Below are 56172 nucleotides of genomic sequence, written 5' to 3' on the forward strand. Positions count from 1 at the left end.
GCCCCGGCCCGCCCGGCCCGCCCCCCCCGCCGCGCCGCCCCCCCCCCCGCCGGGCCCCCCCCCCCCCCCCCCCCCCCCCCCCCCCCCCCCCCCCCCCCCCCCCCCCCCCCTCCCCCGGGGTGGAGCCGGTTTGCTCCGACCGATCCTGACGGCTCGTGATGTGACCTGCCATCAACCCGTTCCGTGGAACGCGCCGTTCTCGCCACCCATCCCCCCACGTCCTCACCAGAGCATTCACCGCCAATCCAATGCAACGATTTGAGCGCGTACTGTTGCGTTAAGCCAGAGATCACTGCAACGAAATGCTCGCCTTGACCTGCATGAATCTGGTTCGTGGGCAGCTTGTCTGTTGCCAGATCAATGAATGCAACGTAGCTTTTCGTTCATCAGAAACCGCGGGGCGCACGAAGCGCAGCCGCTGATGAAGGAGAAGGAACCATGCAGAAGTTCGCTACCACCGCCCCGATCGCCGCCGTCCTGGACGTCCCCGCCGGGCTCATCCGGTTCCTCGCCTCCGACCGGGCCGACACCACCATCGACATCCTCCCCGCCGACGCCACCGACGGCCGCGACGTGACGGCCGCCGAACAGACCAGCGCCGCCTACCAGGACGGCGTCCTGCGCATCACCGCCGCACCCGCCAAGAACAAGATCCTTGGCCACCCGGGCTCCGTGGCGATCACCATCGAACTGCCCGCCGGATCCCGCGTCGAGGCGAAGACCGCGGCCGCCGAGTTCCGCGGCACCGGACGCCTGGGAGAGGTCACCATCGAAAGCGCCCAGGCCACGATCGAGCTGGAGGAGACCGCGGGCGCCCAACTCGTCCTCCAGGCCGGTGACATCGCCGTCGGCCGCCTCGGCGGCTCCGCGCGGATCACCACCCAGAAGGGCGACCTGCGCATCGCCGAAGCCGTCCACGGTACCGTCGAACTGACCACCCAGGCAGGTGACATCACCATCGGCGCCGCCCGCGGCGTCTCCGCCACCCTCGACGCCGGCACCGCCTACGGCCGCGTCCACAACACACTCGCCAACACCAACACCGACGGCGCCACCGCAAGCCTGAACATCCGCGCCACCACCTCCTACGGCGACATCACCGCCCGCAGCATCTGAGAACGCCACACCGGAACGGTCCTCGTACTGGCCTCGTCGGATCGCGCAGGCCACTCGAACGAAGGGGTGCGGGACCACACATCCGTGGTCGCCTTATGGAGACGACGAGTTGCGTGCGGTGGGGCCGCACCCGCCCGTCCCCGCCCCGTCGAATGCGTCACCGCAGGCGCGGTCAGGCCGCGGTGGGTCGAGGCCGGGCGCGCATGCTCGAAGCACCTGGAACGCGGTGAACGACGACAGCGACCGGCGGCCCGGCACGGTCCGCACTGCCCGGTCCGGTAGGTGATCCGGTGTCACGGGTAGAGGAAGTGCGTACCATTCGCGTCCCGGCATCCCCTCACGACACACATCGAGGAATCCATGACCACGACCAACAGTGTCACGCGCGTCAAAGACGACTACGCCCGACAGATCGCCGCCGATCTCGCGGCGAACCGGGCCGCACAGGAAGAGCGCAGAACCGAACTGGACCGCCTGCAGCAGGAACTCTCGGAGCTCGAGCAAGGCGAGAAGGTCCTGCTGAGGATGCAGGACGCCCTGGGCGTCGCGGCGCAACCCACCACCGCACAACCCGGCGGACGCGGTACGAAGCCCGCCGCGGTCCCCTCCGCGCGCACCGCCTCCAAAGCCACGAAGAAGACTCCTCAGTCGCCACCTGTGGTCGCATCGGCCCCCGCCCCCGCTGCGGCCGCCGTGAAGGCCCCGCGCCCCCGCAAGGCCCCCGCCACCACCGGCACGGGCACGGGCACGGGCACGGGCACCGCCTCCCGCAAGGTGAAGGAAGCGGCGGCCGGCCCGTCCTGGCTCGAACTGATCACGGCCGTGCTGGCCGGTCGGACCGAACCGCGATCGGCCGCCGAGGTGGCCGAAGCCGTCGGCGCCGCACACCCCACCCGCAAGGTCCAGGCGACGGTCATCCGCAACACCCTCGAACAGGGTGTAGCCCGAGGCCTGCTGGAACGTTCCAAGCAGGGCCGGTCCGTGTACTACAGCCCGACCGTCCCCACCCCGGCCGAGCACACCACCGAACAGCCCGAGCCGAGCACGCAGCCGAAGCCCCAGCCGTAGTGAATCCGGTCAACCCCGTTCCCTCGTAAGGATGGTCCGTCCCTGCCCGCGTCCCCGTCCCCGTACCGCATCCGGCACGGGGACAGGGACGGGGACGGGGACGGGGACGGGCTACGGGAGCGACAAGTGCCCGTCAGCGGGTGCCGGGACCGTCACGGCCCGGCCCGGGACCCTGCCGTACTCCCCGTCGGCCCCCGGGGCGGGCAACGGCGGGACCCGTCCTCTAGGGTCCATCACGGCGGCCCGACGGGCGGGCCGCGCAGTGCGGGCCGGCAACGGCCGTAGGGGGGCAGGGGAACTGATGGAGTCATTGCGGCCCGCAGACCCGCCGGAGATCGGCGGGTACCGTCTGCTGGCACGGCTCGGATCGGGCGGCATGGGCGAGGTCTTCCTCGCCCGAACGGCCTCCGGGCGGGCGCTCGCACTCAAGACCGTGCACCGCGAGCTGAGCCGGGAGGCGGACTTCGCCCAGCGCTTCGATCGCGAGATACGTACCAGTGACCGGGTGCGCTGCCCGTGGACGGTCTCGGTGGTGGACTTCAGCCCGCCAGGTGCATCCCCCCAGTGGCTCGCGACCGAATACGTGCCCGCCCCCTCCCTGGGTGACTGGGTGCGCGGGTGGGGCCCGCTGGAAACGCCCGCCGTCCGGCGCCTGGGCCAGGAACTGTCCGCCGCCCTGGTGAGCGTGCGCGCCGCCGGCGTCGTCCATCGCGACATCAAGCCCGCGAACGTACTCCTCGGCGCGGAACGGCCCTTCCTCATCGACTTCGGAATCGCCCGCACCGCCCACGATCCACGACACACCCGCACGGGCACGATCATCGGCACGCCCGGGTACCTGGCACCCGAACAGGCCACCGGCACGGTCACCGGAGCCCCGGCCGATGTGTTCTCCCTCGCTGCCGTCCTTGTGTACGCGGCGACCGGCCGCAGTCCCTTCGTCGGCGACGGCGAGGAACTGGACCTACCCGCCCTGCTGTACCGGATCGTGCACGACGAACCACAGCTGGAAGGCGTACCGCAGCCCCTGCTTACGCTCGTGCAGGAATGCCTGGCCAAGGATCCTCGGCAACGTCCCGACGCCGAGGAGGTCACGGCACGCCTCGGCGACGGCCCCGAAGGAGCCTGGCAGACGGCTGCACCGCCGGCCCTGGCGGCCGAAACCGCACGCCGCGAGACCGAACTCGACCAACTCCTCATCCGCACTGAAGCCCACAGCAGCACCGGCACCATCGCCGGGACCCTCGGCGTGCCGGGGAGACCCGGGACGGGGGACAGCACTCCCCCCGCGCCTCTGTCCCCGCCGCCGCTGCGCGTGGTGCCGCCGAGGCCGTACTCGGGTGCCGGGACCCCGGCGTACTCCCCTGCGGCCTCCGGGCCCCGGCAGGGGGTCCTGCGCTCACGGACGGCTGGTGCGGCCGCGGGCGCCGTCGCCGTGACCACGGCCGTCGCACTCGCGATATGGCTCGGCGGACACAACGGCGGTGGGGATGGGGACGGGGACCGGGACGGTAGGAACGGCGGTCGCGGGACACCCTCCCCCAGCACCTCACCCGCATCGTCCGCACCCCCGCAGTCGGCGGGGGCGCTGCCGGCCGCGTGGGTCGGTACGTGGTCGGGGGTCGGGCCCGGAACACCGGAGGCGGACGGCTTGTCGCGGGCCCGGACGGGTCCGTTCGCGGTGACGGTCACCCTGAACGGCGGGTCAGCGGGCGAGCTGGTGGGCCGGCAGGTCAGCGACGTCAAGGAGATCTCCACCGGACGCAACCTCGGATGCACCGAAGCCCTCCAACTACGGCAGGTCCGTGGCAACAGTGCCGTGTTCGAAGCGGTCACCAGCCATCCCTCCGACCGCACCTCGGTCTTCGAGTGCCCACGCGGCAATCTGTACGTGCTGACGATGACGGAGGCGGATCGGCTGACACTCGAGTCGGAAGGCGCGCAATCGGCCGGGGCTCCCAGCACGCTCGACCGCCGACCGTGACCCACGAGCCCACAACTCCGCAAGGCCGCAGAGCCGCAGGCCCGCAGCCCGCAGCCCGCAGCCCGCAGCCCGCAAGCTTTGACCTCAACCGGACTTGATGTCTTAGACATGGGGTCATGAGCACCCCACTACGCATCGCACTCGTCGTCGCCAGCACCCGAGAAGGCCGGTTCGGACCCACCGTCGCCCGCTGGTTCCAGTCCGTCACCGCCGGCCGCACGGACATCGAACTCACCGTCGCCGACCTGGCCGACGCCGACCTCCCCGCACACTGGACCCCCGACCCCGCCCCCCGGACGCGGGCGTTCGTCGAACGCCTGGCCGTCGCGGACGCCTTTGTGATCCTCACCCCCGAGTACAACCACTCCTTCCCCGCCTCACTGAAGCAGGCCATCGACATCACCGGACATGTCTGGCGACGCAAGCCCGTCGGGTTCGTGTCCTACGGCGGCCTCTCCGGCGGGCTACGCGCCGTCGAGCAACTCCGCCCCGTCCTCGCCGAACTCCACGCCACCACACTCCGCGAAACGGTCAGCTTCCACCAGTTCCCCTTCGACGAAACCGGAACACCCCACGACACCCACAACGCCGAAAAGGCCGCCACGACCCTCCTCGACGACCTCCTGTGGTGGGGCCACGCCCTGCGCACAGCACGACACGACGACAGCACCCGGAACGCAACCAACTGACAACCACACCACACCCTCCGCCCCACTGGTGGGCTCGCTACCGGACGTCCGTATCCCTGATTGTTCGGTGGATGACTGGCAGGCGGTCCTCTATCTCGTCAAGGCGAGGAACCGGAAGTACGAGTACTCCGTGGGCGATAAGGCGCTTCCGATGCCTCGGGCGGAAACCGTCCTGTCCCGTCCGGTGGACGCGGAGTGCGCGTACATGCGGGTCTGGCTGATGGCCGACGTTCTCGCGATCTTCCGTTTCCTCGACGCCGAGATCATCGACTTCGACGTCGACTTGCGAGAGTTGCAGGGGCAGGAGCGGCTTGATGTGCTCTGCGGCTTCCTTCGCGCGCTCGGGCGATGCGTGGGCAAGCCGGTCCTGATGGATCCGGAAGGCGAATACGGCCGGCCGGTGCTCGGCTTCGATGTCGAGGCCGACCGGGTCGTCCTCCTGGCCGAGCCGCCTGCCATGTGACCGCGGCCGTGGGCGGAGGTCCGTAGACGAGCCTTCCGACTCGGTGAAGCCGGTGCCGGACACCTCAGCAGCGGCCCGTCGACGCCTCCGCGCCCGGTGGCAGTCCTCCCGGATCACCGACGACAAGGGAGGAGGTTCATGCCGTATTCGGAGGCCCGAGGCCGGGAACCAGAGACAGAAGGTCCCGTTGCGGAGCCATGAAGAACGGTCCGGGTGCGATCCGGGTCCTCAGGTGTGCACGGCCCGGGGCAGCGCGACGGCACGCAGCGCGTCCAGGCGTGCCTGCGTCAACCGGAGAAGGCGAGGGTCCAGCGCGGGCAGAGCCCGCAACAGGGCGATCAGTTCAGGCCCCGACTCCACCACCGATACCCGGTCCTTGAGCTGGGTCCAGCAGTACAGAGCACCCGCCGCCGCGGCATGAACCTCCCGGTCGGCCACACCCTGACCGGCCAGCCGGGCCCGGCACACCTCGATCCACAGCCCCGTGGCCAACCGGAAATCACCCGCCATCCGCGCCAGATCCGCCCGGATCTCCGCCCACTCGACCGCCTCCACCGAGGAGGACCCGTACGTGTGTCGAACGTGCTCCTCCCAGACCCGCGCAAGCGCAGCCGCCTCGAGATGGCGGCCCCCGCAGGCCAGCGCATGGATGTACGGCCGCGGATCCCCACCCGACGCCCCGCCCGGAGGGAGTCCCGCAACCGGATCGGCAATCGGAACGGCAACCGGATCGGGGGCGGTGACGGGGGCGCTCGGAGCGGAGGACGGACCGCCCCTGTCACCCGGCCACCCCTGTGCGTCCGACCGGTACGGGTCCGATCGGTGCACGTCCGGGGACGGCAGGTGCGGAGCCGGACGCACACTCAGCTCATGGGCGGTCGGCAGGACCAACGCACCCGGCGGCAGACCCGCCGCCCCCGCAGCGAGCGCATGCAGCTGCACATCCGCCGGCCGGACCGGACCACGACGCAACTGCTCGATCCAATGCCGTGTATAGCCGCTGACCGTACCCTCCCCCGCGGCGAAACCCGGCGGGCACACCACCCCGTACAGCCCGGCGTCCGAAAGCCCAGGCAGACTGCCGAGCTCGCGGAGCAGCGGCCACGCCTCCCCGTCCGCGACCAGATCGAGAAGCACCGTCGTCAGCCCTGCGGGACGGCCACGTAGCTCTCCGCCCAACCACTCCCAAGGGAACGCCGTGTACCGGACCGCAGACCGCGTCGTCCCCGCCAACGCCACGTACAGCTGACGCCCCCGCCGATCCGCGGTCAACCGACCCGTCAGATAGAGCATCAACGGGCCCGGCGTCGCGGCCGCGGTACGCAGCCTGGCCAGGACGGTGTTGGGATCACGCACCCCGTCCAGACACACCGTGTCCGTCGGGAGGTCACTGCCCAGCAGAGCCGCAGCCGGCACCATCGAAAGAGCCGCCACGTTCGCGCTGGGAGCCAACCGCACTGTCCGGCGACACACAACGGCGTCCCCGGCTACGAGCAGGACGTGCCCCCGCTGCTCCCCCGGTCCGTTGAAGTACATGAGCAGACCGTACCCACCCACGACCATCAGCACGAACGAAGCCCCCACACCCCCGAACAGCACCCCACCCCGAGTACGGCGCCGTTCCCCTTCGCGCGGCCGAGAAGGCGGCCGTCGAGGTGGGGGGAACGACAGTCCGACCTGGCTCGTTGGGCGGGGTATGGCGCTGAACGTTCGAACGGGACATCAGGGGACCGGACCCGGGGCGATCACCCCGGACGGTTGCGCGGTCGAGCTCTACTCACGGCTGCCGGTCGGTGCCGAGCCGGACGTCGTCGCCGCGGCCGTACCGGCGGGTGCGCACGTCTTGGAGTTGGGCTGCGGTGTAGGGCGAGTCACGCATCCGCTTCTGGAGCGGGGTTTCACCGTAACGGCTGTGGACGAGTCCCAGGAGATGCTCGACCGCGTCCGCGGAGCGCGCACGATACGCAGCACGATCGAGGACCTCGACCTGGGTGAGAGCTTCCCCGTGGTGATGCTCGGGTCGTTCCTCGTACATGCCGGAGACGTTGAAGTGCGGCGGGCACTGCTGCGCACGTGTGTCCGGCACCTCGAAACGGCTGGCTGCGTGCTGATCCAGCGAGAGGGCTACGAATGGCATGCGGACCTGCCACGCGAACGCGTCGATCCCAGCGGCTTCACTCTGCGGATCCTGTCGGCGGAGTCCGTCGGCGAGGGAGTGAACTCGGTGTGCGCGGAGTACGAGTTCCCCGACGCCACATGGACCCAGAGGTTCCTGTCCAGGCCCCTGACGAAAGGACAGTTCGAGGTGGCGCTCGCCGAGGCGGGCCTGAAGGCCGAAACGTACCTGACGGAGGACGGGACCTGGGTGCGGGCACGCCTCGCGGCTTAGCACTCCGGTACGACCCCGCCGTGCATGTGCTCGAGCGGACGGAGAGCCGCCGCCGGTAGTGGCTGGGACGTGCCGAGGCTTGGTGACTTCGGCCCCGGTTCGACCCGTGCAGGAGCGTATGCAGGTATGTGGCCGGAGGGCTGAACACTGCGCCGATCCGGCAGACGTCCGGGGCGGTAGGGCCGACCGTCTTTCCGCTCGCCGCGGCTACGAACGCCAGGCCGAACACTTCCTCGCCTGCGTCGGCATCACCACCACCCTCATGGGCCACCGCCGACTCGCCCGCCTGGATGCCCAAGGGCATTCAGTGTGAGGTTCCCACGCTGCTGGTCCAGACACGCAAGGGCGCGATCTCAGGCGCTGTCATTGCCTGCTCCCCGTGGCTCTCCCCGTCGTCCAGGTCCGACCAGGCGATGACGCCGGGCATGCTGTCGGCCAGAAACTCCTCGACGATCGGACCGAGATGGTCGGAGACCACGTAGGTGCCGTTGAACGGCAACTCGTCCGGAGGAACGGAGCCCGTCGAGCACCGGAGCTGCCCGGCCTGCCCGTCGTGCCACACATAGAACGTCGCTACTCCGGTAAAGCCCAGCGCGCGAATGCGTTCCCGGATGCCGGCAGCAGTCTGCTCGAAGGCAGCGACCACCTCGGCAGCGGACAACGGCTGCCCGTCCTCGTCCCCTGCACCCAGCGACCAGGTGTTGGTCTCCCACTCCACCCGCCGGGCACCCGGCTCCAATGCCAACGGCTCTTCGGCCACCTCAGCGATCCATGTCAACAGCACTGAAGCAGTATCCCCGCCAGGAGAGGCCCAGGACCACCGTGAGAAACGGTGTCCCGGTGCCTCGCGGTCTTCCAGTACGACCTGTGGACCGGCGTCGTTGCCGTAGGTCGCGTCGCCGGCGCCCGCTGGTGGCCGACCTCGTCCCCGGCGCGCCCGTCACGAAATGGCAACACCGATCACGATCCTCCGAGCGAGGCGGTCAGATGGGTTCTTCACGCACCCCAGGGGATCTGATGAACCGAGCCACACGCGCCGCCGCAGCCGTGATCACCGCCGCGCTGCTCGCCGGCTGCAGCAGTGTGACCAGCACGCCCGAGACAACGCCCATCGATCACACCGCCTCCTCGCCAGGTCCGGGCAAAGCCGCGGCCGATGCCACCGGCGCCTTCGCCGTCATATCCGCCGCAGTGCCCTCCGCGAAGCTCGGCGGCACAGTGACCGCCGAGAACGACCCGAACCACTTCCTCGGGCGTCCCCACCAGTACACGTCGAAGATCACGTTCACCGACGGGCGGATCCCGGCCGACCAGACCGAGGGAAACGAGCCCGGCGACGTCGAGCTCGGTGGCAGCATCGAAATGTTCGCGAACGCGGCCGACGCCAAAGCCCGGCACGACTACGTCCAAGCCGTCACCAAGGGAATCCCGTCCCTCACCGAATACGACTACCTCCACGGCGCAACCCTGATCCGCGTCAGCCGACTCCTCACCCCGGCGCAGGCAGCCGACTACGAGAAGGCCGCAGCCGAACTCCCCTGACCGAACAGCAGACCGTAGACCGCTGACCGCGGCTCGCTCCTCAGATGATGTGGATGCGCTCCAGGGCGCCCGCGGTGTCGCGAATCATCAGGTCGTTGCCCTTGGCCCGCTCGTTCTCGATGAAGCCGAGCAGGAGCACCGCCCGGTTGATCACGTCGGATTTGCTGACGCCGCTCGCGGCGGTCAACTCCGAGACGATGGTGACCGCCGGGGGGCACAGGGTCACGGAGTACCGCTCGCTGTCGGGGTGCGGGGGAAGCTGTTGCTGATCCATGATGACGACCTTCCTCGGAGCCTTGGAGACCTACCTGCACCATGGTGCATCAAAAGCGTGTACTTGTGCAGCACTTTTACACAGCGGGCGGTCGCTCGCGCCTGACGCTGGGTTCGGACCCGCGGAGCCTGCGCGGGACAACGGTGGGGAGAAGCTGTGGATCCGTTGGACGGCTGGTTGGAGGGTATGCAGCCTCGACTGGCAGGCCTGGTGGACTTCGAGCTGCCGCCCGGCTCGTCGATGGACTGCTCACCGGCCTCGCTGGCGAGGTTGGAGGCGGAGCTGGTGGCCCGGCCGGAGCCCGGTACGGACTTCGTGGAGCGGGTCGCCGGCTATCTGGGCGAAGCTCTGCTGACGGTGGCCGGTGGTGGCTGGGGCTGGGATGAAGGGCGTGCCCTACCCGTCGTGTTGCCGGACGCGGAGCTCGGTCTGCCGGCGGTCTGCCCGGCCGAGCTGGTCGAACGGGCTCGGCGACGGCGAGACGGGGACACGTTCGGCCGGAGCTTCAGGGGCCTCGAACGGGCGGTCGCCGACAAGCGGGCCGTCTCGCCGGACTGGAGGCCCCTCAGGCAGCCGGCTCCGGGGTCGGGGCACGAGCGGACCGGCTTCGGGACGGAGCACCTGGACGGCTGGCTGGCCGAGCGTGAGGCCGGCTTCGTGGCTTGGCGTTCCATCTACGCGGAACGGCCCGACCGCTGGGACTTCTCCCGTGCATCGTTGGCCGAGTTGGAGGTGGTGACGCGGCGACTGGTGCCCGGTCCGGCCGAGTTGTCGGCCTCCCCGGACTTCGCGGATGGTGCCGCTTGGTACCTCGGTGAGGTCCTGCGGCCGGCGATGCGCGCGCAGTGGTCCTACCACCCCGGCGAGCCGGATGGGGACAATATGTTCATCGGTCGCCCGTTCCTGGATCAGCTCGTCCCGGACGGAAAGGTGGCCGTGCCGTTTCTGTTGCTCCAGATCGTGCTGACCAACCGCGAACCAGGCCTGCTAGTTCAAATTTTCGAAGGCCTCGTTTGACCTTTCCGGGCCGGCAGGCGCCGCTATGTTGGCGATCGCATCGCCTGCCGAGGGGAGCTGGTCATGGGCGGACGACGCCGAGTTCTGGCGTGCTTTACGGTATTGGCACTGACGGCACTGGTCGGGCCGGTCGCCTCTACGGGTTCCGGCTCGGCCGCGCCGAAACCGGTGCCGCTGCCGAAGTTCGACGGACCTCCACCCACAACGCACACACTTCCGGGTGGATCACGTCCCGCTTCAGCCGGCCCCCGACAGACCTACGACTACGAGAACCCCGCCGAGTGGCTACGGAACCGACCGCAGCCCCAGAGCTACGAGGTCGCGGAGGCACTGCTCAGCCCGAAGGCCGAGATACCCGGAACCTGGGAGCGCTGCCTGAAGAGGTGGCAGGACTATCAAGAGGAAAAGGCCACCAAGCTGGCGAACTACAACAGCAACCCGGTGGGGAAGAGGCCGAGTCCCATGCTGTCCTGGGACAAGTGGATCCGGCAGTACATTCCGAATCAGGGCAACGACAATCAGGGCAGCGCCTTCAGGATGCACGTCGCGCAACGCCTCAGGCTCGGTTCGAATTTCGGCTGGCAGACCGAATCGTACGTGTCAGGGGTCAACCGCTACTACGACCTCGCCAACGAGGAGCTGGGTCTTTTCTACGAGGTGAAGTCCGGCAGGGGAATCGACAAGAACGAGTTGGCCCGGGACAAGGCGTTCATCGCATCCGAGCGCGGCCATGCGAACCCTCGCAAGCTGGTGTACATCTTCCCGGAGGAGCCGACCGAAGCCGCCAGAACCGCGCTGCGGGAGGCCGGCATCCCGTATTTCGTGGTGTCCGCGCAGAAGCGCCTGGTGACCCCGGGCGGGACGGACTCCGGCGGCGCCAAGACCGGCGACCTGAAGGCCGGTTCGCAGGGCGGCAGCGGGTCGCAGAGCGGTCCGCCGAGGAGCGCCGCCTCCCCTGACGACATCCTGCGCGCCCCGGATCAGTATCAGGCGCCCGCCGCGGCGCAGGCGTACATCGCGGAGTCCGGCGACACCTCGGAGGAAGCGGCCGAGCTGCGCGAGGTGAACCGGCAACTCGCCACGGACTCCGGCCACCCCGAGCTGGCCGAGGAGCTGGGTGGCGTCGACTTCTCGACGCTGGAGTTGCGGTACGTCTCCGACACCTATCACAAGGGGTCCGGCGTGCAGTACGCGTTGAAGGCCGACGCCTCGCCCGCCGATCAGGAGTCCTTCGGCGGCCGGCGCGCCGCGCAGCTCGCCTCGGACTCGTTCTTCGTCTGGCTGGAGCTGCCGCCGTCCGCCTTCACGGTGAATCTCAACCCGGACGAGCCGGAACGCATCATCGACGAGAAGTTCGGCAGGACCGACGCGGGACGGGTGCTGCTGGAGGCCGACCTGGCCATGAAGAAGTCGGTCGCGCAGTTCATCCACCCGGACACCCCGAGCGGCAAGGACTACTGGGCCGCGCTACAAGGCGACACCAAGTGCCTCTCGATGCGGCAGTGGATCGTGCCCGACACCGCCACCGTCCGGGACGACGACGACGAGCTCTACATCCTGGACGCGCCGCTGCTGGTGAAGATGGAGTCCGACATCGTCAAGGCCCAGGGCGTCGGGGGCGTCGCGGGCTGCGGGCAGCAGGACGAGGCCGACACCCGGCACAACGAGGACGTGTACCGCACGACGATCCTGCCGCAGGTCCAGGAAGCCGTGAACCACGCGCCTGAGTACGCCGACCTGCGCCGGGTCTACGCCAGCCGGGTCGCCGCCGAGTGGTTCCGCCGGCGCAGCAGCACGAAGACCACCGCGTACTCGCACCTGATCGGCAAGGGCGACATCAGCCACTGGGCCTCCCGGGAGGACTGGACACCCCGTGCGGTGTTCGACCGCTACGTCCAGTCGTACACGAACGGCGAGTTCAACGTCACCCACACCACCACCGAGGGCACCATCGTCTACACGAGGACCTACGTCTACGGTGGGGTCGATTTCAGCAGGATCGACCAGAACGAGGTCGGTGCCGCCGCGTTCGCCAAGGACCACCCCTCGCTCGCGGCCTCGGCACGCGAGTCGCTGAACGGCCCGAGCAGCGAGGGGAACGAGGGGAACGACATCTGGCTCGGTGGTCAAACCACCGCCGTGCCGACGGCCGAGGCCTTCGCCGTCCCCGTACCGGCGCCGTCGAAGCCGCTGTTCTACGCGCTCGCGGCCCTGCCGCTCACCGCGTGGATCGTGACGGGCGGTGTGTTGGTGCGCCGACGGCGGGCGAACTCGTCGGCAGGGGCCCGCCCGTGACGAGGACGAGGGTGGAGGCGCCGGCACCGGCGCCTCCGGGCACCGTGTTCGCGGCGAGCTACCTGTTGGCAGGCGTCGCCGCGTTGGCCCTGGTTTCCGCGGTCGGCACGCTCTTCGCCATCCCCGAGTTCAGCCACCGTCGGAGCGAGCGTGCCGGCGACCGCGCGGCAGGCGACCTCGCCGGGTACGGGCTGACCGTGTTCGCCTCGTTCGCGATCGCGTTCGGCGTCCTCTGCCTGGTGCTGGCGCTCCTGGACCTGCGGGGAAACAGGCCGGCCCGGGTACTGACCTGGGTCGTCGGAGGGCTGTCCGTCTGCTTCGACATCGCGCTGCTCGCCATCGGCTTGTACGACTCCGTGCCCTGGTACGCCGGTATGACCCGGCTCGTGACCGTCGGAATGCTGCTGCTGACGATCGCTTCGGTCACGCTGCTGGCCCTGCCCGCTTCGCACCGGTACTTCCGCGTCATGGCACCGCCCCGCCGACCGGGGCCGCCGGCTGGCTACCCCGCATGGCCGACTCCTCAGGGACCCGCCGACCGCCCACCTCGCCCGTAGGCGTCCAGTACTCCCTCACCCCGCTCGGCGGATCCCTGCGGGAGCCGTTCGGGTGCGTTCTTGGTCCGTGGGATTCCCGGGAATGTATACGACTCTCCGACCCGGCTCCGGTCCGTGTCGGTCTCGTTCCCTACGGATGCACCACATCCGGCCACCCCGCTCTGCGTCCCGCCCCAGGCGCGCTCCGCTCGCGACAGGGGCCCCCGCCGACGGCACCGCAGGTGGCGGCTCTGCGGTGGGGTGCGGGTGGCTGGTTTGCGTGCGACCCCGCGAGGGTGCACACTTGCGCGAATTCCGGTCGGGCGCAGCGCCGCACCCTCATGACGGATGTATCCGAAAACCGACGCCCGGGTCGTCAGCAAGCCACACGGGAGCACGTGTTGAGTACATTGGGCACCACCCGTCAGCAGCATCTTCGAAGCCTCAGCGACGGGGAGCTCTGCGCCCTGCTGCGTGGCCACACCTCGGAGTCCAACGCGTCGGTGAGCGGCGTGATGGATGAGGTGTTCGCCCGTCACCATCCTTCGGTGCTCGCCTACGCCCGCACGTGCTGCCGGGACATGGCCACCGCCCAGGACCTCGCCGCCGAGGCCTTCGCCCGTACCTACCGAGCCATCGCCTGGGGTGCCGGGCCGGAGTACGCCTGGCGCCCGTACCTGCTGACCTGTGTGCGCCGTCTGGCGGCCACGTGGGCGCGGGACTCCGCCCGTACGCGGCTGTCCGACGACTTCGAGGAGTGGGCCGCCCAACTCTCGGACGGCCAGGACACCGAGGACGCCGTCTTCTCGGCGGAGGAGGGATCGCTGGTCCTGCACGCCTACCGGTCGCTGCCCGAACGCTGGCAGGCCGTACTGTGGCACTCCGTCGTCGAGGACGAGGCGGCGGCGGAGACCGCGGCACGCCTCGGGATATCGGCGGGTGGTGTCGGCTCACTGGTCGCGCGGGCGCGGGAGGGCCTGCGGGAGGCGTACTTGCGCGCTCACCTGGACCGGACCGCGAGTGACGAGTGCAAACACTACGGGGGCCAGATCGCCGCCCGGCTGCGCCGACCGGGCAAGCGGCTCACCCGGGACCTGAGTCGCCACCTTCAGGGATGCGACGACTGCGCGCGGGCCGAGCGCGATCTGCGTGAGGTGAACGGCCGCCTGGGCGTGCTGCTGCTGGCCGGAATTCTGCTGTGGAACCCTGCCTCGTTCCTGGAGGCCCTGGGTGGGGGTGGCATCCAGCTCGCCGCGGGCACATTGAACGGGACCCAGCTCGCCGGATCGAAGGCCGGTGCGGTGAAGTGGGTGGCTACGGCAGCCGTGATGGGGACGGCGGCCACCGTGGTCGTACTGCTACCGGCCGAATCCGAGCGCGGCAGGTCCGGCCAGGTGGCGGCGCCCGCCAGGACCTCCGCGACATCGGACGGCGCGCTCCCGGAGACCGCGCCGATCGTCGCCATCGGCCCGGCGGCATTCGCCACGGCCCCCGCCACACCGTTCCCTTCCCCCTCCGCATCCGTCTCGGCCTCCGCCTCGCCGACGTCCGCGTCACCCTCCGCCTCCCCCTCGACGGGAGGCACCCGCCCAGCCCTGGTCAACCTGGCCACGGGTCTGTGCGTCGGTCTGGGCGGCACCGGGTCGGCCGGACCCTTGCAACTGGAGAAGTGCACCGGCAAGGCCAGACAGGGCTGGCAGCGGATACCCGTACATCACAACACCTACCAGCTCCGCAACGCGGACACCGGCACCTGCCTCGACGGAACCACCGGCGGCGGGAATGTCGTCCAGGTCACTCTTCGCCCGTGCCGGACGGGCGCGGACCGCGCGACGCAGCTGTGGCGGTTCGAGTCGGACGCACGACCCGGTGCCTACCGCGTCTGGCTCGTGCCGAGGGTCCCGCACAGCGACTACGCCGACCATCTGCTGGGCCCGCGGAACTGGCCGAAGGCCGACTCGCCCCGTCCGGGATCGGAGTTGGTGCACCTGCCCAACTACTACAACTCGGTCAACTTCCTCTTCGCCATGTCGCCTTGAGCCGCTTCTGCCCAATGACGGAGAGTCGGCCTGCGTGTGGTGCGGTGCGCGCACAAGCCATGCGGCGTCGGCTGCCCAGCTCACACAGGCGGCGGCAACAGGCCTGCGGCAGCCCGGATACGAAGGCCTGAACGATGCTTGATCTTGTCCGGAATGCCGCGCCCTCCAGCTCGCCGGCGTTGACGCGGGTCCCAGGTCGGACGACCGCACCGGGGCTGGTGCGGTCCAGGGAGCGGCGTTCCACGACGCGTCGCCGCGTAGGCCGCGCCCGATTTTCGGCGGGGTGGCCGGCCGACGGCTGGGGCGAACCGATCGGCGCCCAGCCTGTCCGGGAGAACCCGTTCCGGCTCAACTTCTGAGCTGAGTGATGCTCCGTCACGGATGTACATCGAAGAGAGCGATGGAGGGGGTGGCGGGGCAAGCACGGCGCGAAGCCGCGTGAGTACGGCTCGCCACTGCTTCCATGCCTCCGGGTCGACCCAGTTCGAGGCCGGCCCATCCTCGTCGACGACGATGCGAGCGAGGGCTTCGTCGGCGAGCGCGCGCAGGTCGGACGGGAACAGGGGCATGGGTGTCTCCGGTCCGTAGGGCGTGTCGACGGGGTCGCCTTCCGGGCATTGCGCCGCGATAAGGGCGGGTCGTGGCGCGGGCACCGCCTGACGCCCTGCCGGGTTGTCCTCCGCGAAAGCCGGGCCCGCCCCCCGGACCCACAACGGTTGTTCACCGCTTCGGCAGTGGTCGTCGTTGCTCGATAAGCGCTCGCCGCGCAGAGGATGATCCTCTACCTTGAGCCGGAGCGGGATGGCGCGCTTTCTCGCAGGCTGCGGTGCCGTGGCAGAGCGGTCCATTGCGATCGCCGTGGGCGAGGCCCCGCTCACGGCGACTGACGGAGACGGGGCGGGCCTGCCCCTATCTGTCTCGCGGGTTCAAATCCCGTCGGTACCGCAGCCGACCTGGAAGTTTGCCCAGCGCACGCACTATTCGCTTGCTCGTGAGGGGCTGAACCTGCGACGGTCACCGCCATGAACGTGGTTCTGGGAGACAAGTCCAGGTTCGCCGCGGAGATCGGCGAATCGGGCCCGCTGCGCCGGGTCGACCTCTGGGCGGCCGGCAAGTGGCTGACCTGCGACGACAATATGGCGTACGTACCCCAGTTCCGCCGCGACGTGCTGAACGCCGTCGCCTGGCTTCGGTCGGGCGAAGGTGCTCCCCTGCCGTACGCCGGTTTGTCCGCCGAGGCCACACACCGACGCTTCGGGCGGCATGCGGGGTACGACGACGAGTCCGAGGCCGACTCCCGGCTGAGCGGCCGCTTCCGGAGCCTGCTCTGGGGGCCCACCACCGACAACGTGACGGCCTACCTGTTCCGCGAAGAGAACCACCTGGTCATCACGTTGGAGTTCTGGCGTGAGGGACACCTGGCCGGCCACCCCGAGGACGCCGGTGCGGTCTTCGTCGCCGAGATCCCGGTCGAGGAGTTCGTCGGGATCCTCGAGGGCATCGCAGCGGAGCTCGACGCCGGCGGGCGGAGCCGAGAATGAGCCCGGGCCTCAGTCCGTGGGCTCCTGGGGCTTGGGATCCTTGGGCTCGGCAGGATGGTCGTCCTCGCTCCGTGGTTCGTCCTCGGATCCATCAGGCTTCTCGGCGTCCCACAGATCGGGGGCCGGACCGCCCAGCGGGGGAAGGTCCGGGGTGAGGGCGTCCTGGTTCTCGGGAACCTTGGCGGGCAGTTCCGGTTCGGGCATCCGGGACATCTGTGCCTCCACTTCGTCAGTCATGTGACCCGCCTGCCCTTCATTCCGGCTCGAACACCTGAAGGTTTTCGCAGAGGGCTCCGCTCCGTCCACGATCGACATCCCGGTCGCGGGGAGGGGTGGGGGCACCGGGCGGTCGAGCCTCGTCGGCTCACGCTTCGATCTGTGTCCAGCTGTCGCCGGCGCGGATCCAGAGGACACCGTCGCGTCCCTGGACGCAGCGCCTGCCGACCGGCTCCGGTAGTCGCAGCTTCTCCTGGGCGGTGATCACCCAGGTGCCGTCGACGAGTTCCGCGCGGCTCAGCTCGACGCCGGGCCGGTCGTGGAACGGGTGGCTGAGAAGCATCCGGGTGCCGCGGACTGCGATGCCGTCGGTGTCTCCCAAGGGGTTGCGGTAGGTGGAGACGTCGCCGGTGGCGGGATCGACGCGGGACAGGAAGGAACCCTCGGGGCTGTACCAGGCGAGCCAGGCCACGGCCTCCTCCGTGGCGCCCGCGCTGCCGCCGAGGGGGAGCACGGGAAGCCGTGCCTCCGGGCTCCAGGTGTGCGTGCCGTCGGTGTCCCAGCGGGCCAGGCCGGCACGGCTCTCCGGATGGTCTCCGTAGATGCCTCGTCACCGTACGAGGTCCAGATGCCGCCGTCGCGGTCGCTGACGACGTAGTCGATGCTGTCGCCGATGCAGAAGTGACTCACCGGGTGTCCCCCCGGGGAGTACACGACCGCGTTCCTCTCCCAGATCCCCTTCCGGTCCGGGCACGTCCGGCCCGACACCAGCAGGAACCGTGACCACGAGAGCAGGGCAAGGTGGCTCGTCCCCGCGGTGATGCCCGTGACGGGGGTCCGGTGTTCCACCCCGCCCGAGACCACGACCAGCACGCCGTCACACGGAGCCGCCACGCTCCATCCGACCCATCCCTCGATGTACGGGGAACGGCGCAGGTTCCGCTCGTGGATCAGCATCACCGCGAGTTCGTCGCTCGGCCCTACGCTCCACCACAAGGCCCGCCGTCCGGCTCGGGCATCCTCGGGGGGCACGCTCCATACGACAGGCAGTTCGCCAGACCTCATCGGCCTTCACCTTTTTGGCTCCAGGCCCCAACGGCGCCCGAAGAGAGGAACGTTACCGGCCGGCGGGCGCGGCATGTCGACCGGCCGCCGCTCGATGCACGGGGCCGGCCGGCGCGCCGGCCCGGCCCGCGGTTCAGGTCCGGTGTCGCTCCTCCCCCTCCAGCAGGAGCCGCTTCTGCGGCTTCCCCATCGCGTTGCGCGGCACCGCCTCGATGAAACGGACCTCGCGCGGACGCTTGTGGACGGACAGACGCGTCGCGACGAAGTCGGTGAGTTCGCCACCGCTGACACCGTCGGCCACCACGAAGGCCACGATGCGCTCGCCCAGATCGGTGTCCGGGACACCCACCACCGCTGCCTCCCGCACCCGCGGATGGTCCAGGAGCGCGTTCTCCACCTCGCCCGCCCCGATCCGGTACCCACCGGACTTGATCATGTCGGTGGAGGCGCGTCCCACGATCCGGTGCACGCCCTCGCCGTCGAGGGCCGCGATGTCTCCCGTACGGAACCAGCCGTCCCCCGTGTACGCGGCCGCTGTCGCGTCCGGTCGGCCGAGGTAGCCCGAGAACAGTGTCGGCCCCTTCACCTGGAGCTCACCGATCTCCGCGCCCGCCTCGGCCACGACCCGTGTGGCGATGCCGTCCAGCGCGGTGCCGACCGTTCCGGGGGCGACCTGCCCACCGGCCCGCCCGCTGATCGTGATCAGCGTCTCGGTCATCCCGTACCGTTCCACCACCCGGTGCCCGGTCAGCCGCTCCAGATCGCGGAAGGCCGGAGTCGGTAGCGCCGCACTTCCCGACACCAGCAACCGGGCCCCGGACAAGGCCGTGGCCGCTTCCGGCACGGCCGCGATCCGCGACCACACGGTGGGCACGCCGAAGAACAGGCTCCCGCCCGCCTGCGCGGCCTGCGCGTACGCCTCCGGCGTCGGCCGTCCCGTGTGCAGCAGACGACTCCCCGTCCGCAGCGCCCCCAGTACACCCAGCACCAGCCCGTGGACGTGGAACAGCGGCAGCCCGTGCACCAGTAGGTCCTGCGGACCCCACTGCCACGCCCCCGCCAGCGCGTCCAGGTCAGCGACGATCGCGGCCCTGCTCAGCACCACGCCCTTGGGTACACCCGTGGTTCCCGAGGTGTACAGGATCAACGCCGGATCGTCCGCCGCCGACGGTACGGCGCCCGGCGCGGGCGCACGCCGGGCGAAGTCCACCTCCAGCAGCCGGGCACCCGAGTCCCGCAGGATGTGGCTCCGCTCCACCGGCCCCGCGTCAGGTGGCACGGGTACGCACGGCACCCCCGCCAGCAGGCCACCGACCACCGCCGCCACCGTCTCCAGCGTGGCCGTCGCGGTCACCGCGAACGCGGGAACCGGTCCCCACTCGGCGAGATCGGCGGCCACCGCGCCGGCGGCGCCCAGCAGGTCCTCGTACGACGCGGCACGCCCCGCGACCGACACCGCGTCCCCGCGGTCTCCGAACACCCCGGTCAGAGCAGTCAGCACGACAACACCCCCAAATCATCGACAACAACATCGGCAGAGCAGGAACAGCAACAGGAACAGCAGGAAGACACGGCCCCACGAAACCACAGGGCCACGGCACCGCTGCGCCCTTATGATCAACCGAACTCCACCGGACCACCGGCACCGCACGGCGCAACCCGGCCTCACCCCGGCCCGGCACGACCCGCCGACCCCGGCATCGCACGGCACCACCCTGGCACGACCCGGCACGAACAGCCCTGCCCGGCCTTCCGGCCCGGTCGCGGGCGCCTACCGGAACACCAGAGAGAGGCACCACGTGGATACCGCACGCACCGCAACCCTCATCGCCGCGACGATCACCACCGGACTCATCAGCGGCCTGTTCTACGCGTTCAGCGTCGCCGTCATGCCCGGCCTCGCCCGCGGCGGTGACAAAACCCTCGTCGAAACCATGCAGAACATCAACAAAGCGATCCTCAACGGCTGGTTCATACTCGCCTACCTCGGCGCCCCGCTCCTCACCGCCGCCACCCTCGTCCTCCACGCCACCGACCCCGACACCCACGACGCCATCGTCCCGCTGGCCGCCGCACTCGTCGCCTACGTGGCCACCATGGCCATCACCGCCCGCGTCAACATCCCTCTCAACAACGCCCTCGAACAGGCCGGATCCCCCGAACACACCGACACCACCACCGCGCACACCACCCGCACCACGTACGAAACCCCCTGGAACAGGGCCAACACGTGGCGCACCGGCCTCACCACGGTCAGCCTCGTCCTCCTCAGCTACTCCCTCGCCCTCCACTGACCCACCCGCCGACCCGCACCGACGCCCGGCGCGCGGTCCCCCGTCTACGGCCGTTCGAAGAGCTGCAACACACCGCCGACCGAGAAGCACAGCGCACCGGTCAGGGTCCCCCAGTTGGCGATGTCGACGTTGACCAGGCTTCCGGTGGCGGGTCGGGTGAAGGCCGCCACCGCCGAGACCATGAACAGGATCGAACCCAGCTGGTTCACCGCCACCACCCACCACCCGAGGCTTCGGGAGCGGACGCACGGCCAGGGCCGGTGGCAGATCTCGGCGAAGCCCAGGTGCCCCGAGATCAGGAACAGCACGCACCCGATCACGTCGGGAGTCCAGATCAGCCGGTTGACCTGGCTGACGCTGAGGCCCTCCAGAAAGGAGTCCAGCAGATTGACGCCGAACACGAGCGTCCCGGTGAACAGGACGAACGTGCTCAGCCAGTCCAGCCGCATCGGCTCGTACCCCCACCACCGCCAGTCGGCCGTGGACAGGAAACCGCCGTTCGGGGCATGACGAGGTCCGTTCAGTACCTGGAGCACCGAGACGTAGCCGCCGGTGCTGAAGAACAGGCCGCCCACGAGGTACACCCATGCGCTGACGAGCGGATCACCCGCACCGAACTGCGAGATCGCGGCGCCGACGGCGAACAACGCCCCGCCGATGATGAACGCGGTGGAGGCGCCGGCGTTGAGCCTGCGTACGCGGCGCAGCACACCGGGATCGGCGGTCGCGACCCGGCCGGCCGTCTCCCCCGGGCCCTGGACCGACAGCGTGCCGCGCTTGCGCGCCGGCCGCGAATCCCAGACGACCGTCTCCCCCTCGGGGCGCTGCCAGGTGCGCCGGGTGATGAACGGTCCCGCGCCTTCGACGCTCTCCAGAGGCTGTCCCACGGTCCGAGACTAGTGCTGCGGGCGGTACCCGCCCGTCAGCGAAACGGGCGCCCGGCCGTTCGAACGGGCTCTCCACCTCACCCGCGGGTGAGTACGGGGAGTGCGTGCGGTGTGCTGTGACCCGGGTGGTGGAATCCCGAATGCCGGATTCTCGGCGAACACGCACAGTGGGTGCTCAGGGCGAGACGACCGCCCGGAACGGAAGTGCGGCGAATGGCTTCAGGCACACCCGACCACGTCATCGTCCTCTTCGGCGCCACGGGAGACCTGGCCCGCCGCAAGCTGCTGCCCGGCCTGTTCCACCTCGCCATGGCGGGGCTGATGCCCCGGCGCTACCGCATCGTCGGCTCCGCCCCGGCGGCCGAGGCGCTGAGCGACCTGGATTTCCGCGCCCACGCACGGCAGGCCGTGACGGAGTTCGGCCGTTCGCGCCCCGAGGGCCCCGTATGGGAGGAGTTCGAAGCCTCCCTGTCGTTCGGATCGGCCGACCCGAACGCCCCGGAGCCGCTGGTGGCGGCGGTGCGCGCGGCCGAGCAGGCCGTCGGTGGGACTCCGCGGCGGCTCTTCCACCTCGCCGTTCCGCCCGTCGCGTTCACCTCGATGGTCGAACTCCTCGGTGCCACGGGGCTCGCCCAGGACGCCCGGGTCATCGTGGAGAAGCCCTTCGGCACCGACCTCGCGTCCGCCCGCGCGCTCAACGGGGCCATCCATGGCGTGTTCGACGAGTCCCGGGTGTTCCGCATCGACCATTTCCTCGGCAAGGAGGCGGTGGACAACATCCTCGCCCTCCGGTTCGCCAACGGCCTCTTCGAACCGCTCTGGAACCGCGAGCACATCAGCCATGTGCAGATCGACGTGCCCGAGCGGATCGACATCCAGGGACGCGCGCACTTCTTCGAGGGCACCGGAACCTTCCGCGACATGATCGTCACGCATCTGTTCCAGCTGCTCGGGTTCGTCGCGATGGAGCCGCCGGTCGTCCTCGACGCACAGTCGCTCCGGGACGAGCAGGTGAAGGTCTTCCGCAGTATGCGGCCGCTGGATCCCGCCCACGTCGTCCGCGGACAGTACACGGGGTACCGCGCGGAGCCCGGGGTCGATCCGGCCTCCGACACCGAGACCTTCGCCGCCCTGCGCGTGGAGATCGACAACTGGCGCTGGGCCGGTGTCCCCTTCCACCTGCGCTCGGGAAAGGCGCTGGCGGAGGGCCGGCACGTCGTGACGTTGGGACTGCGCGAGCCCGTCCTCGGCATGTTCCCCCTGAACGCGCGGGCGGCCGTCGACGGCCGGGGCAACGAGCTCGTCATCGACTTCGCCGATCCCGGCTCCATCACCGCCCGGTTCCTCGTCAAGGAACCCGGTCCCACCATGCGGTTGGCGGAGGCCGACATGGTCTTCGGGTACCAGAGCTCCTTCACCGCCGACAACTCCCTGGAGGGCTACGAGCACCTGCTCCTGGAGGCCATGCTCGGCGACCAGTCCTTCTTCACCCGCTCCGACGGCATCGAACGCCTGTGGGAGATCTCGGCCCCGCTGCTCGACGCGCCTCCGCCCGTGGAACCGTACGCCCCCGGAACCTGGGGGCCGGACAGCATCGACGCGCTCGTCGCCCCGCACCGCTGGCACCTTCCCGACCGACACTGATGTGACGGACGGGAAGGGGATAAGGGGATCCCGGTGCGTCAGAGGGGCTGGAGCCGCCTGCGCAGGAGGCAGAACTCGTTGCCTTCCGGGTCGGCGAGGACGTGCCAGTCCTCGGTACCGGTCTGGCCCACGTCGGCGGGTCTGGCGCCGAGGGCGAGGAGTCGCTCCAACTCGGCGTCCTGGTCTCGGTCGGTGGGGTTGACGTCGATGTGCAGTCGGAGTTTCCCGGTGCGCGGGGCGCTGCCGGGGCTGAGGATCAGGGTGGGCTGGGGCCCGCCGAAGCCGGCGTCGACCGGTCCGATCTCGATGCTTCCGTCGTCCTCGCGGCCGAGTTCGACGTAGCCGAGGACCTCGCTCCAGAACGCGGCGAGCCGGTCGGGGTCGGCGGCGTCGATGACCAGTTCGCTGATGCGGCATGCCATGCCCGTCAGTCTACGGAGAGCATGGGGGTGGCGACGGTCAGTCGCAGGCCTGGCCGCGTGGCGACCTGGTCCGGTGGCGGCGGGAGATGGCCACCGGAGTCCTCGCCCCGCGGCGAGAACATGACGGCGCGGGGCGAGGAGCAGGACCAGGACCGCTGGTGTTAAGCGGTCGGGGCGGCGGCGGGGTGGAAGTTGATGCGCTCGCGCACCACGGGGAAGCCGGCCTTGGCGAAGTTCGCGGCCATGGGGAAGTTGCCCCGGTCCGTGGCTCCGGTGACGGCCTCGGCGCCGTGTTCCACCAGGAAGTGGGTGCACTCGGCGAGCAGGTCGTAGGCGTAGCCGCGGCCACGGTGTTCCGGGAGGACACCGATGAAGCCGATGGTGGGACCGGAGGGGTTGTGCGCGGGGATGTGGATGCCGGCGAGATCGCCCTCAGGTGTGCGGGCGACCTGCCACCACTCGCGCGGGGACGGGCACCAGTGGAAGAAGTCGAGTTCCTCCTGGGCGGCCTGGTCCAGGCCGCCTTCCGCTATGGCCTTCAGGGAGTGCGCGTCGAGGGTGACCGCGTGGATGCGGCGCAGCGCGTCGAAGAAGACCGCGTCGTCGGGTTCGGCGGCGAAGAGGAGCCGGCCGGGCCGTTCGGGGAGTCCGTGCTCGGGGGTCCAGCGGTAAAGGAAACGTTCCACCAGGAGCTCGTAGCCAGCGGCTCGGGCGGCGGCGAAGCGTGTCTCGGCTGCGGCGGCAAGGTCCGGACGGTCCTGCCAGTCGCCGGGGAGGTTGATCTCGAGCTCGACCTGCCAGGGTGCGGAGCGCAGGAGTTCGGCTCCTGCCTCCACCTCGCCCTCGGCCACGTCGAACCAGTTGATGTTGACGGGTTCCTTGTCGTCGGTGCCGCCCCACCAGGCGCCGCGGGCGACGACGGTGCCGTCGCGCAGGGCGACGCGCTTCCAGTCGGGGCGGTGCGTGGTGCGCTCGTGGGCCGTGCGGGCGTCCAGCGGGTCAGGGTGTGCGTCGAACAGGTGGGCGTCGCTCTCGTCGAGCGCGCGGATGACCAGATCGGTCATGGATTCCTCCGGGATGTGTACTGCGTGGGGCGCTCCCGGTCACGGATCAGACGAACCACACGGGGGTGACGGGGAGGGAGCGCTGGATGGTGAAGAACTGCACGGCACTCGCCTCCTTTCGTTCATCTCGCGCGTGGTGGTCCGAGGTCGGACGATACTTGATCATCCACGGGTGCGTCCATGGAATTGCGCAGCGGGGCGGGGCGGATCGGTTCGGCACCACGGCCGCGTGGGCGGTCCCGTCCGGTGTCGAGGCGCTCCTGTGGCGGTGTTCGACGCCGGACGTAGGGTTCTCCGTGCGGCGTCGGCTTCGCGCCGGCGACCGCGAACGGGGCGGTGGCTCGCGCCCCGCGCGTCGATCGAGGAGGTGTGGTGGTGGAGGTTCGGCCTGGTCGGCCCCCGCAGGTCTCATGGCACGACGTGGACTCGTACGTCTTCCCCTACGCGGCCCGGTCCGCGGGGTCTTGGCTGGTGCTGCGGCTCAACACCTTTCCCGACCATCCCCTGTGCACCCTGTTCGTCGACGGAGAGGCCATGTCCGATCTGGAGGAGGTCCCGGCCGGCCTGCAGCTCGGACCGCGAGCGACCCTCCCCCGCCTCGCCGAGGACGAACGGGCGGAGGTACTCCGTCTCATGGCAGGCCTCGCGCCCTACGGCGCCGAAACCGGGTTCCCGTGCACGGGTGACTTCTGCACCTGCCTCGACCTCACCGATGAGTTCGCCGCCCGACCGACCACGTCTCGGCGGACCTCCGCGGACCAGCCGTAGGCCGTTGCCCCGCACGCGCGTCGAGGTGTCAGGATCATCGGGTTGTCACCGACCCGAGGAGGGGAAAATGGCCGCTGTGGTGCTCGTCCATGGCCTGTATCACCGTCCTGAGCACTTCGCCGACGTGGCGGAGCGGTTGCGGGCGGCGGGGATCGAGGTCGCCGTTCCCGAGCTCCACCGGGGTTCGCTGCGCGCCGATACCGCCGCGGTCCAGGCCGCCGTGGACGCGCTGCGGGAGCCTCCGGTCGTGCTCGGCCACTCCTACGGCGGTTCAGTGATCACGGGGGTGCGCGGTGCGGGACACCTGGTGTACCTGGCAGCGTTCGTGCCGGACACGGGTGAGAGCGCCGCCGGCCTGGGCGGGGCGTCCGCGCGGCTCCGGGACGCGATCCGGCCCGGACCCGACGGCTCGACCAGCCTGTGCCCCGACCGCGCCGCCGAAGCCCTCTACAACGGCTGTCCCGCGGCGACGGCGGCCCGGGCGGTCGGTCTCCTCCGTACCCAGGCCCCCGGCTGTGGGCGAGGGGTCCCGGACCGGCAGAGTTGGAAGCACACGCCCTCCACCTACGTCGTCTGCGCCCAGGACCGGGCCATCGACCCCGGCTTGCAGCGCAGGATGTCCTCGCGCTGCACCGACGTACGCGAGTGGCGGACGGGCCACTCCCCCTTCGTGGGCCGACCCCACCTCGTCGTCGGACTCCTGCGGGAACTGTCGGCATCCACCTCCTGGCGCCACTTCGAGCGACCGCGGGTACGGCAGCGCCCGAAGGACCCCGCGGCAGCGTCCGGCACCATCGGCCGATGGACCTCTCGAAGGAACTGGCAGGCTGGACGGACTCCGACGGTGCGGCGTACCCGTGGGGGCCGGGCCCTGCACGAGATCCTGCTCCGACTCGTGGCCGCCGGCGTCCTGGAGCAGGACGAGGACCGGTTCAGGTGGGTCGGTGACGTACCGGGGTTCTGAAGACAGCCCGTTGGGGACCGTCCGGTGGATCGGATCAGGACCGTCGCTGAGGGATGTCTGGTCGATCACTCGTCGAGCCGGACGAGGGTGGCGCGGTGGGATCGCGTGGGTGGGGTGCGCGACCCCGTGCGTCGTTGCGGGTGCACCTGGTTCGACTCCGTGAATTGGATGGTCCAGGCGGTGTTGACCTGCGACTATCTGCGGATGCTTACTCTTGCCGACGATCTCGGCCATCTTTCCTACACCGTCACCGGCGAAGGCTCGCCGGTGGTGCTCGTCCACGCCGGCGTCGCCGACCACACCATGTGGGACGCTGTCGTGCCCGCCCTCGCGGAGCGGTACACCGTCATCCGCTACGACCTGCGCGGCTTCGGCCAATCCGCGCCCCCGATCGGGCCGTTCAGCGAGACCGATGACCTGTGCCGCCTCCTGGACCACCTCGGGCACGAGAGCGTCCGGCTCATCGGCGCGTCCTGGGGCGGGCGGGTGGCCGTGAACTTCGCGCTCGCCCACCCGGGCCGCGTGCGGTCCCTGACGCTGCTCGCCCCGCCGTGGCCCGGCTACGACTGGTCCGCGGACATGGTGGCCTACGACGAGGCCGAGACGGCGGCCCTGGAGGCGGGTGACCTGGACGGCGCGGTTCGCGTGAACCTGGACATGTGGCTGCGCGGGCCCGGCCGCGGGTGGGAGGACGTCGCCCCGGGGCTGGCCGAACGGCTCAGGACCCCGGTTCGGACGTCGCTGGTCCATCAGGACACCGTCGGGGAGCACTCCCGGGGTGGCCCGGCAGGCGACATCGCCTCGATCGCCGTGCCCACGTTGGTCGGGATCGGCCTGCTCGACGTCCCGGACTTCCAGGACATCGCCCGCCGGTACGCGGCGGGGATCCCCGGAGCCACGCTGGTCGAGTTCCCCGCCGCGGCCCACCTCATCGCACTGGACGTGCCCGCCGAACTCACCGCGGCACTGCATCCGTTCCTCGCCGGTCACTGAGTGCGGTCGATGGAGTTCCGGCTGTCGGCGGGGGGTGCGTTCACCTCCGCCGCGGCCGGACCTTCGCGGGCGATCGGCCTCAGGCCGGGTCCACCGCCGCCACCTGGGTGTTCTGGCAGGCCGTCAGCAGCCAGCGGCCGTCCGGCTCACGCGTCATCACGTACAGTGGCGCGCCCTCGGTGTCACCGGCCGGGGAGCGGTAGAGCTGGCGTACCTTGACGGCCGCGACGTCGGGGCGCAGGAACTGGGTGTGCACCACCTCGTAGGTGACCTCCCCGTCCCAGGTCGCCGTCGGCAGCACCGCCCGCGTGAACTCCGCTATCGCCTCGAACCCGATGAGGACCTTCCCGTGGGCGGTGGTCCACAGTGCCTCCGGGTGGAAGAGCGCGAGGAACCCCTCGGCGTCCTTGGCGCGTTGCGTCCGTTCGACCGTGGCGACGACCTGCGCGATCGCCTCGAGAGAAGCGGCCCTGGCCGCCTGTTCCGTGTTCATGGAGACGATCGTTCCTCCTCAACCACGGTTGAGGTCAAGGAGAGTCGACGGAAACTCGACTGACCGCGCACCCCGCGACCGTGCAGGATCTGTCCATGGACAACAAGGTCATGACGCGACTCACCGAGGCCGTGTCGTCGGGTGTGCCGGTCCGCCTCCACCGGTCCGCGATCCGCGACGCGGACCGGCTCGACGGTTTTGTGGTCGGCGTCGGCGCGGCGTGGACGCTGATCGCCCTGTGCGGTGACTTCCGGCTCGACGGCTGGGCGGCGGTCCGTACCGCGGACATCACGAAGGTCGGGTGGCGGGGCGGTACGGACTGCCTGACCGTCCGGGCGCTGCGACGGCGCGGGCAGTGGCCGGCCCGGGCGCCCGAACCCGCGCTCACGCTGGACGGGTTGGCGGATCTCGCGCAGGGTGCCTCCCGGGCTTTCGGGATGGTGTCCCTGCACCGGGAGCATGACGCGCCGGACGCCTGCTGGATCGGCGAAGTGGCCGCGGTGCGGCCGAAGTCGCTGCGGCTGCGGGAGGTCGACACCGAGGCCCGGTGGTGCCCGGAGCTGTCGAAGTTCCCGTTCGAGGAGGTCACCCGGGTGGGCTTCGGCGGGCGGTACGAGCGGATCCTGCAGGAGTTCGCCGGGCCGTTCCGCTGACCGTCGACGGCCTCGGCCCCGCCCTCAGGCCCCGTCGGCCGGGGGTGCGGGCGTGGTGATGCGGCGGACGGACTCCACCACCGCCGCACGGTGCTCGGCGAGCCGCTCGGGGGACCATCCGGTGCCCGCGGCGCCCGCCGCCGGGCCGCCCACCGCGCCGAACCAGGCCTGCGAGAGGCCCATGACCAGTGACAGCACGTCGGCCGCGGGCACGCCGGCGTCGATCCGGCCCGCTTCCTGCGCCCGTCGAACCGCCGCGATCTTGCCCTCGTAGGACGAGGACTCCTCGTCCGTGGACCCCGGGCGCTCCAGTTGCTTCCACAGCACGAGGCGCATCAGCTCGGGTCGCTCGACGAGGTGGTCGAAAACCGCCCCCGCGTAGCCGGGCAGGTCCTCCACGTCGAAGGTGACGGATTCGGAGCCCGTCGCGAGGGCGCGCTGGAGCACGGCGTCGAAGAGCTGCTCCTTGTTGCCGTAGTAGACGTAGATGAGCCGCTTGTTCGCCTGCGCCGTCTCGGCGATGCGGTCGACGCGCGCACCCGCGATGCCGTACGTCGCGAACTCGGTGAAGGCCGCGTCGAGCAGGCGTGCCTTGGTCGCGTGGGAATCCCGTGCCATGGGCCACAGCCTAGCAAGTAACTATCCAGTTATTGACAAACGGAACCGAGGTGTCGCAGACTCAAACTATCCAGTTAGTTACTTCTGCACGAGGAGCACACCATGGAGATCCGCGCACTGGGCGGTCAGGGACTCAAGGTCGGCGCCGAGGGCCTCGGCCTGATGGGCATGAGCGCCCACTACGGCGCCACCGACGAGACCGAATCCCTCGCCACCATCGACCGCGCCCTGGAGCTGGGCGTCACCCTCCTCGACACCGCCGAGGGCTACGGCCCCTTCCGCAACGAGCAGCTGCTCGGCAAGGCCCTGGCCGGCCGACGCGAGGCGGCCGTGGTGGCCACGAAGACCGGGGTCGAGTTCACCGACGAGGGAGCCTTCCGCGGCCACAACGGGACGCCCGAGTACATCCGCCGGTCCGCGGACCGCTCCCTGCGCCACCTGGGCACCGACCACATCGACCTCTACTACCTGCACCGCGTCGACCCGAACGTGCCGATCGAGGAGAGCGTCGGCGCCCTCGCCGAGCTGGTCGAGGCCGGCAAGGTCCGCCACATCGGGCTGTGCGAGGTCTCCCCCACCACGATCGCCCGCGCCCACGCCGTGCATCCGCTGGCCGCCGTACAGACCGAGTACAGCCTCTTCGAGCGCGGCATCGAACACGACGGGGTCCTCGACACCCTCCGCGACCTCGGCATCGGACTCGTCGCCTACTCCCCGCTCGGGCGCGGCTTCCTCTCCGGCGCCATCACCAGCCCCGACGATTTCGCCGCCGACGACTTCCGCCGCACCGACCCGCGGTTCCAGGGCGAGAACTTCCACCGCAACCTGGCCGTCGTGGACCAGGTGCGCACGCTCGCCGCCGAGAAGGGCGTCACCCCGTCCCAGCTCGCCCTGGCCTGGACCCTCCAGCAGGGAGCCGTCCCCATCCCGGGCACCAAGCGGCGCCGCTACCTGGAGGAGAACGTCGCCGCCACCGCCGTGACGATCACCCCCGCCGAGCTGGCCGCCATAGACGCCGTGGCGCCGCACGGCGTGGCCTCGGGCGACCGCTACGCACCCGAGCTGATGGCCTCCCTGAACGGCTGATCCCGGCCGGCGTGCGGCTCCGGGGCAGGACCCGTCACAGCATGACGTGCTTGACCTGGGTGTAGTCCAGGAGGCCCGCCATCGAGAGGTCGCTGCCGTAGCCCGAGTGCTTGACCCCGCCGTGCGGCATCTCGGAGACGGTCGTGCCGTGGGTGTTCACCCAGACGATGCCGGTGTGCAGGGCCCGGGTCGCCCGCATCGCACGGTCGTGGTCCGTCGTCCACACGCTCGCGGCGAGACCGTGGCGGACGTCGTTGGCCAGGTACAGGGCCTCCGCCTCGTCCGCGAAGGACTGCACGGTCACGACGGGGCCGAAGATCTCCTCCTGCACGATCTCGTCGTCCTGGTGCACACCGGCGACGACGGTGGGCTCGTGGAAGAAGCCGGACCGCGCGAGGCGGGCGCCGCCGGCGACGATGTCGGCCCGCCGCGGCAGCCGGTCGAGCAGGGACCGTACGGAGTTCAGCTGGGCCGCGTTGTTCAGCGGGCCGAAGTCCACGTCCGGCTCGTCCGGGCCGCCCGTGCGCAGTTTGCCCGTCTCGGCGGCGAAGGCCGCGAGGAACGCGTCGTGCACCCGTTGGTGGACCAGCAGCCGGGTGGGCGCGGTGCAGTCCTGGCCCGCGTTGTAGTAGGCGACCGCGGCGAGGGCGACGGCGGTCGCCTCGACGTCCACGTCGTCGTGGATCAGGACCGGGGCGTTGCCGCCGAGCTCGAGGTGGACCCGTTTGAGGTCGGCGGCCGCGGCGGCGGCGATCTGCCGGCCCGCGCGGACGCTGCCGGTGACCGCGATGAGGGCGACGTCCGGGTGGGCGGTGAGGGTGCGGCCGGTGTCGCGGTCGCCGCACACCACGTTGAGCACGCCGGGCGGGAGGTGCTCGGCCGCGACGCGGGCCAGCAGCGCGGCCGACGAGGGGGTCGAGTCGGCGGGCTTGAGCACGGTCGTGTTGCCGGCGGCGATCGCGGGAGCGATCTTCCACACGGCCATCATCAGCGGGTAGTTCCACGGGGTGATCTGGGCACAGACCCCGACGGGCTCGCGCCGCAGGACGGAGGTACGGCCTTGCGTGTACTCGGCCGCGGCCACGCCCGGCAGATTGCGTGCCGCCCCGGCGAAGAAGCGGACGGTGTCGACGATCGCGGGCAGTTCCTCGGTCCGGAACAGGCGCGACGGTTTGCCGGTGTCGCCCGTCTCGGCCGCCACGAAAGCCTCGGCGTGCTCCTCGACGGCGTCGGCGAGGGCGAGCAGGGCGCGCTGGCGTAGCGCCGGTGTGGTCGTGGACCAGTGCGCGGCGGCGGCCACGGCCGCCGCGCAGGCCGCGTCCACGTCGGCCCGGCCGGAGCGCGGGGCGTGGCCGTGCACGGCGCCGGTGGCGGGGTCGACCAGTTCCATGGTCTCCCCCGAGGCGGCCGGCCGGTCCGTGCCCGCGATGTGGTTGAGCACGAGGTCGGTGTCAGCCACGGCGCAGCGCCTCCTCGGCGGCGTCGCGTCCGGTGCGCACGGCGCCTTCCATGTAGCCGGCGACCCACTGGTCGGATCCGCAGACGTAGAAGGGTGGTTCGTGGGTGCCGTGGTGGGGGCCGACGGCCAGGACGTCGCCGGGGGTCCACTGGGTGACGTACCCCTGGGTCCACGAGTCGGTGCCCCACATCCGGACGTAGGTGGCGAGCGGCCGGTACGCCGCGTCGCCGTAGAGGCGGGCCATGTCGTCGAGGAGTTCGCGGGTGCGCAGCGCGGTGGGTGCGCCGAGCAGGACGCCGAACCTCTCGGGCGGTACGAGCGCGGAGAGGATGCCATCGCTCTGCGGCCAGGTGCTGCCGAGGACCCCTTCGCATTCGGAGAGGCCGTTGCGGCCGAGGTCGCGCCAGAACGGCCGGTCGTACGCGGCGACGAACTTCGCGGCGAGGGCCTGGCGCTGGCGGTGCAGGGAGGCCAGTCGCTCGTCGGAGACGCCGGTGACAGCGACCTGGCGGAACGGGCCGACGGGCAGGGCGCTGACGACGGCGTCGGCGGTGAGGGTCTCGCCGCCGGTCAGTCGTACGGAGCACCGGCCGGGCCGGCGGATCGTGACGGCCTCGACGGGCGCGCCGGTGCGGACGCGTCCGCCGAGGGCGGCGGCCATGCGCAGGGCCACGGTGGCGGAGCCCTCGGCGACCCGTAGGCCCTCCCAGGCCTCGTAGTCGTAGGCGTCGGGGCCGGGGACGGCCGCGTGCTTGCGCAGGGCGGCGAGCAGCGACGTGCGCTCGTACGAGCCGTCGGCGAGGGCGAGTTGACCTATCTCCCAGAGGCGGACGACGGCCGGGGTCGCGCCCTGGGCACGCAGCCAGGCTCCGACGGAGGTGCGGTCGAGGGTCGTGGCGTCGGGGTGGGACCAGGGGTCGGCCGGGTCGACGGTCCGGGCGAGTGCGCAGAAGGCGGCGGTGACCTTCTCGTGGCAGGTGTCGTCCCCGGGGCCGAACCAGTGCGGCGCGTCGCCGGCGGAGACCGCTTCGGGCGTGGCGCGGGTGAGCGCGCCGGGCTCGGCGACATAGCTGGGGACCAGGGTGAGGCCGAGTTCGGCTACCAGGCCCAGGTAGGCGGTGTGGGCGCGGCCGACGACCTCTCCGCCGAGCTGGACCAGCCGGCCGTCGGGGAGTTCGGTCTGTTCGACGCGTCCGCCGACCCGGTCCCGGGCCTCGACGACGAGGACGTCGGCTCCGCCGGCGGCGAGGTCGCGTGCGGCGGCGAGGCCGGCCAGGCCGGCGCCGAGCACGATGACGTCGTGGTTCATGGGGTGTCCTTAGGTGAGGGCGCGGTCGGTTCGGAACCGGGCGGGCCGGGGCGGCTTCAGTCCAGGACGAGGCAGTGTTCGGGCTTCCAGCCGATCTCGACGCGTTCGCCGCCGCTCCAGCGGTCCTCCCTGCGGGAGCGGACGGTGTTCTGCTCCAGCACGGACACCGTGATGCCGGGGGCCAGTTCGATGAGGTAGGTCGTGGTCGGGCCGCAGTAGACGGTCTCGCGGACGACCCCGGCGGCGCGCGCCATGTCCGGCTCCAGGTCGGACAGCCAGATCTTCTCGGGTCGGATCGAGAGGTTGACCCTGCTGCCCTCGGCGACGGCGGGCCGTATCCCGACGGGCAGTTCGGGGCCGTCGTCGAGGACGACCCGGCCGGCGCGGTAGGTGCCGGGGACGAGATTGGAGGTGCCCATGAAGGAGGCGGTGAAGCTGCTGGTGGGCCGCTCGTAGACGTCCTCGGGCGTGCCGCACTGCTCGACGCGGCCCTCGTTCATGACGGCGAGGCGGTCCGACATGGTCAGCGCCTCGTCCTGGTCGTGGGTGACGAAGACGAAGGTGATGCCGACCTCGCGCTGGATCTGCTTGAGCTCGACCTGCATGTGGCGGCGCAGTTTGAGGTCCAGGGCGGCCAGCGGTTCGTCGAGGAGCAGCACCTGGGGTCGGTTGACGAGGGCACGGGCGAGGGCGACACGTTGTTTCTGGCCGCCGGAGAGCGTGGTCGGCTTGCGTTCGGCCAGGTGGCCGAGCTGGACGAGGTCGAGCATGTCGGAGACCCGTTGGCGGATCTCGACGCGGCCGACGCCCTTGCGCTTGAGGCCGAAGGCCACGTTGTCGGCGAGCGAGAGGTGGTCGAAGAGGGCGTAGCTCTGGAAGACGGTGTTGACGTTGCGCTTGTTGGGCGGCAGGCCGGTGACGTCCTGACCGTCGAGGAGGACGCTGCCCGTGCTGGGGTCGGAGAAGCCGCCGATCATCCGCAGGAGGGTGGTCTTGCCGCAGCCCGAGGGGCCGAGGAGGGAGAAGAACTCACCCGCGGCGATGTCGAGCTCGACATCGCGTACGGCGTAGGTACCGCCGGCGGCGGCGTACCGCTTGCTGACGCGGTCGAGCCGGACGGCGGGGGTCGGGTGGACGGGTGTCGGGGGCAGGGCTGCCGGGGACGTCGCGGGGGTCTTCGAGTGGGTGGTCGGGTGGGTGGTCGGGGGCTCGGGTGTCACGGGCATGGGTGTGTCACTTCCCGGAGAGCAGGTCGAGGCCGCCCTTGCGCCCGAACAGGCGCGGGATGGCCAGGGCGAGGACGATGAGGGCGATGGAGCCGACCAGCATCAGGGTGCCGACGGCGTTGATGGTGGGCTGCACGCCGAACCTGATCGCCGAGTAGATGCGTACGGACAGCGGTTGCGGGTCGACGCCGGTGGTGAAGTAGGCGAGGACGAAGTCGTCGAAGACGAGGGCGAAGATCAGTACCGCGGACGCGAGGATGCTGGGCAGCAGCGCGGGCAGGGTCACCAGGCGCAGTGCCTGTCCTCGTGTGGCGCCGAGGTCCATGGCGGCCTCCTCGACCTCCGGGTTCAGGGCGGCGATGCGGGACCGGAGGATGACCGTCACGTAGGAGATGGAGAAGGTGATCTCGGCGAGCATCACGGTGGTGGTCGAGAGGGTGATGCCGAGACCCTTGAAGAGGAGCATCGCCGCGACTCCGGTGACGATCTCCGGGGTGATCAGCGGGACGAGCATGATGAGGCCGGCGAAGGAGCCGAGGCGGCTGCGGCTGCGTACGAGGCCCAGCGCCAGGGCCACGCCGAGGACGAGCGAGCCGGCCATGGCGACCAGGGACACCCGCAGGCTCATGCCGAGCGAGTCGAGGAGTACCTCGTCGTGGAGGAGGGCCGTGTACCAGCGGAGGCTGACACCGTCGAGAACGGTAAGGGATTTCTGGGAGTTGAAGGAGAAGAGGACGACGACGCCGACGGGGAGGTAGAGGAGGGCGAAGAAGAGCGCGGTGACGGCGATGGCGAAGCGGGGGCGGCGCTCGGCTCCGCGCGGGCGGCGCCGCGGGCGGCTGCCGGTGCCGGTGCCGCTGTCCGTACCGGTGTTGGTGCCGGTGTCGGTACCGGGCCTGGTGCTGGTGCTCATCGGGCGGCCTCCGCCTCGTCCTTGCGGGTGCGTCGCAGGTAGCCGAGCATTCCGAGGAACAGGACCGCCATCAGCAGCATGGTGAGGGCGGAGCCCAGCGGCCAGTTCTGGCCCTGGAAGAACTTGTCCTGGATCAGGTTGCCGATCATGATCTGGTCGGGGCCTCCCATGAGCTGGGCGCTGACGAAGTCGCCCATGGCGGGCAGGAAGACGAGGACGCAGCCGGCGGCCGCTCCCTGCCGGGTGGCGGGGACGGTGACGAAGAGGAAGGTGCGCAGGGGGCCGCCGTAGAGGTCGCGGCCCGCCTCGATGAGCGAGGTGTCCATGCGCTCCATCGCCGCGTACAGCGGGATGATCATGAAGACCACGAAGCCGTAGACGAGTCCGGCGACGACCCCCACCCCGGTCTGCAGGATCTTGGTGTCACCGTCGGCGAGACCGATCGCGCGCAGGGCTTCGAGCAGCGGGCCGTCGTCGGAGAGCACGACGGACCAGCCGTACATCCGGACCAGGTAGTTGGCGAAGAACGGGACGACGATCGCGGCGATCAGCAGGTTCTTGAAGCGGCCGCCGCGCAGCGCGATGGCGTAGGCGACCGGGTAGGCGACGGCCAGGCTGATGAGGCAGGTGATCAGCGCGTAGCCGAGGGAGCGCAGCAGGACGGTGCTGTAGGCGGGGTCGGCCAGGGCCGTGAGGTTGGCGAAGTTGAGTCCGAAGCGCGGGTTGCCGAGGGGGTCGGTGGTGCCGAGCGCGAGGGTGGCCACGAGTAGGAGGGAGGCGACGAGGAAGCCGGTCATCCAGAGGGTGCCGGGGAGCAGGAGCCAGGTCCACAGGCGCGGCTGCCGTGTCCGGGCGCCGCCGCGGGGCGTGTCCTCGGGCCGTGTCCGGTCCGGTGCCGGTGCGGTCGGTGCGTCCGGGTCCTGGGACGGCCGGAGCACGGTACCGGTGCGGTTGCTGCGTGTCGCCATGTCAGCCGGCCTTCACGTCGGTCCAGGCGGCGTCGCGGGCCCGTTCGGTCCCCGCGTCGCCGTTGCGGAAGAAGAGGTCGGCCGCCAGGTCGTCGGCGGTGACCAGGCACTGGGGGAACGGCTCGACGAGTGCGGCGTAGGTGTCCTCGGTGCCGCGTACGGGCATCGGGTAGCCGATGTACTCGATGTTCTTCTTCACGTTCTCCGGGCGGAGCATGTAGTCGATGAAGAGCATCGCGGTGCCGGGGTGCTGGGCGTTGGCCGGTATGGCGTAACAGTCGGAGTTGACGGGGGCGCCTTCGCGGGCGACCTCGAAGCCGAAGACGGACGGGTCCTCGGCCTGGGCGAGCATGGCGGCCATGTCTCCGCTCCAGGCCTGGGTCATGTCGGCGTTGCCGTTGAGGAGGTTGTTGTAGCTGTCGCTGGAGAAACCGCGCAGGCGGGGTCGGAGCGAGCGCAGGGTGTCCGTGACACGGGCGAGGTCACCGTGGTCGCCGGTGGTGAGGCCGAGGCCGAGTTTGAGCGCGCCGAAGCCCAGCACCTCGTCGCGGTCGTCGAGGACGAAGACCTTGCCCTTGGCCTTCTCGTTCCAGAGGTCCTCCCAGGAGCCGGTCAGGTCGCCGAGCCGGTCCCGGCGCCAGCCGATGCCCGTCTTGTACATGGTGAACGGGACGGTGTGCGCGGAGCGGGGGTCGTACCAGGGGTCGGCGAAGTAGTCGTAGCCGCCGAACACGGCTTCGGCGCCGCGCAGCCGGGAGTGGTCGATCGTACGGAGCCGGCCGCCGGTGGCGAGGCGTTCGGCCCATTTCGCGGTGGGGAAGATGATGTCGTAGCGGTTGCCGGCGTTGAGTTTGGCGGCCATACCCTCCATGGAGTCGTAGTTCGACTGGACGACCTTGACGCCGTACTCCTTCTGGAAGCCTTCGAAGACGGTGGGGTCGACGAAGTCCGCCCAGTTGAAGTAGACGAGGTCGCCGTCGACCTTGACGTCGATGGGTGCGTCCGCGTTCGCCTTGCCGGCGGGATCGTCCGAGGAGGCGAAGCCGCAGCCGGCGGCGGCGAGGGCGAGGGCGGCGGCGGTGCCGGCGCGGAGGAACGAGCGTCTGGTCGGGGGGAGTGCCTCGGGGGACATGGGGTCCTCTCCGTAGGGGCCGCAGGGGGACGGCGGGAACGAGCGGTACGTGGGGGCTCGGTCGTGCGGCGGGCGCGGCGCGGGGGGCGGGGCGCCGCGGTGCGGTGCGGTGCGGTGCGGTGCGGTGCGATGGCACGGTCGTGCGGTCGTGCCGCGGTAGGGGGCGAAGGGGCGCGGCCGGCTACGGAGCGGCGCCGTCGAGGGCCGCACGGATGCGGCCGGCGAACCAGCCGACCGCCGATTCGCGGCGTGACAGCGGTCCGGGCTCGAACCCGGGGGTGGAGAGTCCCTTCTGCACGCGGGCGACCAGCTCGGCGTCCTCGTCGTTGGTGATCCAGCCGATGTGGATGTTCAGGCGCCGCGCGAGGCGGGTGCGCAGGCTGGTGCCGCGGCGGGTGTAGAAGGCGCCCGGTACGGCCACGCGGTCCACCGCGGTGGGGATCGCCGTCCAGGCCAGTACGTGGTCGGGGTAGAAGTCGATGAGGGTGTTCGGGTAGATCACCGCGTACCGCCAGATCCGCCGGTCGGCCTCGTCGAGTCCCGGCATCGGTGCGGCGATGCGCTGGTAGAGGCGCTCGGCCCAGTTCGAGGACGGCTTGTCGCGCAGCGGCGAGGCGAAGAGCGCGTAGGACTCCTCGATGTCGCAGGTGTAGCCCTGGTAGTCGAGCAGCCGCATCAGGCCGGGGTGGGCGACCGGGACGTGGTAGCCCTCCAGATAGTTGTCGACCGCCACCTTCCAGTTGGCCTGCTGCACCTCTGCGGCGGCCAGGTCGTGGATGCGGGCGCGGCCGATGGGCACGAGGTCGGCTCCGGCGTAGTGGCCGACCGCCTCGGCGAGGCCGGCGCAGCTGGTGGCCAGCGGTACCGCGTCGGTGTCGAGGTTGACGAAGACGAAGCCGAGGAAGGACTCGACGCGGGCCGGGAAGAGTCCGAGCTTCGGCTTGTCGAGGCAGGGGATCTGCCGTGCCTCCGGGGCGCCGACCAGGCTCCCGTCGAGGCGGTACGTCCAGCCGTGGTAGGGGCAGCGGATCGCCTTGCCGTCCGGTTCGGGGGCGGTCACCAGCCGGGTTCCACGGTGGCGGCAGACGTTGAGGTGGGCGGCGAGGCCGCCGTCCTCGGTGCGGACCACCAGGACCTCGCGGTCGGCGACCGTGGCGGCGAGCCGTGCTCCCGGGTTCGGCAGGTCGGACTCGTGGCAGACGAGCTGCCACGATTTTCCGAAGACGTGCCGGGTCTCCGCGGCCGCGGTCTCGGGATCGGTGTAGTAGCGGGCCGGGAGGGCGGGCCCGGGGGTGTCGGTGGCTTCGGCGGCCGCGCGGCCGGCCGGCCCGGGGGCCGAGGCGTGGCCCGGTGGGCCGCTCGGGTCGGTGCGGGTGGCGCGGGTGGTGGGCTCGGACCGGTCGGCAGGGCCTGTCGGTGATTCGGGAGCTCTTGAGTGCATCGGTGACTCCTCCGTGCCGGCGTGCGGCGATCGGTGTCGGCGTTCGATGGCGAGGCAAGGCGGACGGGGCGGGGGCGGGGCACGGGCAGGGACAGGGCAGGGGGTGCCCGGCGACGGACAGGCGGTCGGGGCGGGAGACCGGGACCGGGCTGACCGATTGGACAGCCACATTGCTGGCTGATTTCCGCCGGGTCAAGACTTGTTCACTGACCGATCGGTCAGCTAGCGTAATTCTTGCCTGACCGATCGGTCAGCAAACGTGCTTTCCTGTTGCCGCACCGGCCCCGTTTCCCGTTCTCCCTGCTCATGGGGGCGGACTCGGCCGTGCGGCCCGCCCGGCCCGTGCCGGGCCCGCACCTCGGATCTCCCGTTCCCCTCGGTCTCCTGATCTCCCCGATCCCCTGACCCACCGATCTCCCCGATCCCCTGATCTCCCGATCTCCCGATCTCTCGATCTCCCCGGAGGCACGCATGAGCGGTCATCGGCGTCTGGACTGGCTCGGGCTCACCCCCGAACCGGAGCGCGAACTCCCCACCGCGGTCGCCGCCCTGCGCGCCTCCTCCCCCGGTGCGTCCGCAGGGCTGTCACCGCACGACCTGGCGGCCGGCGAACGGCGCCGCGTGGAGCGCCTGATCCTGCGCGGCAGCCGGCACAGCTGGCTCCGCTACCTCGCCGAGGTCACCGATCTGGTGACCGGGGTGGCCGCCGGCTCCCGCCCGGGCGACCCCGCCGCGGCGCTACTCGCCGGCGAGGTCGTCCTCGACCACCACCAGATGCTCATCGGCCTCCCCGGACCCGGATACGGCCGCACCGCCCAGGACCGCACCGCGCTGGAGAGCGCCGTACGGACCCTGCGCACCCACACCACGACAGGAGCCGGCCGATGACCACGATCCGACTCCCGACGGCGGCGCCGCCGGGCACCGTCCTCGGAGCGGCGCCGCACCTCACCGAGAGCGCCGACGCCTACCGGGCCACCGGCGGCTACGACACGGCCGCCGACCCGGAGGAGCTGCTCGCCCACCTCGCCGCCTCCGGGCTGCGGGGGCGCGGCGGGGCCGGTTTCCCGGCCGCCGTCAAACTGCGCTCCGTACGCGGCCGCGGCGGCTCCCCCGTCGTCGTGGCGAACGGCGAGGAGGGGGAGCCGGGCTCGGCCAAGGACCGCTGGCTGCTGCGGGCCCGCCCGCACCTGGTCCTCGACGGTCTTGCCCGCGCGGCCGCCGTGACCGGAGCCGTCCGCGGCTTCGTGTACCTCTCGGACCCGGCGGCGGGCGAGAGCGTGCGCCGGGCCCTCGCCGAACACCCGCCGCCGCTGCCCGTCGAGGTGGTCGAGACCGACCACACCTACGTCGCCGGCGAGGAGAGCGCGGTGGTCCGCCGGATCGACGGCGGACCGGCGCTGCCCACCGCCAAGCCGCCCCGCCCGTTCGAGCGTGGGGTGGGGGGTGCGCCGACCCTCGTCTCCAACGTCGAGACGCTCGCCCGGATCGCCCTCACCGCCACCCGACCCGACCTGCGGCGCGCCATCGCCCGCGGCACCCTGGTGACCCTGTCCGGCGGGCCCGCCGCGCCGATGCTCACCGAGGTCCCCTACGGAATCCGGCTGCGCGCGCTGGCGGTGCGGTACGGGGCCCCGGAGGCGGCCGGAGCCCTGATGGGCGGGCTGTTCGGGGGGCTCGTCGACGCCGACGCCCTGGACCTCCCCCTGGAGCCCGGCGCGCTCACCGCCGCGGGCACCGCCTTGGGGTGCGGGGCGATCCGCTTCCTCGCTCCCGGCGGCTGCCCGGTGACCACCGCGGCCGACGCGGCCGCCCACCTCGCGGCCGAGAGCGCCCGGCAGTGCGGGGTCTGCGTGTCCGGCACCTCGGCCGTCGGCAAGGCCCTGTACGGCCTCGCCGCCGGGACCGCCGGTCAGGACACCGCCGACAGCCTGCTCCGCTGGTCGCAGGGCCTGACCGGGCGCGGCGCCTGCGGACTCCTGGACGCGGCCGCGGGGATCGCGGGCAGCCTGCTCCGCTCCTTCCCCGGACACGTCCGCTCCCATCTCGCCGCGCCCTGCCCGGTGTGCGCGACCGCCGCCCCCGCGGACGGCCGCCGCCGCCTCACGGTGGCCGTACCGGAGGTCGCCTCCCCCCTCACCACCGCCGCACCGGGCACCCCCGTACCCGCGCTGAAAGGAACGCCATGAAACTCCTGCTGGACTCCACCCGCTGCCAGGGCTACGGGCTGTGCCAGGAACCCGCACCCGAACTGGTCGAACTCGACGAATGGGGCTACGCCAACGTCATCGCCGTCGTGGTCCCGGCCGGCACCGAGGACGCCGCCCGCGCCTGCGTCGAAAGCTGCCCCAACTCCGCCCTCCGCGTGGAGGGATGACATGGGACGTGATCTGACCGCGCTCTTCGACCCCCGCTCGGTCGCCGTCGTCGGCGCCAGCGACGACCCGGCGAAGTACGGCCACGCGGTGGCCGCCCAGGCCCTGCGCGCCCCCGACCGGCGGCCCGTGCACCTGGTCAACCGGCGGGGCGGCACCGTACTCGGCCGCACCGCGGCCACCTCCCTCACCGCCGTCGGCGAACCGGTCGACCTGGTGGTGATCTCCGTACCCGGCGCCGGCTTCGAGGCCGCCGTCGACGAGGCCCTGTCCTGCGGGGCGAAGGCGATCGTCGCCATCACCGCCGGCTTCGCCGAGGCCGGCCCGGCGGGCCTGGCCCGGCAGCGGGCGGTCGCCGACCGGGTACGGGCCGCCGGAGCCGTCCTCGTCGGCCCCAACTGCCTGGGCATCGCGGACAACACCACCGAGCTGTACCTCGCCTCGGACCGCTTCGCCCCCGGCGGGGTGGCCCTGCTCAGCCAGAGCGGCAACCTCGCCCTCGAACTCCAGCTCCGCGGTGAGCCGCACGGCCTGGGCTTCTCCCGCTTCGTCTCCCTCGGCAACCAGGCCGACGTCACCCTTGTCGACCTCGTCGAGGACTGCGCCCGCCACGAGGCCACGTCGGCCATCGCCGTGTACGCCGAGGACTTCGGCGACGGCCGGGCCTTCGCGGCGGCCGCCGCCGCGGCGGGCAAGCCGGTGGTCCTGCTCACGGCCGGCCGGGGCACCGCCTCCGCCCGTAGTGCCCAGTCGCACACCGGGGCGCTCACCACCTCGGCCGACGTGGTGGCCGCCGCCTGCCGGGACGCGGGGGTCGAACTCGTCCGTACCCCGCGGGAGATGATCGTCGTGCTGGCCGGACTGGGCGCGGGGGTGCGTACGCCGGGCCGGCGGACCGCCGTCTTCACCGACGGCGGCGGCCACGGCGCGGTCGCCGCTGACGCGGCCGAGGACGCCGGGCTCGACGTACCGGAGCTCGGCGGGCCGACCCAGGACCGGCTGCGGACCGTGCTGTGGGAGCAGTCCTCGGTCGCCAACCCCGTCGACCTGGCGGGGATGGGCGAACAGCGGCCCCTCTCCTACGCCGACACGGTCGGGGCGCTGCTCGCCGCCGACGAGGTCGACGCCGTCCTGATGACCGGCTACTTCGGCGGTTACGCAGCCTCCGAGGGCGGTCTGGGCGGGGGCCCGGCAGGGGGTTCCGTACTGGCCGAGGGCGAGGCCCGGGCCGCCAAGGAGATCGTCGCGCACCTCGCGTCCGGCGCTGCGAAGCCGCTGGTCGTGCAGTCGATGTACCCCGGGTCGCCGAGCTGCCGGGTGCTGGCCGAGGCCGGGGTGCCGGTGTTCGACGCCACCGAGGACGCCGCCCGCGCGCTCGCGGCGATGACCGGGCGGCGGGGTGCGGCGGACGCCGTCGGCGTGCCCCCGCTGCCGGGCGCCGCCGCACCGCTGGCGGACCCGGGCTACCACGGGGTGCGGGCGTTGCTCGATGCCGCCGGGGTGCCGTTCCCGGCGGCGCGCGAGATCACGGACGAGGCCGGACTGCTCGCCGCGGCCGCGGAGTTCGACGGCCCGTACGTGCTCAAGGCCCTGCACGTGCTGCACAAGTCCGACGCCGGCGGGGTGGCGCTGCGCCTGGCCGACCGGGACGCACTGCTCGCCGCGTACCGGGAGATGCGTGCCCGGCTCGGCGCACCCGCCTACTCCGTCGAGGCGATGGCCGACCTCACGGACGGCATCGAGCTGATCGTGGGCGTGAACCAGGACCCGCGGTTCGGGCCGATCGCCCTGGTCGGGCTCGGCGGCGTCCTCACCGAGTCGCTCCGTGACGTCGCCTTCGCGCTCGCGCCCGTACCGGCGCGGCGGGCCGAGGCCCTGCTGCGGGGCTTGCGCAGCGCCGCGCTGCTGGACGGCGTACGCGGCCGGCCGGCCGTCGACGTGGCCGCGGCGGCGGCCGTCGTCGAGCGCATCACCACCGTCGCCGCGGCGCACCCGGAGATCGCCGAACTGGAGGTCAACCCCCTGCTGGTGCGCCCGGACGGCGCGCTCGCCCTGGACGCGCGGGCCGTCCTGCGCTGACCGCTCCACCCCCACCCCCACCCCCTGTGCTCTGGAGGACTGACTTCACATGGACTTCCGCTACACCCCCGAGCAGGCCGACCTCAAGGCCCGCGCCGCCGCGTACGCGCGGCTCCTGATGACCTACGAGGACCGGTCCGAGGAGGCCGGCGGCCCGCTGCCCGTCGAAACGGTCCGGGAACTGACGCGCGCCGCCGTCGACGCCGGTGTCTACGCGATCAACATGCCCGCCGAATGGGGCGGTGCCGGGCTGTCGTTGCTGGACCAGGTCATCGTCGAGGAGGAGTTCGGCAAGGTCACCAACTGCCTGTGGGACATTCCCTGGCGGCCCGCGAACGTCCTCGCCTACGGGACCGAGGCGCAGCGGGAGAAGTACCTGCTGCCGGTGATCCGGGGCGAGCGGTTCGATGCCTTCGCGGTGACGGAGCCCGGTGCCGGTTCCGATCCCGGTTCGGGCACGAGCACCGCGACCCGTACCGACGGCGGCTGGCTGCTCAACGGCGAGAAGTGGTTCGTGACCTGTGGGGACATCGCGGACTTCCTGCTGGTGCAGGCGGATGCGGGCCCCGAGAAGGCGGCGACGCTGTTCTTCGTCGACAAGCAGGCGCCCGGGGTCGAGATGACGCGCGTCCCGCGGTTCATGCACTCCGCGGTGAACGGGCACCCCGAATTCACCTTCACCGATGTGTTCGTCCCGGACGAGGACGTGCTCGGTGGTGTCGGCAACGGCTACGAACTGACCAAGGAGTGGTTCACCGACGAGCGGCTGATGATCGCCGCCCGGACGGTCGGCGCCGCCGAGCGGGCCCTGGAACTCGCCCGGGACTGGGCGATCGAGCGCCGCCAGTTCGGCTCCCCCATCGCCGACTTCCAGCTCATCCAGGGCATGCTCGCGGACTGCGCCGTGGACATCGCCGTCAACCGGGCCTACACGCACCAGGTCGCCTGGGAGGCCGACCGGCCGGAGACCGACCGCAAGACGCTGCACGCGAAGGCCTCGACGGCGAAGCTCGCGGCGAGCGAGGCGGCGGGCCGGGTCATCGACCGGTGCGTGCAGATCTTCGGCGGCCGCGGCTACGACCGTACGTACCCCGTCGAGCGCATGTACCGCGAGCTGCGCGTCGACCGGATCTGGGAGGGCACCTCCGAGATCCAGCGGCTGATCATCGCCAACGAGCTGATCAAGCGCGGCACCGGGGCCCTCGCCCTGCCCACCTCCGCCCCCGCCTCCTCCCCGTCCGCCCCCGCCTCGACCTCCTGACGACCGCTTCCCCACCACGACCCAGAGGACAGACACACATGGACTTCCGCCTCACCGCCCGTCAGGAAGAGCTCCGGAGCGCGGCACGCGCGCTCACCGACTTCATCGAGAAGTACGAGCTCGACTGCGAGGAGAACAACGGGCTGCCGCCGCAGGCCCACATCGAGATCCGCGACGCCGTCCTCGACAGCGGGCTGCAGGCCGTCAACATGCCGAAGGAGTGGGGCGGCGCCGGCCTCACCATCCTGGAGCAGGTCACGGTCCAGGCGGAACTCGGCCGCCTCACCGGCGCCTTGTGGGACATGGTGTGGCGGCCGGCCAACGCCCTGTCCTACTGCACGCCCGAGCAGCGCGAGCGCTACCTCGTCCCGGTGATCCGGGGGCAGCGCCGCGACTGCTACGCGGTGACCGAGCCCGAGGCCGGCTCCGACCCGCAGAACCTGCGGACCACGGCGACGCGGACCGCCGGCGGCTGGGTGCTCAACGGCGAGAAGTGGTTCGTGACGGTCGGTGACCACGCCGACTTCATGATCGTGCTGGCCGCCGCCGGGGAGGAGCGCGCGCCGACCCTCTTCCTCGTCGACAAGGACACGACGGGTGTCGAGATGACCCGCGTGCCGCGTTGGATGCACACCTTCGTCTACGAGCACCCCGAGTTCACCTTCACCGAGGTGTTCGTCCCCGAGGACGCGGTGCTCGGGGAGGTGGGTCAGGGCTACGACATCACGCGCTCGTGGTTCACCGAGGAGCGGCTGATGATCGCCGCCCGGACGATCGGTGCGGCGGAGCGGGCCCTGGAACTCGCCCGGGACTGGGCGATCGAGCGCCGCCAGTTCGGCTCCCCCATCGCCGACTTCCAGCTCATCCAGGGCATGCTCGCCGACAGCGCCGTCGACATCGCCGTCAACCGGGCCTACACCCACCAGGTGGCGTGGGAGGTCGACGAGGGTGTCGTCGACCGCAAGACACTGCACGCGAAGGCGGCCATCGCCAAGCTGGCGGCGAGCGAGGCCTCGGGCCGTGTCGTGGACCGGTGCCTGCAGATCTTCGGGGGGCGCGGCTACGACCGCTCGTACCCGGTGGAGCGCCTCTACCGCGAGCTGCGCGTCGACCGGATCTGGGAGGGCACCTCCGAGATCCAGCGCCTGATCATCGCGGGCGAACTGGTCAAGCGCGGTACGGGCGTTCTGCGGATGCCGTCCGCGGGATGACGGCGGGGGACGGCCCGGGGGCGGTCCGGCCGGCGGTCCGGGCCGTCCCCTTCCCGAGCGCGGCGGTACCAGCAGGGGCCTATGAGCGTCAGAAGCATCAGAGGAGGGAGGACCGGTCGATGACCGATGTCGAACGGGTCGGGATCGTGGGCTGCGGACTGATGGGATCCGGTATCGCCGAGGTCTGCGCCCGGGCCGGGCGGGACGTCGTGGTGGTGGAGGCGGCCCGGCCGGCCGCGGCCGCCGGCCTGGAGCGGATCGCCCGCTCCCTGGAGCGGGCGGCGGCGTCCGGAAAGCTGACGGCCGCCGAACGGGACGCCGCCGTCGGCCGGATCACGGTGACCACGGACGTGGCGCGCCTCGCGGACCGGGACCTCGTCGTCGAGGCGGTGGCGGAGGACGAGCGGGCGAAGCTGGAGGTCTTCGCCCTGCTCGACCGGGTGGTGGAGCGGCGGGACGCGGTCCTCGCGACGAACACCTCCTCGATCCCGGTCATCAGGCTGGCCGCGTCCGTCTCGCGGCCGGAGCAGGTGATCGGCCTGCACTTCTTCAACCCCGTGCCGGTCCTTCCGCTGGTCGAGCTGGTGCCCTCGCTGCTCACCGGCGACGAGACCGTCCGGCGGGCGCACGCCTTCGCCTCCGAGGTACTGGGCAAGGAGGTCGTCCGGGCCCGCGACCGGGCGGGGTTCGTCGTGAACGCCCTCCTCGTGCCGTACCTGCTGGCCGCCGTGCGCATGGCCGAGTACGGGACCGCTTCGGCCGAGGACATCGACCGGGGCATGACCCTGGGCTGCGCGCACCCGCTGGGACCACTCGCCCTGGCCGACCTGATCGGCCTGGACACGGTGCAGGCCATCGCGCGGTCGATGTACGCGGAGTACCGGGAGCCGCTGTACGCCCCACCGCCGCTGCTGGCCCGGATGGTCGACGCGGGCCGGCTGGGCCGCAAGACGGGGCGGGGCTTCCACACGTACGGCGACCACGGGAGCGGTGCGATGCGCGAGGATGGTGGTGTGGTGGCCACGGCAACCGGGCCCACCCGCCCGGTCCACGGGCGCCGACACGGGGAGCAGCCAACGTGACCAAGGCCGAGCGCGCACTCGAGACGCGCGAGCGCATCCTCATCGCCGCGTGCGAGGTCATCGCCGACATCGGCTTCGAGAACGTCAGCATGCGCAAGGTCGCCGAGCACGCCGGGGTGTCGAAGGCCCTGTTGCACTACCACTTCGACACGCGCGAGAAGCTGTTCGCCGAGGCGATGACGCATTCCTTCGCCCAGACCGGTACGGACACCGAGGGCGTTCCCGACTCGGTGTCCTCCGCGGTGGTCCTGGCCCGCATCCTGCGGAGCATGCTGCCGACGGACGCGGAGCTGCGCCAGGACTGGAAGCTCTGGCAGGAGTTGTGGGTGCGGGCCCAGCGCGACACGGCGGCCCGGCACCTGGCCGTCGACCTGTACGACCAGTTGCACGCCTGGGTCGGCGGCGCCGTGGAACGGGGCATCCGCTCGGGGGAGTTCGCCGCGTGCGACGTGGCCGCGCTCGGCACCCTGGTGCTGGCCCTGTGCGACGGCCTCGGTATCCGGCTGATGCTGGACGATCCCCGGGTGGATCTCGCGACGGCCCGGGCGACGATCTGGCGGGCCATCTCCCCCACGCTGGGCATCGATCCGCGGTTCCCGGAGGTGTGACCGGGCCGACCGGTGTGTTCGGTGCGGGGTCAGCCCGGGCCGTGCACGGTCTGGACGTTGCCGAGGGAGTCGACGGTGAGGGCCACGCGCTCGATCTTGTTCCCCATGGCCAGCACGATCCACACGACCCCCCACAGCAAGCAGGTGAAGATGGTCAGGATGGCGTGCAGGAGGTGGTTGACGTTCCCGCCGCGTACCAGCACCGCCTGGCTCGGTGAGCGCGATTCGACGCGCCAGCCGAGGGCGACGTACTGGTTCACCGTCCAGTCGAGGATCGCGGTGCGCCGCGCGTCGTCGAGCGGCTCGCCGGGGGGCCCGTAGAACAGTTCCGGGGGCGGCTCCGGAAGCGGCCCCCAGCCCTTCGGTTCGTCGGACTTGGCCATCGGTCCTGCCTCCCCACGCGTCGGGGCCGCCGGAGGCGGCGGCGGGACGGTTTCGGTACGGTCCCGCACCTCCCAGGGTGCGCCGGGCGGGCGGGTCCAGCATTCCGAGCCTGTCCGACCAGGCCTTTCGTCGGCTGTACGTGCGGGTGCGGCCTCGAATTCCGGGGCATTGTCAGTGGCTCGCCCTACAGTGCGAAGCATCCCATTCAAGGGTTGAGGCGGGCTGCCTCGCTGCATGATCCCGCCCCACCGGACCCCTTCGCGGGGGACAGCGACCGGTGGGGTGGCGCGCGGCGCCGCCGCCGTGGCCCCCCGGCGGGCGCACGCCGCCGGCGACGGAATGATTGCGGGAGCGCGCTCAGCTCAGCTCCGCTCCCGCGGTGAGCCCACGCGTCGGAGAGCCTCGGCGAGGGCGGGTGGCGAGTCCACCGAGACGTACACCGTTTCCGCCTCCACCGGCCCGGCCGGGCCCAGGTCGAGGAGTACGGGCGGGTCGAGGTGCAGGGCCACGTTCAACGCGCTCTCCACCGAGCAGGCCACCGCAGCCGGTTCGCCCGGGACGGGCCTCGGGCCCCGGCCGGGAACGGTGCGTATCACCGGAGAGGTGGAGCGGACCGCCGAGCGCGGCAGGGTCAGGTCGCCGAGGAAGGCGGTCCGCAGGACCACGTGTTCCTCCCCCACCTCGTGCGGGTGCCGGACCAGCGCCGCCACCAGGCCCAGGCCGCCCAGCACCAGCAGGAGCTCCAGTGCCGCGTGCAGCGGTCGGACCGCGGGCGGCAGCACCGAGGAGAACAGGAAGGCCACCACGATCTCCGTCACCGCCAGGACCAGCACCACCTGGCGCGTCCCGGCCGAGTGTCGGGGCCCCGGGGCCGACGGACGACGCAGCACCGCCGCCGTCAGCGATCCGGCCCATATCCGTACGATCCCGGACCGGCTCGGACGAAACGTCACGGCCCCTTTCCTCGGTCCCGTCACCGTCATGACCGCCCCCCGTCGCCACCGCGCTCGTTCCCTTCCTTCAGGCTCGCGTGCGTCCGGCGGGTCGGACAGTGACGAATGTCAGGGGTGCGCGGACGGTACCGCCACCGGGTCCGCCGGGGTCGGGGAATCGGCGAATCGGGGGTGCTGTCCCGGACCGGTCGGCAGGATGGGAGCCATGGACCGTGGGGACATGAGGCCGCGCGGTTCGCGGCCGGTGGTGGTGCGGGTGCCGGTGGAGCCGGTGGAAGCCGCGCGGGAGGCCGACGCGCTCGACGCCGTGGCGCGTGCGGGCGATGTGGTGGTGCGCGGCCCGCTGTTCGGGGTGGCGGCGCAGGCCCCCGGCGACGGGCCGCGGTGGCGGGTGGTGCTCGAAGTGACGGCCGGCTGCCCGCAGCAGGCGCGGGACGGGCTGAACTCGCGGCTGTGGTTCCGCGCGAAGGACGAGGCGCGGGACCGGGCGGAGCGGCGTCCGGACCCGCCGCTTGTTGCGCTGGGGGGCCCGACGGGCCGGAGGGCCCACGTCCGTCCGATGTCGACAGCCAGGAGCCCGCCCGGATCCATCTCACGCTCGACGAGGACGGGCACGTCCTGCCGGACGACTGACCCATGACACGGGTCGGTCCTTCCCGTGGAAGTCGGAGCCCGCCGGGCGTTGCGACGTGCGCCACCGGGCCTCCATGGGAAACGGTGGACCCGCCCCGCCGTGCGAGCGCCGTACGACCCGCCGTGCGACCCGCCGCGATCCGCTGATGCCCGCTGATGCCCGACCGAGGGAGACACCCATGAACTGGACGCTCGAAGTCGTCCCCGTCCCTGTCACCGACATGGATCGCGCGAAGAGTTTCTACGCCGACCAGGTCGGCTTCGGCGTCGACCTCGACGACGAGGTCTCCCCGGGCGTGCGCATCATCCAGCTGACCCCGCCCGGTTCCCGGTGTTCCATCGCCATGCTCCAAGGAATGCCCGAGGTTCCCGGGGGCGGGGTCATGGCGCCCGGCACCCTGCACGCCCTGCAGCTGTGCGTCACGGACATCGAGGCGGCCCGGGAGGAGCTGGTGGCCCGGGGCGTGGACGTGTCGCCCGTGCGGAACCTCGGCGCGTCGGGCTGGCAGGAGGGCAAGGGCGGGACCTGGAACTCCTTCATGACCTTCCAGGACCCGGACGGCAACAGCTGGGTCGTCCAGGAGGCCCCCTCGGAGCTGTCCGAGCGCTGACCGGGTCGGTGCCGCGCGCGCCCGGGTGACAGCCGCGGCGGCGGGCAGATGTACCAAGCCCGCCCCCTGCGGGGTGGAATCCCGGCGCGTACAGTCCGGGTGCCCGCCTGCCAGGCCAGTACATTCCCCATCCAATCCGGCTGAACCGGTTCGTTCTACTCTGGGGATGTGCCTTGCGCCGTACCGCTGTCGCTCTGACCCTGCTGGCCGCCCTCTCCTGCGGTTCCTTCGTGGGCTCGCAGGCCGTCTCGGCCGCGAGCGCTGCCGCGGGCAGCGGCGGCGCCGGCCGGGGCACCAACATCCTGGTCGTCGGCATCGACAGCCGCGCCGGGCTCTCCGCCGCCGAGAAGCGACGGCTCCACGTGGGCGGCAAGGGGTGCAACTGCACCGACGTGATGATGCTCGTCCACCTGTCCCAGAACCGGCGGCGCGCGAGCATCGTCTCCATCCCCCGCGATTCCTACGTCGAGTACGCGGGCGCCACCGCCCCCGCCCCGGCCCGCAGCGGGAAGATCAACGGCGCGTACGCGATCGGCGGCGGCCCGCTCACCGTGGCCACCGTGGAGAAGGCCACCGGACTCCACATCGACCACTACCTGGAGACCGGTTTCACGGGCTTCGAGCGGACCGTCGACAACCTCGGCGGCGCCACCGTGTGCACCGACAGGCCGCTCCAGGACGAGAACTCCGGGCTCGACATCGGCGCCGGCCGCCACCTCGCCGACGGGAACCAGGCGCTGCGCTACGTCCGGGCCCGGCACGTCAACCTCCGGCCCGGCGACCTGGGCCGGGTCCGCCGCCAGCAGCGCCTGGTCGACGACCTGCTGGCCCGGCTCACCGCGGAGGGCGCCCTCGCCGGCCCCATCAGCACGGCGCGGACCGTACGCACGCTGCTGAAGACCGTACGCACCGACGAGCGCACCGGCCTGGACGACCTCGTCCGTATCGGCTGGGCGCTCGGTCACCTCCGCACGGACCGGACGGAGTTCGCGACCGTCCCCATCCGGCTCTTCGACCACCGCGTCCCCGGTGTGGGTTCCACGCTGGTGTGGGACGAGGCCCGCTCGGCGGCGCTGTGGGAGGCGCTCGGCGCGGACCGCCCGATCACGGGCGACACCCGGATCCAGCCGGTCGCGGAGAATCCGGCCCCGACCGACCCGGCCCGGTTCTCCGTCCGCGTGGACGACGCCGATGTCGCCGCCGCCCTGCGCGCCGACGGGTTCGTCGTCACCGACACCTCGGCGACCGCACCGCCCCAGCGCCCTGCGGGCCCGCCCGTCATCCGCTACGCCAGCGGCCAGGAGGAGAACGCGGCGACCGTGGCGGCCGCGCTGCCCGGTGCCCTCCTGCGGCCCGATCCGGAGCTCGACGGGGTCCTGGAGGTCAGCGTCGGCGCACGGCCCGTCCAGGTCAAGGCCGTCACCTTCGACCGCAACGTGGCCGACGGCGCCCCCGTGACCGGCGACCGTCTGCGCTGCGCCGAGGCTCCGACGGCCGCCGGAGCCGCCCGGCCGGGAAGCGCCGGGGAGCCTTCCGGGCGACGATGAGAGATGGGGACCACGCACAGTCACGAGACCGTTCCGGAGGAGCGGGTGCACGATGCATGAGGAGATGCCGCTCGACGACCTGATCAGCAGCGCCGCCCAGGACGCCGGAGGCTGGCTGGGCGCCCTGCCGGTCGCGCTCGTGGCGACCAGCGGCGACGGGATGATCGTGCGCTGGAACCACGGCGCGCAGCAGCTCCTCGGCTACGCCCCGCCCGAGGTGCTGGGGCGGCACATCTCCGATCTGCTGCATCCGGGAGCCGATCGCAGCCTGGGCCGGTCCTTGTGGGAGACGGCCGCCACCGGGCGCGGGGTCATGGGTACGGTCACCGCCTGGCACAGCAAGGGGCACCCGCTGGAGCTGGAGATCTGGGCCTGCCCGGTTCCGGACCGCCGCCACGGCGCCTCGGCCGTGCTGGTGTTCGCCGCGGACGCGCACGCGGCCCGCCGCATCCGCGGTTCCTCGGCCGTCTGGGACGGGCTGTTCGCCCGTTCGCCGGTGGGGATCGGGGTCCTCGACACGCAGCTGCGGTTCCTCCAGGTCAATCCGGCCCTCGAAGCGATGAACGGGCTCGCCGAGTCCGCCCATGTGGGGCGGCGGCTGGCCGAGTTGCTGCCCGAGGTGAACGCCGACGAGATGGAGGAGGCGATGCGCCAGGTCCTGGACACGGGTGAGCCGGTCCTCGACCGGCGCCGTACCGGCCGGACCCCGGCCGACCCCGACCACGACCATGTGTGGTCGTGCTCGTACGTGCGCGTCGAGGACCCCGGCGGCCGGCCGATCGGTGTGATCGCCTCGCTCCTCGACATCACCGCGCAGCAGCGTGACCACACCGAGGCCGAGGCCGGCCGGCGGCGTCTCGCGCTGCTCAGCGAGGCGAGTTCGCGGATCGGCGCCAGCCTCGACCTGGAGCGCACGGCGCAGGAGCTCGCCGACCTCTCCGTCCCGCACCTGGCGAGCGCCGTCACGGTCGACGTCCTGGACTCCCTCGCCCGTGGCATCGAGCCGGGCACGGGGCTGGCCGGGGGCGTGGCCCTGCGTCGGCTGGGCAAGGCGCCGCTGACCGGCTCGACCGTCACGCAGATCCTGGCGCCGTTGGGTCGGACGCTGATCTTCCCCTCGACCGCGCCCTACACCCAGGCCCTCGCGGCCCGTCAGCCGTTCCTGATCGCCCACCTGGACGACCGGGCCGTCGCCGCCGCGGCCCGGCACTCCCCCAAGCCGGCCCAACTCCTGGAGCTGGGCGTGCACTCGTTCATGATGACCCCGCTGATCGCCCGCGACATGGTCCTCGGCGTCGCCACCTTCTACCGCACCGGCCGCACCGGCCCCTTCGGGTCGGACGACGTCACCCTCGCCGGCGAGCTGGCGGCCCGCGCCGCCATCAGCATCGACAACGCGCGCCTCTACCACCACGAACACGAGACCGCGGTCGTCCTCCAGCGCAGTATGCTCCCCCAGCACGTCACCCCGCCCCCGGGCATCGAGATCGCCCACCGCTACCTGCCGGCCAGCGATGTCAACGAGGTCGGCGGCGACTGGTACGACGTCCTGCCCCTCAGCGGGGGCCGGGCCGCGCTCCTCATCGGCGACGTGATGGGCCACGGCATCGCGGCCGCGGCCGTGATGGGACGGCTCTCCGCGACCGTCCGCGCCCTCGGCCGCCTCGACATGCCTCCCACCGCCCTGCTGCACCAGCTCGAAGCCGCCCTCGCCGATCTGTCCGACCCGATGCTCGCGACGTTCCTCTACGTGGTCTGCGATCCCGCCACCGGCCGTTGCACGGTCACCCGCGCCGGACATCCGCCCCCGGCCGTGGTCCAGCCCGACGGCGCCGTCCACCTCGTCAGGACCCCGCCGGGCGTCCCGCTCGGCGTCGGCGGCATCTCCTTCACCACCACCGACATCGTCGTGCCGCCCGGCAGCACGCTCGTCCTCTACACCGACGGGCTGATCGAGGCCCGCAGGCGCGACATCGACGAGCGTCTGGGCGAGCTCACCGGCCTGCTCGCCGAGCCCCAGCAATCGCTCGACCACCTCTGCGACTCCCTCATCGCCCATCTGGTGCCCGCCTCCGCCGACGACGACATCGCCCTCCTCGCGGCCCGGATCGGCGTGGCCGACCACACACCACCCGGGTGATTCCGGCCATCGGTCCTCCGGCGCTGTCACCGCACACGTCCGTCCCCGTACAGTCCGTGATGTCGCAGCGACCCTCGGGCACCGTCCCGACAGCCGGACAGGAGAAGAGCCGTGGCCATCGACACGGGCAGCGGGCCGTCCGCCCCTCAGCGGTCCGGGACGGGGCGTCCGCTCCCCGAGGCCGACGCCGACTCGGTGGAGCGGTGGCGCGCCCACCAGGGCGACCTGGTCGACCTGTTGGCGCAGGTACGGGAACGGCTCGGCGGCGTCGCCGCGTTCCGACTCGGGCCGCGGCCCACCGTCCTGGTCACCGAGCCCGAGGCCGTGCGACACGTCCTCGCCCTGCGCCCCGACCTGTACGTCAAGCGCTCCCACCGCGCCCGCCTGCTCATCGGTGACGGGGTGCTCGCCGCGACCGGCGAGGCATGGAGGACCCAACGGAAGCTGCTGCAGTCGCAGTTCACCGGCAAGGGGATGCGCCGCTACGAGGAGCGGATCATCGGGGCGGCCCGGACCACGGCCGTCCGGTGGGCCGACCACGCGCGCACCGGGCGGACCTTCGACCTGGGTGAGGAGATGCGCCGCTTCGCCCTGGACACCATCTGGCGGGCGCTCACCGGGCACCCGCTGGACGACGCGACGGCGCACGAACTGACGGCCGTGGCCGCCGTGGTGGCCGCGCTGCCCAGTCTGCCGGCCGACCGGGTGGACGCCCGGGACGCCGTCGCCGAGGACCTGGCCAGGATCGACGAGGTCGCCCGGCGCGCGGTGGCCGCGGCCCGGGACGGCTCCCCCGGCCCCGACGGGCCGGGTCTGCTCCAAGTGCTGGTCGACGCCTCGGCCGAACGCCCCGCGTACACGGACCGCCTGGTGCGGGACGAGCTCGTCACCCTGCTGGTCGCCGGGCACGAGACCACCGCGACCACACTGACCTGGCTGTACCTGCTCCTCGACCGCCACCCCGCGGCCCGTACGGAGGCGCTCGCGGCCGGTCCCGAGGACTCATCGGAGCGGCGCGAAGCCCTCCAGGCACTGGTCGGCGAGACGCTCCGGCTGTACCCGTCCGCGTGGATCCTGCCCCGGCACGCCGCCGCGGCCGACGTCCTGGCCGGCTACCACGTCGAGGCGGGTACGGATCTGCTGGTCTGCCCCTACCTCACGCACCGGGACCCCGAACTGTGGCCGGATCCGGAGCACTTCGACCCCCGGCGCTTCACCGTCGCGGGCGGCCGTCCCACCCGGCCGGGCGCCTACCTGCCCTTCGGCATCGGTCCCCGTGCCTGCCTCGGCCAGCAGTTCGCCCTGCGGGAGTCGGTGGCCCTCCTCGAACTCCTGCTGCCCGCCCACGTCCCGTACTTCCACGCCGTGCCCACCCGGGCGGCGTACAGCATCACCGTGCGTCCCGACGGCCCGACGCCCGTCACCCTCCGCGACGTCGGGGCCGAACGGCGTGTCGACCAAGATCCGCAACGATAGGGTGAGGGCTGCTCGTGCCGTTGCCGGCAGGGCGGTGGGACGTGCCGGGGAGCGGGGGAATCAGGGATGGCTGGCATACGCGTACGGATCGAACCCGGTGACGGGGCGCCGGCTGCGGCCGGAACCGCCGGGCTCACCGGCGATTTCGCCGACTGGCTGACGCAGGACCGGGAGGTGTCCCGGTGCGCGACCGTTCGGCGGGTCCGTGCGACGGCCCCGAGCGGCGCGATGTCGGGCGATCTGGTCGAGTGGATCAATCTCGCGGTCTCTTCCGGGTTCTCCGCCACGGCGCTGGTGTACGCGCACCGGACGTTCCGCGCCTCGTTGCCGCCCCGGCTGCGCTCCGAGGCGCGCCTGGTGGTCGAGTACGACGGTGTCCGTGTCGTCGTCGAGGACGGCACGGCGCAGGACGCGGCCCGCGTCGCGCGCGCCTTGGCGGGCGGGCAGGCCGACCCGGTTCCCTCGCCCGACGCCCCGCGGGAATCCCCCGGTGCCGGTTCCTGACCCGACCGCCAGCCGGGCCGTACTGATCGGGGTCGACGGCTACGCCCATCCGGACCTGGAGCAGCTGCCCGCGGCCGCCGCGGGGGCCCGGCGCCTCGCCGAGCTGCTGCGGGACCCGTCGGTCTGGGGCCTGCCCGCGGCGCACGTCACGGTGCTGGGCGCGGACGCCCCTGTCTCCCGGATACTGGGCGCGGTGCGGGACGCCGCCCTGGGGGCCACGGAGACGCTCCTCGTCTACTTCGCCGGGCACGGGCTGCGCGACCGCGACGAGAAGCTGTACCTGGCACTGGCCGAGGCGGATGCCGATCACCCGCAGATCGGGACGCTGCAGTACCGGACGTTGCGCGACGTGGTGCGCCAGGCCGGGTACCGGGCGCGGCACCGGGTGACGGTGCTGGACTGCTGTTACAGCGGCCTGGCGGGTGCGATGTCCGGCGCCGATGTCCCGACCCGCGTGGAACTCGCCCACGCTTTGGACGAGACCGCGCACCCCGATGGGCATCGGGCCGCCGGCTGGGAAGCGGCGGACGGGGACGACCACGGGGACTGCGTCCTGACGTCGGCTCCCGCGACGCGGCGCTCCTTCGTTCCGCCGGGTGCTCCGTTCCCGGAGTTCACCGGCGAGCTGATCTCCCTGTTGGAGCACGGCTCGGCCGGCGCGGGAGCGGAGTTGAGCCTGGAGGACGCCTGGCGGACCGTCCGGCGCCGGATGTCCCGACGTGGCAGCGCCGAACCGCAGC

The 56172-nt window shown here is 71.7% G+C and carries 53 protein-coding genes, 1 tRNA gene and 1 pseudogene (1 of these 55 cut by a window edge); 35 read left to right on the forward strand and 20 right to left on the reverse strand.

Going from position 1 to position 56172, the window contains the following annotated elements; genetic code table 11:
• Positions 1-438: 438 nt before the first annotated feature.
• From ACGFYY_RS20970 to ACGFYY_RS20990, 5 genes are all read left to right on the forward strand, one after another.
• Positions 439-1116 carry a DUF4097 family beta strand repeat-containing protein gene (locus tag ACGFYY_RS20970; protein ID WP_393711223.1) on the forward strand — a complete coding sequence of 226 codons (678 nt, stop codon included), beginning with the start codon at positions 439-441 and terminating at the stop codon, positions 1114-1116.
• A 360-nt stretch (positions 1117-1476) separates the two neighbouring features.
• Positions 1477-2184 (forward strand): hypothetical protein, encoded by a 708-nt coding sequence (locus tag ACGFYY_RS20975; RefSeq protein WP_393711225.1) that lies wholly within the window; start codon positions 1477-1479, stop codon positions 2182-2184.
• A 301-nt stretch (positions 2185-2485) separates the two neighbouring features.
• Positions 2486-4168, forward strand: a complete 1683-nt coding sequence (locus tag ACGFYY_RS20980; RefSeq protein ID WP_393711227.1) for a serine/threonine-protein kinase — start codon at positions 2486-2488, stop codon at positions 4166-4168.
• Between the two features lie 116 nt (positions 4169-4284).
• Positions 4285-4857: an NADPH-dependent FMN reductase gene (locus ACGFYY_RS20985; RefSeq protein ID WP_393711229.1), complete on the forward strand. Its 573-nt coding sequence runs from the start codon at positions 4285-4287 to the stop codon at positions 4855-4857.
• 25 nt (positions 4858-4882) lie between these two features.
• Positions 4883-5320 carry a hypothetical protein gene (locus ACGFYY_RS20990; RefSeq protein WP_393711517.1) on the forward strand — a complete coding sequence of 146 codons (438 nt, stop codon included), beginning with the start codon at positions 4883-4885 and terminating at the stop codon, positions 5318-5320.
• A gap of 228 nt (positions 5321-5548) precedes the next feature.
• On the opposite strand, the gene ACGFYY_RS20995 is transcribed toward ACGFYY_RS20990, so the two are convergent.
• A complete protein-coding gene (locus ACGFYY_RS20995; protein ID WP_393711231.1) occupies positions 5549-5875 on the reverse strand; it encodes a hypothetical protein in 327 nt (108 codons plus the stop codon).
• Positions 5876-7016: 1141 nt separating this feature from the next.
• On the opposite strand from ACGFYY_RS20995, the gene ACGFYY_RS21000 reads away from it, so the two are divergent.
• Entirely contained in the window at positions 7017-7709 is a 693-nt protein-coding gene (locus ACGFYY_RS21000; RefSeq protein WP_393711233.1) for a class I SAM-dependent methyltransferase, read from the forward strand.
• 304 nt (positions 7710-8013) lie between these two features.
• Here the strand turns inward: ACGFYY_RS21000 and ACGFYY_RS21005 are convergent, their stop codons facing one another.
• The gene (locus ACGFYY_RS21005) at positions 8014-8493 is read right to left on the reverse strand and encodes a hypothetical protein (RefSeq protein WP_393711235.1); all 480 of its coding nucleotides are present in this window, start codon (positions 8491-8493) and stop codon (positions 8014-8016) included.
• Between the two features lie 233 nt (positions 8494-8726).
• Between ACGFYY_RS21005 and ACGFYY_RS21010 the strand changes: the two genes are divergently transcribed.
• The gene (locus ACGFYY_RS21010) at positions 8727-9251 is read left to right on the forward strand and encodes a hypothetical protein (protein ID WP_393711237.1); all 525 of its coding nucleotides are present in this window, start codon (positions 8727-8729) and stop codon (positions 9249-9251) included.
• 40 nt (positions 9252-9291) lie between these two features.
• Here the strand turns inward: ACGFYY_RS21010 and ACGFYY_RS21015 are convergent, their stop codons facing one another.
• Positions 9292-9525, reverse strand: a complete 234-nt coding sequence (locus ACGFYY_RS21015; protein ID WP_365278965.1) for a hypothetical protein — start codon at positions 9523-9525, stop codon at positions 9292-9294.
• A gap of 186 nt (positions 9526-9711) precedes the next feature.
• Between ACGFYY_RS21015 and ACGFYY_RS21020 the strand changes: the two genes are divergently transcribed.
• The 6 genes from ACGFYY_RS21020 (at position 9712) to ACGFYY_RS21045 (ending at position 16953) form a co-directional block, all read left to right on the forward strand.
• Entirely contained in the window at positions 9712-10542 is an 831-nt protein-coding gene (locus ACGFYY_RS21020) for a hypothetical protein (protein ID WP_393711239.1), read from the forward strand.
• A 102-nt stretch (positions 10543-10644) separates the two neighbouring features.
• The gene (locus ACGFYY_RS21025; protein ID WP_393711241.1) at positions 10645-12837 is read left to right on the forward strand and encodes a hypothetical protein; all 2193 of its coding nucleotides are present in this window, start codon (positions 10645-10647) and stop codon (positions 12835-12837) included.
• A complete protein-coding gene (locus tag ACGFYY_RS21030) occupies positions 12834-13394 on the forward strand; it encodes a hypothetical protein (RefSeq protein WP_393711243.1) in 561 nt (186 codons plus the stop codon). Before ACGFYY_RS21025 ends, ACGFYY_RS21030 begins: the two co-directional genes overlap by 4 nt.
• Before the next feature lie 380 nt (positions 13395-13774).
• Entirely contained in the window at positions 13775-15412 is a 1638-nt protein-coding gene (locus ACGFYY_RS21035; RefSeq protein WP_393711245.1) for a sigma-70 family RNA polymerase sigma factor, read from the forward strand.
• Positions 15413-16237: 825 nt separating this feature from the next.
• A tRNA-Arg gene (locus tag ACGFYY_RS21040) sits at positions 16238-16357 on the forward strand.
• 77 nt (positions 16358-16434) lie between these two features.
• Complete coding sequence (locus tag ACGFYY_RS21045; RefSeq protein ID WP_393711247.1) at positions 16435-16953, forward strand: hypothetical protein; 519 nt, start codon at positions 16435-16437, stop codon at positions 16951-16953.
• Positions 16954-16962: 9 nt separating this feature from the next.
• Here ACGFYY_RS21045 and ACGFYY_RS21050 read toward each other — a convergent pair whose 3' ends face one another.
• From ACGFYY_RS21050 to ACGFYY_RS21060, 3 genes are all read right to left on the reverse strand, one after another.
• A complete protein-coding gene (locus ACGFYY_RS21050) occupies positions 16963-17190 on the reverse strand; it encodes a hypothetical protein (RefSeq protein WP_393711249.1) in 228 nt (75 codons plus the stop codon).
• A gap of 127 nt (positions 17191-17317) precedes the next feature.
• Positions 17318-17683: a hypothetical protein gene (locus ACGFYY_RS21055; RefSeq protein WP_393711251.1), complete on the reverse strand. Its 366-nt coding sequence runs from the start codon at positions 17681-17683 to the stop codon at positions 17318-17320.
• Positions 17684-18367: 684 nt separating this feature from the next.
• Entirely contained in the window at positions 18368-19735 is a 1368-nt protein-coding gene (locus tag ACGFYY_RS21060) for an AMP-binding protein (protein WP_393711253.1), read from the reverse strand.
• A 298-nt stretch (positions 19736-20033) separates the two neighbouring features.
• Between ACGFYY_RS21060 and ACGFYY_RS21065 the strand changes: the two genes are divergently transcribed.
• Positions 20034-20528 carry a DUF1772 domain-containing protein gene (locus ACGFYY_RS21065; RefSeq protein WP_393711255.1) on the forward strand — a complete coding sequence of 165 codons (495 nt, stop codon included), beginning with the start codon at positions 20034-20036 and terminating at the stop codon, positions 20526-20528.
• A gap of 44 nt (positions 20529-20572) precedes the next feature.
• Here ACGFYY_RS21065 and ACGFYY_RS21070 read toward each other — a convergent pair whose 3' ends face one another.
• Positions 20573-21415: a hypothetical protein gene (locus ACGFYY_RS21070; RefSeq protein ID WP_393711257.1), complete on the reverse strand. Its 843-nt coding sequence runs from the start codon at positions 21413-21415 to the stop codon at positions 20573-20575.
• Positions 21416-21628: 213 nt separating this feature from the next.
• Between ACGFYY_RS21070 and zwf the strand changes: the two genes are divergently transcribed.
• Positions 21629-23059 (forward strand): glucose-6-phosphate dehydrogenase, encoded by a 1431-nt coding sequence (zwf, locus tag ACGFYY_RS21075; protein ID WP_393711259.1) that lies wholly within the window; start codon positions 21629-21631, stop codon positions 23057-23059.
• Positions 23060-23097: 38 nt separating this feature from the next.
• Here zwf and ACGFYY_RS21080 read toward each other — a convergent pair whose 3' ends face one another.
• Positions 23098-23481, reverse strand: a complete 384-nt coding sequence (locus ACGFYY_RS21080) for a VOC family protein (RefSeq protein ID WP_393711261.1) — start codon at positions 23479-23481, stop codon at positions 23098-23100.
• Between the two features lie 161 nt (positions 23482-23642).
• Entirely contained in the window at positions 23643-24545 is a 903-nt protein-coding gene (locus tag ACGFYY_RS21085) for a GNAT family N-acetyltransferase (RefSeq protein ID WP_393711263.1), read from the reverse strand.
• A 375-nt stretch (positions 24546-24920) separates the two neighbouring features.
• Here ACGFYY_RS21085 and ACGFYY_RS21090 point away from each other — a divergent pair, with 375 nt between their 5' ends.
• From ACGFYY_RS21090 to ACGFYY_RS21100, 3 genes and pseudogenes are all read left to right on the forward strand, one after another.
• The gene (locus ACGFYY_RS21090) at positions 24921-25313 is read left to right on the forward strand and encodes a hypothetical protein (RefSeq protein WP_393711265.1); all 393 of its coding nucleotides are present in this window, start codon (positions 24921-24923) and stop codon (positions 25311-25313) included.
• Between the two features lie 67 nt (positions 25314-25380).
• Positions 25381-26046: pseudogene (locus tag ACGFYY_RS21095) on the forward strand (alpha/beta fold hydrolase); the annotation flags it as partial.
• 435 nt (positions 26047-26481) lie between these two features.
• Positions 26482-27270 carry an alpha/beta fold hydrolase gene (locus ACGFYY_RS21100; RefSeq protein ID WP_393711267.1) on the forward strand — a complete coding sequence of 263 codons (789 nt, stop codon included), beginning with the start codon at positions 26482-26484 and terminating at the stop codon, positions 27268-27270.
• 79 nt (positions 27271-27349) lie between these two features.
• On the opposite strand, the gene ACGFYY_RS21105 is transcribed toward ACGFYY_RS21100, so the two are convergent.
• Positions 27350-27763 (reverse strand): SgcJ/EcaC family oxidoreductase, encoded by a 414-nt coding sequence (locus tag ACGFYY_RS21105; RefSeq protein ID WP_365268874.1) that lies wholly within the window; start codon positions 27761-27763, stop codon positions 27350-27352.
• A 95-nt stretch (positions 27764-27858) separates the two neighbouring features.
• Here ACGFYY_RS21105 and ACGFYY_RS21110 point away from each other — a divergent pair, with 95 nt between their 5' ends.
• Positions 27859-28416, forward strand: a complete 558-nt coding sequence (locus ACGFYY_RS21110; protein ID WP_393711269.1) for a hypothetical protein — start codon at positions 27859-27861, stop codon at positions 28414-28416.
• Between the two features lie 24 nt (positions 28417-28440).
• Here ACGFYY_RS21110 and ACGFYY_RS21115 read toward each other — a convergent pair whose 3' ends face one another.
• Positions 28441-29034, reverse strand: a complete 594-nt coding sequence (locus ACGFYY_RS21115) for a TetR family transcriptional regulator (protein ID WP_393711271.1) — start codon at positions 29032-29034, stop codon at positions 28441-28443.
• A 102-nt stretch (positions 29035-29136) separates the two neighbouring features.
• Between ACGFYY_RS21115 and ACGFYY_RS21120 the strand changes: the two genes are divergently transcribed.
• Positions 29137-30120 (forward strand): aldo/keto reductase, encoded by a 984-nt coding sequence (locus ACGFYY_RS21120; protein ID WP_365268865.1) that lies wholly within the window; start codon positions 29137-29139, stop codon positions 30118-30120.
• A 34-nt stretch (positions 30121-30154) separates the two neighbouring features.
• On the opposite strand, the gene ACGFYY_RS21125 is transcribed toward ACGFYY_RS21120, so the two are convergent.
• The 7 genes from ACGFYY_RS21125 to ACGFYY_RS21155 form a co-directional block, all read right to left on the reverse strand.
• On the reverse strand, positions 30155-31579 hold the full coding sequence (locus ACGFYY_RS21125) for an aminobutyraldehyde dehydrogenase (RefSeq protein WP_393711273.1): 1425 nt from the start codon (positions 31577-31579) through the stop codon (positions 30155-30157).
• A complete protein-coding gene (locus tag ACGFYY_RS21130; protein WP_393711275.1) occupies positions 31572-32888 on the reverse strand; it encodes a flavin monoamine oxidase family protein in 1317 nt (438 codons plus the stop codon). The genes ACGFYY_RS21125 and ACGFYY_RS21130 overlap by 8 nt, the downstream gene beginning before the upstream one ends.
• Before the next feature lie 56 nt (positions 32889-32944).
• Positions 32945-34108 (reverse strand): ABC transporter ATP-binding protein, encoded by a 1164-nt coding sequence (locus tag ACGFYY_RS21135; protein ID WP_393711519.1) that lies wholly within the window; start codon positions 34106-34108, stop codon positions 32945-32947.
• A 13-nt stretch (positions 34109-34121) separates the two neighbouring features.
• Complete coding sequence (locus ACGFYY_RS21140) at positions 34122-35027, reverse strand: ABC transporter permease (RefSeq protein WP_393711277.1); 906 nt, start codon at positions 35025-35027, stop codon at positions 34122-34124.
• Entirely contained in the window at positions 35024-35995 is a 972-nt protein-coding gene (locus ACGFYY_RS21145) for an ABC transporter permease (RefSeq protein WP_393711279.1), read from the reverse strand. Before ACGFYY_RS21145 ends, ACGFYY_RS21140 begins: the two co-directional genes overlap by 4 nt.
• A 1-nt stretch (position 35996) precedes the next feature.
• Complete coding sequence (locus ACGFYY_RS21150; protein ID WP_393711281.1) at positions 35997-37127, reverse strand: spermidine/putrescine ABC transporter substrate-binding protein; 1131 nt, start codon at positions 37125-37127, stop codon at positions 35997-35999.
• Positions 37128-37308: 181 nt separating this feature from the next.
• Positions 37309-38568 carry an aromatic ring-hydroxylating dioxygenase subunit alpha gene (locus ACGFYY_RS21155; protein ID WP_393711283.1) on the reverse strand — a complete coding sequence of 420 codons (1260 nt, stop codon included), beginning with the start codon at positions 38566-38568 and terminating at the stop codon, positions 37309-37311.
• 471 nt (positions 38569-39039) lie between these two features.
• Here ACGFYY_RS21155 and ACGFYY_RS21160 point away from each other — a divergent pair, with 471 nt between their 5' ends.
• The 8 genes from ACGFYY_RS21160 (at position 39040) to ACGFYY_RS21195 (ending at position 47184) form a co-directional block, all read left to right on the forward strand.
• Positions 39040-39456, forward strand: coding sequence for a hypothetical protein (locus ACGFYY_RS21160; protein WP_393711285.1), 417 nt, complete (start codon positions 39040-39042; stop codon positions 39454-39456).
• Positions 39453-40757 carry an NADH-ubiquinone oxidoreductase-F iron-sulfur binding region domain-containing protein gene (locus ACGFYY_RS21165; RefSeq protein WP_393711287.1) on the forward strand — a complete coding sequence of 435 codons (1305 nt, stop codon included), beginning with the start codon at positions 39453-39455 and terminating at the stop codon, positions 40755-40757. The genes ACGFYY_RS21160 and ACGFYY_RS21165 overlap by 4 nt, the downstream gene beginning before the upstream one ends.
• A complete protein-coding gene (locus ACGFYY_RS21170; protein WP_365268839.1) occupies positions 40754-40945 on the forward strand; it encodes a ferredoxin in 192 nt (63 codons plus the stop codon). The genes ACGFYY_RS21165 and ACGFYY_RS21170 overlap by 4 nt, the downstream gene beginning before the upstream one ends.
• Position 40946: 1 nt before the next feature.
• Positions 40947-43022, forward strand: coding sequence for an acetate--CoA ligase family protein (locus ACGFYY_RS21175; RefSeq protein ID WP_393711289.1), 2076 nt, complete (start codon positions 40947-40949; stop codon positions 43020-43022).
• Positions 43023-43071: 49 nt separating this feature from the next.
• Positions 43072-44283 (forward strand): acyl-CoA dehydrogenase family protein, encoded by a 1212-nt coding sequence (locus ACGFYY_RS21180; RefSeq protein ID WP_393711291.1) that lies wholly within the window; start codon positions 43072-43074, stop codon positions 44281-44283.
• Positions 44284-44321: 38 nt separating this feature from the next.
• Positions 44322-45494, forward strand: a complete 1173-nt coding sequence (locus ACGFYY_RS21185) for an acyl-CoA dehydrogenase family protein (RefSeq protein ID WP_365268830.1) — start codon at positions 44322-44324, stop codon at positions 45492-45494.
• Positions 45495-45613: 119 nt separating this feature from the next.
• Positions 45614-46576, forward strand: coding sequence for a 3-hydroxybutyryl-CoA dehydrogenase (locus ACGFYY_RS21190; RefSeq protein WP_393711294.1), 963 nt, complete (start codon positions 45614-45616; stop codon positions 46574-46576).
• A complete protein-coding gene (locus tag ACGFYY_RS21195) occupies positions 46573-47184 on the forward strand; it encodes a TetR/AcrR family transcriptional regulator (protein ID WP_365268824.1) in 612 nt (203 codons plus the stop codon). The genes ACGFYY_RS21190 and ACGFYY_RS21195 overlap by 4 nt, the downstream gene beginning before the upstream one ends.
• Positions 47185-47213: 29 nt before the next feature.
• On the opposite strand, the gene ACGFYY_RS21200 is transcribed toward ACGFYY_RS21195, so the two are convergent.
• Together ACGFYY_RS21200 and ACGFYY_RS21205 are read right to left on the reverse strand one after the other, a co-directional pair.
• The gene (locus ACGFYY_RS21200) at positions 47214-47567 is read right to left on the reverse strand and encodes a hypothetical protein (RefSeq protein WP_393711296.1); all 354 of its coding nucleotides are present in this window, start codon (positions 47565-47567) and stop codon (positions 47214-47216) included.
• A gap of 363 nt (positions 47568-47930) precedes the next feature.
• Positions 47931-48521, reverse strand: a complete 591-nt coding sequence (locus ACGFYY_RS21205; protein WP_393711298.1) for a hypothetical protein — start codon at positions 48519-48521, stop codon at positions 47931-47933.
• Positions 48522-48726: 205 nt separating this feature from the next.
• On the opposite strand from ACGFYY_RS21205, the gene ACGFYY_RS21210 reads away from it, so the two are divergent.
• The 7 genes from ACGFYY_RS21210 to tap all read left to right on the forward strand — a co-directional run.
• Positions 48727-49161: a DUF5954 family protein gene (locus ACGFYY_RS21210; RefSeq protein ID WP_393711300.1), complete on the forward strand. Its 435-nt coding sequence runs from the start codon at positions 48727-48729 to the stop codon at positions 49159-49161.
• Positions 49162-49333: 172 nt separating this feature from the next.
• Positions 49334-49765 carry a VOC family protein gene (locus ACGFYY_RS21215; RefSeq protein ID WP_393711302.1) on the forward strand — a complete coding sequence of 144 codons (432 nt, stop codon included), beginning with the start codon at positions 49334-49336 and terminating at the stop codon, positions 49763-49765.
• Between the two features lie 173 nt (positions 49766-49938).
• Positions 49939-51312, forward strand: coding sequence for an LCP family protein (locus ACGFYY_RS21220; protein ID WP_393711304.1), 1374 nt, complete (start codon positions 49939-49941; stop codon positions 51310-51312).
• A gap of 52 nt (positions 51313-51364) precedes the next feature.
• Positions 51365-53452 carry a SpoIIE family protein phosphatase gene (locus tag ACGFYY_RS21225; protein ID WP_393711306.1) on the forward strand — a complete coding sequence of 696 codons (2088 nt, stop codon included), beginning with the start codon at positions 51365-51367 and terminating at the stop codon, positions 53450-53452.
• Between the two features lie 117 nt (positions 53453-53569).
• On the forward strand, positions 53570-54928 hold the full coding sequence (locus ACGFYY_RS21230; protein WP_393711521.1) for a cytochrome P450: 1359 nt from the start codon (positions 53570-53572) through the stop codon (positions 54926-54928).
• Positions 54929-54994: 66 nt separating this feature from the next.
• Positions 54995-55432, forward strand: coding sequence for a hypothetical protein (locus tag ACGFYY_RS21235; RefSeq protein WP_393711308.1), 438 nt, complete (start codon positions 54995-54997; stop codon positions 55430-55432).
• On the forward strand, positions 55419-56172 hold the beginning of the coding sequence (tap, locus tag ACGFYY_RS21240) for a telomere-associated protein Tap (RefSeq protein ID WP_393711310.1). It continues 1712 nt past the right edge of the window; only the first 754 of its 2466 coding nucleotides appear in the window; it begins with the start codon at positions 55419-55421; the stop codon falls past the right edge of the window. The genes ACGFYY_RS21235 and tap overlap by 14 nt, the downstream gene beginning before the upstream one ends.

The organism is Streptomyces sp. NPDC048331 (assembly GCF_043201215.1).
Taxonomy (GTDB): domain Bacteria; phylum Actinomycetota; class Actinomycetes; order Streptomycetales; family Streptomycetaceae; genus Streptomyces.

Coding starts and splice junctions, on each gene's coding strand:
- ACGFYY_RS21165 (WP_393711287.1), top strand. CDS start 39,453: ATGACCACGATCCGACTCCCGACGGCGGCGCCGCCGGGCACCGTCCTC.
- ACGFYY_RS21080 (WP_393711261.1), bottom strand. CDS start 23,481: ATGGCATGCCGCATCAGCGAACTGGTCATCGACGCCGCCGACCCCGAC.
- ACGFYY_RS21145 (WP_393711279.1), bottom strand. CDS start 35,995: ATGGCGACACGCAGCAACCGCACCGGTACCGTGCTCCGGCCGTCCCAG.
- ACGFYY_RS21210 (WP_393711300.1), top strand. CDS start 48,727: ATGGACCGTGGGGACATGAGGCCGCGCGGTTCGCGGCCGGTGGTGGTG.
- ACGFYY_RS21115 (WP_393711271.1), bottom strand. CDS start 29,034: ATGGCACGGGATTCCCACGCGACCAAGGCACGCCTGCTCGACGCGGCC.
- zwf (WP_393711259.1), top strand. CDS start 21,629: ATGGCTTCAGGCACACCCGACCACGTCATCGTCCTCTTCGGCGCCACG.
- ACGFYY_RS20980 (WP_393711227.1), top strand. CDS start 2,486: ATGGAGTCATTGCGGCCCGCAGACCCGCCGGAGATCGGCGGGTACCGT.
- ACGFYY_RS21170 (WP_365268839.1), top strand. CDS start 40,754: ATGAAACTCCTGCTGGACTCCACCCGCTGCCAGGGCTACGGGCTGTGC.
- ACGFYY_RS21010 (WP_393711237.1), top strand. CDS start 8,727: ATGAACCGAGCCACACGCGCCGCCGCAGCCGTGATCACCGCCGCGCTG.
- ACGFYY_RS21015 (WP_365278965.1), bottom strand. CDS start 9,525: ATGGATCAGCAACAGCTTCCCCCGCACCCCGACAGCGAGCGGTACTCC.
- ACGFYY_RS21150 (WP_393711281.1), bottom strand. CDS start 37,127: ATGTCCCCCGAGGCACTCCCCCCGACCAGACGCTCGTTCCTCCGCGCC.
- ACGFYY_RS20985 (WP_393711229.1), top strand. CDS start 4,285: ATGAGCACCCCACTACGCATCGCACTCGTCGTCGCCAGCACCCGAGAA.
- ACGFYY_RS21120 (WP_365268865.1), top strand. CDS start 29,137: ATGGAGATCCGCGCACTGGGCGGTCAGGGACTCAAGGTCGGCGCCGAG.
- ACGFYY_RS21190 (WP_393711294.1), top strand. CDS start 45,614: ATGACCGATGTCGAACGGGTCGGGATCGTGGGCTGCGGACTGATGGGA.
- ACGFYY_RS21110 (WP_393711269.1), top strand. CDS start 27,859: ATGGACAACAAGGTCATGACGCGACTCACCGAGGCCGTGTCGTCGGGT.
- ACGFYY_RS21175 (WP_393711289.1), top strand. CDS start 40,947: ATGGGACGTGATCTGACCGCGCTCTTCGACCCCCGCTCGGTCGCCGTC.
- ACGFYY_RS21185 (WP_365268830.1), top strand. CDS start 44,322: ATGGACTTCCGCCTCACCGCCCGTCAGGAAGAGCTCCGGAGCGCGGCA.
- ACGFYY_RS21100 (WP_393711267.1), top strand. CDS start 26,482: ATGCTTACTCTTGCCGACGATCTCGGCCATCTTTCCTACACCGTCACC.
- ACGFYY_RS21000 (WP_393711233.1), top strand. CDS start 7,017: ATGGCGCTGAACGTTCGAACGGGACATCAGGGGACCGGACCCGGGGCG.
- ACGFYY_RS21180 (WP_393711291.1), top strand. CDS start 43,072: ATGGACTTCCGCTACACCCCCGAGCAGGCCGACCTCAAGGCCCGCGCC.
- ACGFYY_RS21140 (WP_393711277.1), bottom strand. CDS start 35,027: ATGAGCACCAGCACCAGGCCCGGTACCGACACCGGCACCAACACCGGT.
- ACGFYY_RS21130 (WP_393711275.1), bottom strand. CDS start 32,888: ATGAACCACGACGTCATCGTGCTCGGCGCCGGCCTGGCCGGCCTCGCC.
- ACGFYY_RS21085 (WP_393711263.1), bottom strand. CDS start 24,545: ATGACCGATCTGGTCATCCGCGCGCTCGACGAGAGCGACGCCCACCTG.
- ACGFYY_RS21045 (WP_393711247.1), top strand. CDS start 16,435: ATGAACGTGGTTCTGGGAGACAAGTCCAGGTTCGCCGCGGAGATCGGC.
- ACGFYY_RS21020 (WP_393711239.1), top strand. CDS start 9,712: ATGCAGCCTCGACTGGCAGGCCTGGTGGACTTCGAGCTGCCGCCCGGC.
- ACGFYY_RS21050 (WP_393711249.1), bottom strand. CDS start 17,190: ATGACTGACGAAGTGGAGGCACAGATGTCCCGGATGCCCGAACCGGAA.
- ACGFYY_RS21225 (WP_393711306.1), top strand. CDS start 51,365: ATGCATGAGGAGATGCCGCTCGACGACCTGATCAGCAGCGCCGCCCAG.
- ACGFYY_RS20975 (WP_393711225.1), top strand. CDS start 1,477: ATGACCACGACCAACAGTGTCACGCGCGTCAAAGACGACTACGCCCGA.
- ACGFYY_RS21160 (WP_393711285.1), top strand. CDS start 39,040: ATGAGCGGTCATCGGCGTCTGGACTGGCTCGGGCTCACCCCCGAACCG.
- ACGFYY_RS21155 (WP_393711283.1), bottom strand. CDS start 38,568: ATGCACTCAAGAGCTCCCGAATCACCGACAGGCCCTGCCGACCGGTCC.
- ACGFYY_RS21105 (WP_365268874.1), bottom strand. CDS start 27,763: ATGAACACGGAACAGGCGGCCAGGGCCGCTTCTCTCGAGGCGATCGCG.
- ACGFYY_RS21215 (WP_393711302.1), top strand. CDS start 49,334: ATGAACTGGACGCTCGAAGTCGTCCCCGTCCCTGTCACCGACATGGAT.
- ACGFYY_RS21200 (WP_393711296.1), bottom strand. CDS start 47,567: ATGGCCAAGTCCGACGAACCGAAGGGCTGGGGGCCGCTTCCGGAGCCG.
- ACGFYY_RS20970 (WP_393711223.1), top strand. CDS start 439: ATGCAGAAGTTCGCTACCACCGCCCCGATCGCCGCCGTCCTGGACGTC.
- ACGFYY_RS21235 (WP_393711308.1), top strand. CDS start 54,995: ATGGCTGGCATACGCGTACGGATCGAACCCGGTGACGGGGCGCCGGCT.